Source organism: Citromicrobium bathyomarinum (genome assembly GCF_038594605.1).
In the GTDB taxonomy this organism is placed as follows: domain Bacteria; phylum Pseudomonadota; class Alphaproteobacteria; order Sphingomonadales; family Sphingomonadaceae; genus Alteriqipengyuania; species Alteriqipengyuania bathyomarina_B.
Genome location: NZ_JBCFZM010000004.1, coordinates 1 through 56,200, shown reverse-complemented (window position 1 = coordinate 56,200; position 56,200 = coordinate 1). Strand labels below are relative to the sequence as shown.

General features: G+C 65.0%; 50 protein-coding genes and 1 pseudogene (1 of these 51 cut by a window edge). 23 read left to right on the top strand and 28 right to left on the bottom strand.

Translation table 11 applies throughout. The features are described from left to right. Positions 1 to 267: the 5' portion of a VOC family protein gene (locus tag AAG612_RS14450; RefSeq protein ID WP_342511325.1), read on the bottom strand. The gene continues 135 nt to the left of window position 1, outside the view; 267 of the gene's 402 nt are visible here — the first part of the coding sequence; the start codon lies at positions 265 to 267; its stop codon lies beyond the left edge, outside the window. Then, positions 264 to 1,187 (bottom strand): acyl-CoA thioesterase, encoded by a 924-nt coding sequence (locus AAG612_RS14445; RefSeq protein WP_342511323.1) that lies wholly within the window; start codon positions 1,185 to 1,187, stop codon positions 264 to 266. The genes AAG612_RS14450 and AAG612_RS14445 overlap by 4 nt, the downstream gene beginning before the upstream one ends. 110 nt (positions 1,188 to 1,297) lie before the next feature. Between AAG612_RS14445 and AAG612_RS14440 the strand changes: the two genes are divergently transcribed. Continuing rightward, positions 1,298 to 2,476, top strand: coding sequence for an amidohydrolase family protein (locus AAG612_RS14440; protein WP_342511321.1), 1,179 nt, complete (start codon positions 1,298 to 1,300; stop codon positions 2,474 to 2,476). 92 nt (positions 2,477 to 2,568) lie between these two features. On the opposite strand, the gene AAG612_RS14435 is transcribed toward AAG612_RS14440, so the two are convergent. The 3 genes and pseudogenes from AAG612_RS14435 to AAG612_RS14425 form a co-directional block, all read right to left on the bottom strand. Continuing rightward, a complete protein-coding gene (locus AAG612_RS14435) occupies positions 2,569 to 3,360 on the bottom strand; it encodes an MmgE/PrpD family protein (RefSeq protein ID WP_342511319.1) in 792 nt (263 codons plus the stop codon). A 5-nt stretch (positions 3,361 to 3,365) separates the two neighbouring features. Beyond that, a pseudogene (locus AAG612_RS14430) lies at positions 3,366 to 3,605 on the bottom strand (MmgE/PrpD family protein); the annotation flags it as partial. Beyond that, on the bottom strand, positions 3,557 to 4,054 hold the full coding sequence (locus AAG612_RS14425; RefSeq protein ID WP_342511317.1) for an MmgE/PrpD family protein: 498 nt from the start codon (positions 4,052 to 4,054) through the stop codon (positions 3,557 to 3,559). The gene AAG612_RS14425 and the pseudogene AAG612_RS14430, both read right to left, overlap by 49 nt. 141 nt (positions 4,055 to 4,195) lie before the next feature. On the opposite strand from AAG612_RS14425, the gene AAG612_RS14420 reads away from it, so the two are divergent. Further along, the gene (locus tag AAG612_RS14420; protein ID WP_342511315.1) at positions 4,196 to 4,789 is read left to right on the top strand and encodes a TetR/AcrR family transcriptional regulator; all 594 of its coding nucleotides are present in this window, start codon (positions 4,196 to 4,198) and stop codon (positions 4,787 to 4,789) included. Here AAG612_RS14420 and AAG612_RS14415 read toward each other — a convergent pair. After that, positions 4,786 to 5,646: a TetR/AcrR family transcriptional regulator gene (locus tag AAG612_RS14415; RefSeq protein ID WP_342511313.1), complete on the bottom strand. Its 861-nt coding sequence runs from the start codon at positions 5,644 to 5,646 to the stop codon at positions 4,786 to 4,788. The genes AAG612_RS14420 and AAG612_RS14415 overlap by 4 nt on opposite strands. 161 nt (positions 5,647 to 5,807) lie before the next feature. On the opposite strand from AAG612_RS14415, the gene AAG612_RS14410 reads away from it, so the two are divergent. The 3 genes from AAG612_RS14410 (at position 5,808) to AAG612_RS14400 (ending at position 11,991) form a co-directional block, all read left to right on the top strand. After that, on the top strand, positions 5,808 to 7,226 hold the full coding sequence (locus AAG612_RS14410; protein WP_342511311.1) for a carboxylesterase/lipase family protein: 1,419 nt from the start codon (positions 5,808 to 5,810) through the stop codon (positions 7,224 to 7,226). A 111-nt stretch (positions 7,227 to 7,337) separates the two neighbouring features. Then, on the top strand, positions 7,338 to 10,277 hold the full coding sequence (locus AAG612_RS14405) for a TonB-dependent receptor domain-containing protein (RefSeq protein ID WP_342511308.1): 2,940 nt from the start codon (positions 7,338 to 7,340) through the stop codon (positions 10,275 to 10,277). A 94-nt stretch (positions 10,278 to 10,371) separates the two neighbouring features. After that, entirely contained in the window at positions 10,372 to 11,991 is a 1,620-nt protein-coding gene (locus tag AAG612_RS14400) for a carboxylesterase/lipase family protein (RefSeq protein ID WP_342511307.1), read from the top strand. A gap of 70 nt (positions 11,992 to 12,061) precedes the next feature. On the opposite strand, the gene AAG612_RS14395 is transcribed toward AAG612_RS14400, so the two are convergent. Together AAG612_RS14395 and AAG612_RS14390 are read right to left on the bottom strand one after the other, a co-directional pair. Further along, entirely contained in the window at positions 12,062 to 14,098 is a 2,037-nt protein-coding gene (locus tag AAG612_RS14395) for a 3-hydroxyacyl-CoA dehydrogenase NAD-binding domain-containing protein (RefSeq protein ID WP_342511305.1), read from the bottom strand. A gap of 15 nt (positions 14,099 to 14,113) precedes the next feature. Further along, a complete protein-coding gene (locus AAG612_RS14390) occupies positions 14,114 to 15,346 on the bottom strand; it encodes a serine hydrolase domain-containing protein (protein WP_342511303.1) in 1,233 nt (410 codons plus the stop codon). Between the two features lie 202 nt (positions 15,347 to 15,548). On the opposite strand from AAG612_RS14390, the gene AAG612_RS14385 reads away from it, so the two are divergent. The 3 genes from AAG612_RS14385 to AAG612_RS14375 all read left to right on the top strand — a co-directional run bounded on the left by AAG612_RS14385 (position 15,549) and on the right by AAG612_RS14375 (position 19,772). After that, positions 15,549 to 16,727, top strand: coding sequence for an acetyl-CoA C-acyltransferase (locus AAG612_RS14385; protein ID WP_342511301.1), 1,179 nt, complete (start codon positions 15,549 to 15,551; stop codon positions 16,725 to 16,727). Next, complete coding sequence (locus tag AAG612_RS14380) at positions 16,727 to 18,478, top strand: class I adenylate-forming enzyme family protein (protein ID WP_342511300.1); 1,752 nt, start codon at positions 16,727 to 16,729, stop codon at positions 18,476 to 18,478. Before AAG612_RS14385 ends, AAG612_RS14380 begins: the two co-directional genes overlap by 1 nt. A 64-nt stretch (positions 18,479 to 18,542) precedes the next feature. Beyond that, a complete protein-coding gene (locus tag AAG612_RS14375; protein WP_342511298.1) occupies positions 18,543 to 19,772 on the top strand; it encodes a TetR/AcrR family transcriptional regulator in 1,230 nt (409 codons plus the stop codon). Here AAG612_RS14375 and AAG612_RS14370 read toward each other — a convergent pair. From AAG612_RS14370 to AAG612_RS14345, 6 genes are read right to left on the bottom strand one after another with little or no spacing between them, the layout of a single operon-like run. Next, positions 19,769 to 21,082, bottom strand: a complete 1,314-nt coding sequence (locus tag AAG612_RS14370; protein ID WP_342511296.1) for an MFS transporter — start codon at positions 21,080 to 21,082, stop codon at positions 19,769 to 19,771. The two genes, AAG612_RS14375 and AAG612_RS14370, sit on opposite strands and share 4 nt — an antisense overlap. A 4-nt stretch (positions 21,083 to 21,086) precedes the next feature. Further along, a complete protein-coding gene (locus AAG612_RS14365; protein ID WP_342511294.1) occupies positions 21,087 to 22,157 on the bottom strand; it encodes an acyl-CoA dehydrogenase family protein in 1,071 nt (356 codons plus the stop codon). Between the two features lie 19 nt (positions 22,158 to 22,176). Then, positions 22,177 to 23,385 carry an acyl-CoA dehydrogenase family protein gene (locus AAG612_RS14360; protein WP_342511292.1) on the bottom strand — a complete coding sequence of 403 codons (1,209 nt, stop codon included), beginning with the start codon at positions 23,383 to 23,385 and terminating at the stop codon, positions 22,177 to 22,179. A 48-nt stretch (positions 23,386 to 23,433) separates the two neighbouring features. Continuing rightward, positions 23,434 to 24,909 (bottom strand): MFS transporter, encoded by a 1,476-nt coding sequence (locus AAG612_RS14355; protein ID WP_342511290.1) that lies wholly within the window; start codon positions 24,907 to 24,909, stop codon positions 23,434 to 23,436. A gap of 9 nt (positions 24,910 to 24,918) precedes the next feature. After that, positions 24,919 to 26,442: an MFS transporter gene (locus AAG612_RS14350; RefSeq protein WP_342511287.1), complete on the bottom strand. Its 1,524-nt coding sequence runs from the start codon at positions 26,440 to 26,442 to the stop codon at positions 24,919 to 24,921. Positions 26,443 to 26,446: 4 nt separating this feature from the next. Next, entirely contained in the window at positions 26,447 to 27,754 is a 1,308-nt protein-coding gene (locus AAG612_RS14345) for an acyl-CoA dehydrogenase family protein (protein WP_342511284.1), read from the bottom strand. Between the two features lie 280 nt (positions 27,755 to 28,034). On the opposite strand from AAG612_RS14345, the gene AAG612_RS14340 reads away from it, so the two are divergent. The 4 genes from AAG612_RS14340 to AAG612_RS14325 all read left to right on the top strand — a co-directional run bounded on the left by AAG612_RS14340 (position 28,035) and on the right by AAG612_RS14325 (position 31,341). Next, a complete protein-coding gene (locus tag AAG612_RS14340; protein ID WP_342511282.1) occupies positions 28,035 to 28,856 on the top strand; it encodes an HpcH/HpaI aldolase/citrate lyase family protein in 822 nt (273 codons plus the stop codon). Beyond that, positions 28,849 to 29,358 carry a MaoC family dehydratase gene (locus AAG612_RS14335; RefSeq protein ID WP_342511280.1) on the top strand — a complete coding sequence of 170 codons (510 nt, stop codon included), beginning with the start codon at positions 28,849 to 28,851 and terminating at the stop codon, positions 29,356 to 29,358. The genes AAG612_RS14340 and AAG612_RS14335 overlap by 8 nt, the downstream gene beginning before the upstream one ends. Positions 29,359 to 29,382: 24 nt before the next feature. Further along, positions 29,383 to 30,492 carry a CaiB/BaiF CoA transferase family protein gene (locus AAG612_RS14330; protein ID WP_342511278.1) on the top strand — a complete coding sequence of 370 codons (1,110 nt, stop codon included), beginning with the start codon at positions 29,383 to 29,385 and terminating at the stop codon, positions 30,490 to 30,492. 138 nt (positions 30,493 to 30,630) lie between these two features. Continuing rightward, a complete protein-coding gene (locus tag AAG612_RS14325) occupies positions 30,631 to 31,341 on the top strand; it encodes a Crp/Fnr family transcriptional regulator (RefSeq protein WP_342511276.1) in 711 nt (236 codons plus the stop codon). Between the two features lie 20 nt (positions 31,342 to 31,361). Here AAG612_RS14325 and AAG612_RS14320 read toward each other — a convergent pair whose 3' ends face one another. Next, positions 31,362 to 32,030, bottom strand: coding sequence for an OmpW/AlkL family protein (locus AAG612_RS14320; protein ID WP_342511274.1), 669 nt, complete (start codon positions 32,028 to 32,030; stop codon positions 31,362 to 31,364). A 178-nt stretch (positions 32,031 to 32,208) separates the two neighbouring features. On the opposite strand from AAG612_RS14320, the gene AAG612_RS14315 reads away from it, so the two are divergent. Then, a complete protein-coding gene (locus AAG612_RS14315; RefSeq protein ID WP_342511272.1) occupies positions 32,209 to 33,522 on the top strand; it encodes a radical SAM protein in 1,314 nt (437 codons plus the stop codon). 26 nt (positions 33,523 to 33,548) lie between these two features. Here the strand turns inward: AAG612_RS14315 and AAG612_RS14310 are convergent, their stop codons facing one another. The 10 genes from AAG612_RS14310 to AAG612_RS14265 all read right to left on the bottom strand — a co-directional run bounded on the left by AAG612_RS14310 (position 33,549) and on the right by AAG612_RS14265 (position 42,621). After that, complete coding sequence (locus AAG612_RS14310) at positions 33,549 to 33,824, bottom strand: hypothetical protein (RefSeq protein ID WP_342511271.1); 276 nt, start codon at positions 33,822 to 33,824, stop codon at positions 33,549 to 33,551. A 225-nt stretch (positions 33,825 to 34,049) separates the two neighbouring features. Further along, positions 34,050 to 34,211, bottom strand: a complete 162-nt coding sequence (gene ccoS / locus AAG612_RS14305; protein WP_342511269.1) for a cbb3-type cytochrome oxidase assembly protein CcoS — start codon at positions 34,209 to 34,211, stop codon at positions 34,050 to 34,052. Then, positions 34,208 to 36,328 (bottom strand): heavy metal translocating P-type ATPase, encoded by a 2,121-nt coding sequence (locus tag AAG612_RS14300; RefSeq protein ID WP_342511267.1) that lies wholly within the window; start codon positions 36,326 to 36,328, stop codon positions 34,208 to 34,210. Before AAG612_RS14300 ends, ccoS begins: the two co-directional genes overlap by 4 nt. Beyond that, positions 36,325 to 36,771: a FixH family protein gene (locus tag AAG612_RS14295; RefSeq protein ID WP_342511265.1), complete on the bottom strand. Its 447-nt coding sequence runs from the start codon at positions 36,769 to 36,771 to the stop codon at positions 36,325 to 36,327. The genes AAG612_RS14300 and AAG612_RS14295 overlap by 4 nt, the downstream gene beginning before the upstream one ends. Beyond that, positions 36,768 to 38,348, bottom strand: coding sequence for a cytochrome c oxidase accessory protein CcoG (gene ccoG, locus AAG612_RS14290; protein WP_342511263.1), 1,581 nt, complete (start codon positions 38,346 to 38,348; stop codon positions 36,768 to 36,770). The genes AAG612_RS14295 and ccoG overlap by 4 nt, the downstream gene beginning before the upstream one ends. Then, on the bottom strand, positions 38,335 to 39,246 hold the full coding sequence (gene ccoP, locus AAG612_RS14285; protein WP_342511261.1) for a cytochrome-c oxidase, cbb3-type subunit III: 912 nt from the start codon (positions 39,244 to 39,246) through the stop codon (positions 38,335 to 38,337). Before ccoP ends, ccoG begins: the two co-directional genes overlap by 14 nt. Continuing rightward, positions 39,236 to 39,400 carry a cbb3-type cytochrome c oxidase subunit 3 gene (locus AAG612_RS14280; protein WP_342511259.1) on the bottom strand — a complete coding sequence of 55 codons (165 nt, stop codon included), beginning with the start codon at positions 39,398 to 39,400 and terminating at the stop codon, positions 39,236 to 39,238. Before AAG612_RS14280 ends, ccoP begins: the two co-directional genes overlap by 11 nt. Further along, on the bottom strand, positions 39,397 to 40,143 hold the full coding sequence (gene ccoO / locus AAG612_RS14275; RefSeq protein ID WP_342511257.1) for a cytochrome-c oxidase, cbb3-type subunit II: 747 nt from the start codon (positions 40,141 to 40,143) through the stop codon (positions 39,397 to 39,399). The genes AAG612_RS14280 and ccoO overlap by 4 nt, the downstream gene beginning before the upstream one ends. Before the next feature lie 9 nt (positions 40,144 to 40,152). After that, positions 40,153 to 41,841, bottom strand: coding sequence for a cytochrome-c oxidase, cbb3-type subunit I (gene ccoN / locus AAG612_RS14270; RefSeq protein WP_425341867.1), 1,689 nt, complete (start codon positions 41,839 to 41,841; stop codon positions 40,153 to 40,155). 78 nt (positions 41,842 to 41,919) lie between these two features. After that, the gene (locus AAG612_RS14265) at positions 41,920 to 42,621 is read right to left on the bottom strand and encodes a Crp/Fnr family transcriptional regulator (protein ID WP_342511256.1); all 702 of its coding nucleotides are present in this window, start codon (positions 42,619 to 42,621) and stop codon (positions 41,920 to 41,922) included. Between the two features lie 187 nt (positions 42,622 to 42,808). Here AAG612_RS14265 and bchE point away from each other — a divergent pair, with 187 nt between their 5' ends. The 7 genes from bchE (at position 42,809) to AAG612_RS14230 (ending at position 50,471) form a co-directional block, all read left to right on the top strand. Next, on the top strand, positions 42,809 to 44,467 hold the full coding sequence (gene bchE, locus AAG612_RS14260) for a magnesium-protoporphyrin IX monomethyl ester anaerobic oxidative cyclase (RefSeq protein ID WP_342511254.1): 1,659 nt from the start codon (positions 42,809 to 42,811) through the stop codon (positions 44,465 to 44,467). Further along, positions 44,457 to 45,122: a bacteriochlorophyll 4-vinyl reductase gene (gene bchJ, locus AAG612_RS14255; RefSeq protein WP_342511252.1), complete on the top strand. Its 666-nt coding sequence runs from the start codon at positions 44,457 to 44,459 to the stop codon at positions 45,120 to 45,122. The genes bchE and bchJ overlap by 11 nt, the downstream gene beginning before the upstream one ends. Positions 45,123 to 45,301: 179 nt before the next feature. Beyond that, a complete protein-coding gene (locus AAG612_RS14250) occupies positions 45,302 to 45,838 on the top strand; it encodes a 2Fe-2S iron-sulfur cluster-binding protein (RefSeq protein WP_342511250.1) in 537 nt (178 codons plus the stop codon). Continuing rightward, on the top strand, positions 45,835 to 46,821 hold the full coding sequence (locus tag AAG612_RS14245) for an FAD binding domain-containing protein (protein ID WP_342511248.1): 987 nt from the start codon (positions 45,835 to 45,837) through the stop codon (positions 46,819 to 46,821). The genes AAG612_RS14250 and AAG612_RS14245 overlap by 4 nt, the downstream gene beginning before the upstream one ends. Positions 46,822 to 46,829: 8 nt before the next feature. Continuing rightward, the gene (locus AAG612_RS14240; protein ID WP_342511245.1) at positions 46,830 to 49,004 is read left to right on the top strand and encodes a xanthine dehydrogenase family protein molybdopterin-binding subunit; all 2,175 of its coding nucleotides are present in this window, start codon (positions 46,830 to 46,832) and stop codon (positions 49,002 to 49,004) included. A 2-nt stretch (positions 49,005 to 49,006) separates the two neighbouring features. Further along, positions 49,007 to 49,855: an XdhC family protein gene (locus AAG612_RS14235; RefSeq protein WP_342511244.1), complete on the top strand. Its 849-nt coding sequence runs from the start codon at positions 49,007 to 49,009 to the stop codon at positions 49,853 to 49,855. Next, a complete protein-coding gene (locus tag AAG612_RS14230; RefSeq protein WP_342511242.1) occupies positions 49,842 to 50,471 on the top strand; it encodes a nucleotidyltransferase family protein in 630 nt (209 codons plus the stop codon). Before AAG612_RS14235 ends, AAG612_RS14230 begins: the two co-directional genes overlap by 14 nt. On the opposite strand, the gene AAG612_RS14225 is transcribed toward AAG612_RS14230, so the two are convergent. Next, positions 50,441 to 51,280, bottom strand: coding sequence for a pirin family protein (locus AAG612_RS14225; RefSeq protein WP_342511240.1), 840 nt, complete (start codon positions 51,278 to 51,280; stop codon positions 50,441 to 50,443). The two genes, AAG612_RS14230 and AAG612_RS14225, sit on opposite strands and share 31 nt — an antisense overlap. Next, the gene (locus AAG612_RS14220; RefSeq protein WP_342511239.1) at positions 51,277 to 52,242 is read right to left on the bottom strand and encodes a glutathione S-transferase family protein; all 966 of its coding nucleotides are present in this window, start codon (positions 52,240 to 52,242) and stop codon (positions 51,277 to 51,279) included. Before AAG612_RS14220 ends, AAG612_RS14225 begins: the two co-directional genes overlap by 4 nt. A gap of 129 nt (positions 52,243 to 52,371) precedes the next feature. Between AAG612_RS14220 and AAG612_RS14215 the strand changes: the two genes are divergently transcribed. From AAG612_RS14215 to AAG612_RS14205, 3 genes are read left to right on the top strand one after another with little or no spacing between them, the layout of a single operon-like run. Further along, positions 52,372 to 53,529, top strand: coding sequence for a PepSY-associated TM helix domain-containing protein (locus AAG612_RS14215; RefSeq protein WP_342511237.1), 1,158 nt, complete (start codon positions 52,372 to 52,374; stop codon positions 53,527 to 53,529). Continuing rightward, a complete protein-coding gene (locus AAG612_RS14210) occupies positions 53,526 to 53,771 on the top strand; it encodes a hypothetical protein (protein ID WP_342511235.1) in 246 nt (81 codons plus the stop codon). Before AAG612_RS14215 ends, AAG612_RS14210 begins: the two co-directional genes overlap by 4 nt. Next, entirely contained in the window at positions 53,768 to 55,879 is a 2,112-nt protein-coding gene (locus AAG612_RS14205) for a TonB-dependent receptor (protein WP_342511234.1), read from the top strand. The genes AAG612_RS14210 and AAG612_RS14205 overlap by 4 nt, the downstream gene beginning before the upstream one ends. Positions 55,880 to 55,939: 60 nt before the next feature. Here the strand turns inward: AAG612_RS14205 and AAG612_RS14200 are convergent. Then, on the bottom strand, positions 55,940 to 56,200 hold a 261-nt coding region (locus tag AAG612_RS14200), incomplete at its 5' end, for a hypothetical protein (RefSeq protein ID WP_342511232.1).

The following is a 56,200-nucleotide window of genomic DNA, read 5'->3' as shown; positions in this document are numbered from 1 at the left end:
GGCGAGGTCGGCATCGAGATCGCGCGAGATCATGCCTACGGGGCCATAGCCGTTGCCGGTGTCGATCGCGCGGCCGTCCTTCCAGTGGAACAGGACGATCGTCGTCGCCCCCTTCGCGCCCGTCATCATGTGTTCGCGAAAGCCCGGCGTGTCGACCGTGTCGGCATGCGTTAGCCCGAACCCCTTCTCGAAGAACGCGGTTGCGGCATCAATATCCGCCACCGTCAGTTTGACGAAGGTGAAGAGCGCTGGCGCGGTCGTGCTCACTTGGTTTCCTTCCGGTGATGATTTTTCGGTCGCATGAGGCTCTCCTGCGAGACGCTGGCGACCATGCGGCCATTGAGGTCGTAGAAGTGGCCGCGATTGAGGCCGCGGGCGTGGCCTGCCCAGGGGCTTTCGGTGGCGAACAGGTGCCAGGCGTCGAAGTCGGGCGTCTCGTGAAACCACAGCGCATGGTCGAGCGAGGCGGCCTGTATTGTATCGCTACCGGGGCGGATGCCGTGCGGCAGCAACGCGTTGCGCAGGAACATCATGTCCGACGCGTAGGAAAGCAGCGCGCGCTGGAGCAGTGGCTCGGCACCCGTGGTCTCGCGCATCCGCATCCACACGGCGGTCTTCGCCTCGCGTCCCTCCGACCCGAACAGCAGGCCCGGGTCGATCGGCACGATCTCGATCGGGCGCTTCTGCAACCGCTCGACGATCGGGATGCTGACCGATGTGTCATCGCTCGCGCGCCATGCCTCCAGCCCTGCCAGCGCGGCGTCGATATCGAGCGGGAAGGGGGCGGGGCTCGTATGCTCGTAGCCCTGTTCCTCGATATGAAACGATACGGTCATCGTGAAGATCAGCGTATCGCCCTGGAACCCGTCGACCCGCCGGACCGCGAAGCTTCGCCCTGCCGATAGCGGGGTGACCACGTAGCGGACCGGATGCGCGCTCGACCCGGCCTTGAGGAAATGGGCATGCAGCGAATGGGGCAGGCGCGCAGAATCCTCCACCGCCGATGCGGCGAGCAAAGCCTGCGCAATCGCATGGCCGCCAAACAGGCGCGGGCCCATCGCCGGGCCGGACCGGCCTTCGAAAGTCGCGTCGTCGACGGTCTCGAGTGCGAGGATTGTGACTAAATCGGCGATATTCGGACTCCCGGGTGGTCCGTACCCGATATTCAGCCAAGTCGGCGATGGCAAGTCAGACCGAGAAAAGTTGGCAAACTGCACTTTGCAGGAGCTTTGTGCAGCACCGTTGACACTATAACAACTAGTGTGACATGTAGGCGGGGAAACGCATGGAGAGACCGATGACTTACACCAAGGGCCGCGTCGTGAACGACGCCGATTCGCACACGATGGAAACGCAGGACTGGCTCGCCCCCTATCTGGAGGGCGAGTACAAGGAGGCCTATTCCGAGGTCTATTCGAAGCGCGAAGGCGGGGAGAAGATCGTCAAGATGATCGACGCCGCCAAGGCGCGCAAACAGGACCCCGAAGCGCGCGCAAAGGCGCTCGAGAACCCCATCGAAGGGGCCAAGGGCTGGCTGGGCTATGGCGGCTTCGACAAGGAAGAGCGGGTCGAGGCGCTCGACTGGCTCGGCTTCCAGCGGCAACTGGTTTTCCCGACCTTCGGCCTGGGCGCGATCACCAAGGCAGAGACGGACGACCAGCGCTACGCCGCCGCGACTGCGCTGAACAAGGCGCAGCAGGATTTCTGCGAAGCCGACCCGCGGCTCGATTGCGTCGCGTTCACCCCGCTCGACGATCCCGACCGTGGTCTGGCCGAGGCGAAGCGTGCCGTGGAGGCGGGCGCGAAGGCCGTGATGTTCAGCGCTGGGCCTGCGGGCGACAAGAGCCCCGGGCACCCGGACTTCGATCCGTTCTGGCAGTATCTCGAGGATAACAAGATCCCCTTCATGCTGCACATCGGGCCGGGCACGAAAACCCAGCCGAGCAAGTTCCGCAACAATGGGCGCGAGCGTGCGGCCGATCTGCACGGCGGCGGCGAGAACCTGCGGTTCCCCGACTTCATGTGCCTGTGGTACGCGCCGCAGGAATTCCTCACCGCGATGGTCTATGACGGCGTCTTCCAGCGCTTCCCCGATTTGCGCGGCGGCGTGATCGAGAGCGGGGCGGGCTGGGTGCCCGAGTTCCTGCGCATGCTCGACCACGGCTGGTACTCGTTCAACAAGACCGACCAGTACCTGAAGGACATGGACCTGATGCCTTCGGAATACATCAAGCGCGCGGTCCGCTTCACGCCGTTTCCGAACGAGGATGTGGGCCACATGATCCGCGACTCGGCGCCAGAGCTCTACCTGTTCTCCAGCGACTATCCGCACCCGGAGGGGACGAAGGACCCCTTCGGGAAGTTCGAAGCCTCGCTCGAAGGGTTCGACGAGGCGGTGAAGGACATGTTCTACCGCACCAATTACGATCACATGATGTTCCGCAAGAGCGAGGCTCTGGCCGAAGCGGCGGAATAACCTTCCACTCGAGTAGCCTTCCTCTCGAGGAGACTGATGGGGAAGCATCCACGCGATGCTTCCCCCTTTTTGTGGCTCTCAGTTCGGGCGCGTCAGGCGCTCTCGAAACGCATGAGGTCGATGATCGGATCGACACTTTCGGCTCTATCGAGGCCGTCGCACAGGGCCACCAGCCGGTCGGCTTTGGCCGAGCCCAGCACGGGCTCGACCAGCTCGTGCGCCTTTAGCTCCACCTCTTCTTTCGAGAGCGAATGCGTGGGGAAGCCGGGGACGTAGGCCACATAGCGTTCTTCGCGCGTCCCGTCCTTGTGGGTAAGCGTTACCCGAGCGCTCTCGGTGCGATACTCGCCTTCGCCCATTTCCTGCGCCTCGTCGCGGATCACGGTCACCTTGCGCGCGAAAGCCTTCGCCGCTTCGTCGTTCGCCTGCCGGTCGAGCGACTGCGCGGATACGAAATCGAGCTGCCCGTCGAGCATGATGATCGCGGCGAGGTAGGGGATGTTGAGCGCGGGCATGTTCGCGCGCTCGAACGTCGCGGCCTCGCCGGGCATGGCCACGGTAATGCTCTCTACCTCGCCGGGCATCACGCTCTGGCGCAGGTCGAGCAGCGCGCGCACCGCGGGCTGGGTCGGTCCGCCGACCGGGTATCGCTTCATTGCTGCAAGCGACAATTCGTAGTCCTCGTGCAGCCCTTCGACCAGCGAGGCGTGGTTCGCGCCTTCGCCCTGGAATGCGCGCCAGCGGAACCACGCGTTCTCGTTGTCGAAGCTGGCAGGAACGCCGGTGAAGCCCAGCTTTGCCATCTGTGCCGCCTGCATCCCGTTACGCGCGCCCATCCCGCCGAAGACGAACGCCTTTTCAACATGCCCACATCGAGCAGCCATTGCCACGATCCCGACGCCTGCTGCGCGCAGTAAGCGAGCATGTGATCGACCCCGTCGGCTGACAGACCCATCAACGAGGCCGCCGTCGCCGCCGCGCCGAATGTGGGCGCGACGCCATGGTTGGCGAGGCCTGCGAGGTAGAGGTTGCGCGTGCCGATCGCCTTGGGGAGCCTGCCGGCAATCTCGTATCCGGCAGTCACCGCGCCGACCAGATCCGCACCCGTACGCTTGTTGAGCCGCGCCACCTCCAACGCCGTCGGCACGATGGCAGGCCCCGGCTGGAATAGGCGGAAGGGATGAAATCGTTGATCTCCGCCGCATGCGCGGTCATCGCCGAAGCGAACACCGCATCGACCGGGGAGGCGGTCTGGCGCGACGCCAGGATCGGGCTCTCCCCTACCGGCGACATGGCGGCGGCATAGCTACGGCCCAGCTTTGCGGCTTCAAGCGGGTGGCATGCGACGATCGAGGCCAGCGTATCGAGGATGTGGAGCCGCGCGCGCTCGCGGATTGCGGCAGGGACGGCATGGCTCGCGGCCCCTGCGATATAACCGGTCAGTGCGGGCGCGATCTCGCGCCACCCTTCGGGCTCGGGCGTCGATCCGGCTGCTTCCTGCCGGGCCGCAAATGCCGGCGCCGTGACCGCCAGTGCGCTGGCCGCCGTTCCCGCCTTGATAAGTCCGCGTCGTGTCATGCCTTTTCTCGACCTGTCTCTCCCTCTCTGCGTACGAAAGGGTGACGAGCCGGGTTCTGACAGTCAAACCAATAGTGATAAATGCGGTGATCGGCCTCGCGCTACCTTGCCAATTTCGCGGGGTCGCTGCACAGCGGGCCCATGGAAGCCATGTCGGCAGAGGGTGATCGCGAGCAGCAACTGCTGGCCGCAGCGGAAGATCTGATCCGCGAAGGCCGCACGCTCAATCTGTCGCTTGGCGAAGTGGCCGACCGGGTCGGCGTCAGTCGCAGTCTGCTCTATGTCTATTTCGATGGCGTTCCGGCGATCATCGACGCGCTGTTCCTGCGCCACCTGAACCGGCTGGCTGGCCGTATCCTGCCCGAACTCGAGACGCGGGACACGACCTATCGCGAATGTGCGAGCGCCGCCTATGCCGCCTATCTCGACTACCTGATAGAGAGCGGGCCGATCCTGCAATTGATCCTGCGCGAACGGCATCAGGACAGTCCGCTCGGGCCCGAGAGCCAGCGCCAGTTCCGCGGCCTGCTTCGGCGGATTGCCGAGGAAACCCGCCGCGCGCTGAGCCTGACGCCGCGCGAGGCCTTCGTGCTGCTCGAACTGACGGCCGGGATACCCGAAGCGCTGGCCCGGCTGGTTCGCAAACGGGAAATCGATCACGATACCGCGCACGCCACCTGCCGCCGACTCGTTTCGGCCTCGGTCGACGGTTTTGCGGATGCCCCGCCGGACTAGCTTTCCGACCCGGCCCGCGCGGTGGCAAGGCGGTCGTCGCTGAAAACGCCGGCCATCACCACGTTCAGGCAGATTTCCTCGACCATCGCGAAAGGCGCGCGCTTGCTGGCCACGATTCCGCCCGCCTTCAGGCTGACCGCGGTCAGCGCGGCGGTCGATGCGCGCGCGCTCTGCAGGTCCATCTTGCCGCCGCCGACCAGTTGCTCGAGGATCGGCGCACGCGCCGCGTCGCTTTGGATGGCCCATTCGGGCTTCAGCGCGTCGCGTACCTCGGGTGTGCGAAGCAGCATCTGCAGCAACGGTCCGCGCCGGGCGGCCTCGTGCAGATATCCGATGGTGGAGAGCATCACGCGTGTCTGATGGGTGGTGCCCCGGGCGATACGCTTGCGCCGCTGCGATTCCTGCGTCGCGATCTCGCGCCGGGCGAGGGCCAGCAGCAGCTCGGTCCGCCCGCCGAAGCAGTTATGCACCTGTGTCTCGCTAATCCCGGCCTGCCGGGCCACCTCGCGGATCGTCACCGTCGACAGCCCCTCTTCGAGCGCAATCACGCTCGCCGTGTCCATCAGGTGCTGGCGCCTTTCCTCGGCGGACATGCGCGTCCGGGTGCCGGGCGACTGGCGGGTTTGTCGCCGGCCCAGGGCAAAAGTCTCGCTCAGGCCGATCGGCGCGGGCGGCAGCTCCGGGCGCGGATCGCGCGCGGAGGCGCTGCGGGTCCAGTGCGATCGCGGCGGGCGCGGGATTTCGAGCCGGTCGCAGATCTTCGCCAGACCATTGCCGGTAAGGCCATAGCGCTTGGCGACCGCCCCCATCGGCTCGGTCCAGATGTGTTCGAACAATTCGGTGCGCGTCAGCTCCATGGCGCAAGGCTATTCCCATCCCGGCGTACGTGTCCACCGGATTGCGCGAGTGAGGCTGCGGAAAAATCCGTCTCAATATCGTACCCGATATTCTAATATGCTTGTTGTTAGATCGTAAATGGTGCGCTATGACGGTCGGTAATAAGAGAGGAGAGGGGAGAATGGCGCGGTTTTTGGCGGCTCTGGCTGTCCTGACTGCTGGCCTCGCGCCGCTGGCGGCCAACGCCCAGATGCCGGACCCGATCGATGGAGTTACCGTCGACGTCGATGCAGGCACCCTCATGGGATCGCGCGAGAACGGCGTACTGGTTTTTCGAGGCGTGCCCTATGCCGCTCCCCCTACGGGAGAGAACCGCTGGCGGCCTCCGCAGCCGGTCGAACCGTGGCAGGGCGTTCGCGCGGCGACCGCGCACGAGCCGCCTTGCGCGCAGCCGGTCGATATCGACACGATGGTTGCGAATTATGGTGGCGTGAACGGCGCACAGTCCGAAGACTGCCTCTACCTCACGATTACCGCACCCGAGAATGCGCAAGGTGCGCCGGTGCTGGTGTGGTTCCACGGGGGCGCGTTCTTCCTCGGTGCGGGGAGCCTTGGTTCCTATGACGGAACCGCCAATGCCCGGCAGGGCGTCATCACGGTCAGCGTCAATTACCGGCTGGGGGCGCTCGCGAACTTCGTCCATCCCGCGCTCGATGCCGAGAATTCTGGGGAGCCGCAGGGCAATTATGCGCTGCAGGATGCCGTGGCCGTGCTCGAATGGGTGAAGGCCAATATCGCCGCTTTCGGTGGCGATTCCGAACAGGTCACCGTCGCGGGCCAGTCGGCAGGGGGCGGCATCGTCGTCAACCTGCTCTCGCTGCCATCGGCGAAGGGCCTGTTCGACAAGGCCATCGTGCAATCGGGCAGCCTGCTGCTGCCCGACCGGCCCAATGCAGATGCGCAAAGCATGGCGATCAAGGCGCTCGATACCATCGGGATCGGACCTGACGCCACGGCGGACGAGCTACGCGGCATTTCCGCGCAGACCTTCGCCGCTTCCGAGCCACTGCGGGCGGGCTTCTTCTTCACGCCCGATGCTGCCTTCAAGCCGACATCGACGATTGCCGCACTGCGGGCAGGGACGGAGATGGACGTGCCCGTGCTGGTCGGTTCGAACGCGGGCGAGAAAGGCTTCGCCGCTGCCCGCACGCTTGCTGCGCTGGCGGGCGACACCGGCGCACCGGCTTTCCTGTACCGCTTCGATCACACCCCCGCCTTCCGGGCCGGGGAGTGGAAGGCGGGGCCGATCCACTCGGCGGAACTGATGTTCACCTTCGATTCGATCGACCGGTCGAGCTGGGGCGGCGACAACGCCGACGCGACCGACCGCGCGCTCGCCGATACGGTCAACGGATGCTGGGTCGCCTTCGTGAAGATGGCATCCGATGCGCGCTCCTTCGAATGCGGCGATGGCTTCGCATGGCAGGCCTACCGGCCCGGAGGCGAGGCTGCGCTGATTGAAACGACAGGCCCGACGATGGCCCCGGCAGATGCATTGCCGGATGGCCCCGAGGAGGATGCCGTCACGCAAGACGATTAGACTGACCAAATACAAAGGCCGGAAAACGGTCATGTTGGGGAGAGAAAAATGATTGGTAAATCGCACTTCATGGTGGGGACGGCGTTCGCTTTCGCGTGCGCGCCTGCGGTAATGGCGCAGACGGCCCCCGATAGCGATGAGCAGAACCAGCCCGAACTTGCCGAGCAGGTCGAATCGCAGCCGGACACGACTATCGTCGTCACCGGATCCTATATCCGTGGCCAGCGCGAAGACGGCGCGCAGCCGGTCGATGTGTTCGGCCAGGAAGAGCTGGAAGCACGGGGCATCGACAGTCCGCTCGAGTTCATCAAGAGCTTGCCCTCGGTCGGCCCGGTCCTTGGAGATTCGAACCAGTACGGTGCCGGCCAGAGCCAGGGCGTGGGGTCGATCAACCTGCGCAGCCTCGGGCGCGAGCGCACGCTGGTGCTGTTCAATGGCCGCCGGTTCGCGACCGAGCCGGGTGATGGCGCGGCGGATACCAACCTGATCCCGCTCTTCGCGCTCGACCGGATCGAAGTGCTCAAGGACGGGGCGGCCTCGACCTATGGTTCCGACGCGATTGCCGGGGTCGCCAACTTTGTGACCCGGCGCGATTTCACGGGACTCGAAGTCGCGGGCGACTGGGAATTCGTCGACGGGTCGGACGACAATTACCGCGTGAGCGCGCTCGCCGGGTTCGATATCGGCACCGCCAACCTCATGATCGGCGCGGGGTGGCAGCACCGGTCCGAATTGCCGACAACCGCGCGCGATTTCACGCAAGTGCCCTATGCCGACAACCCGACCGGATGGTCGTTTCTGTCGAACCCCGGCCTCTACGCTCCGCTCGCCGTGATCCCGGGGGTCGGCGTTACCACTGTAGGCCTCGGGGTGGACGGCAATCAGGTCGACGCGTGTGAATCGCTGGGCGGCATCGAGGGAGCCTTCCCGCGCCCCGGCGCCACGCCCTTGCCCGTCTGCCGGTACAGCTACATTCCCTTCGTGAACCTGATCGAGGAAGAAGACCGCTATCAGGTCTACGGCCAGTTCACCGCCGATCTTTCCGAGAAGGTCGCCTTCACCGCCGAGGCGCTCTATTCGCATACCGAGCTGAAAGAGCTCGGTTATTCGCCCAGCTATCCGATCACCCAGGGCCCCAACGGGCCGGGCAGCGCAAGCGCCTTCACCGTGCCCGCCAGCAATCCCGGCTACGCGGCGTACCTCGAACAGACCTTCGCGCCGGGCACACCGCCGCGCCTGTTCACCCCGGTCCTCTCCTCGATCGTGCTGTTCCGGCCCTTCGCGCTGGGCGGCAATCCGCTCGACCCGCGCGGTGCCGGGCAGGGCCAGGCGATCAACGATGCGTGGCGCGTGTCGGCCAGCTTCGACATCGAATTGTCGGACGCCCTCTCATTGCAAACATCGGGGACATACATCAACAGTTCGCGCACCGCCTTCTCCAACGATGTCGTCAGCGACCGGCTCCAGCGCGCGCTCAACGGCTTCGGAGGAGATAACTGCACGGGCAGCACGGCGGGCGCGAACGGGTGCCTGTACTTCAACCCGTTCATCAACTCCGCACCCGGCAATCCGGCGCTGGGCCTGACCAACCCGGCCTACGTGCCGGGGAACGAGAACTCCCTGGAAGTAATCGACTACTTCACGCGGCCCAGCGGGACCGAGGCCACTGAAGAGCAATATATCGCCGATGCGGTCTTCAGCGGCGAGGCAAGCCTGTTCGGCCGGACGCTGGGCTACGCATTCGGCGGGCAGTACCGCAAGACCGACTTCGCGACCGACCCGCTCAACCGGTTCAGCGATCCGCAGGCCTATCCGTGTGCGATCGACGGCGACCGTTCGTGCCTCGACGATCCCAACGACACGAACTTCCCGGTGGGCGCCTTCACCTTCCTCGGCCAGTATCCGCGCGCGCGCCTGTCGCAGGACGTCTACGCCCTCTTCGGCGAGGCGCAGATGGAGCTGTTCGACGGCTTCGAACTGACCGGCGCGATCCGATACGAGGATTATGGCGGCCTCGTCGGTTCGACCGTCAATCCCAAGCTGTCGGCACGCTGGCAGGTCACCGATTTCCTTGCCCTGCGCGGCTCGGTCGGCGACACGTTCCGCGGGCCTCTGCCAGCGGATCTCGGCACCGCGGGAGTCAGCGCGGTCGCCGGGATCGACGTGCTGGGCGGCGCCTACAAGGCGACCGACACCGTGGGCAACCCTGCGCTGAGCCCCGAGACCGCCTTCACCTACAATATCGGTGCGATCGTCGAGGCGGGCGGCTTCAACTTCAGCGTCGACTACTGGACCTACGAGTTCGAAGGGCGTTTCACGACGCTTCCGGTGCAGGCGATCGCCGCGAACGTTGCGCCCGGCGGGCTCGACGGCACGCAGCTGGCGGACTGTTCCAGTCCTTTCGTGGACTACGTGGTCTTCGCCGGGGGCACCTGTACGCAGGGCACGACGATCGGCAACGACATCAGCCGCATCCAGACGCAGACCGTCAACGGCCCCGACGTCACCACCAGCGGGCTGGACTTCAGCCTCAACTATCGCACCGATCTGGGCCCTGTGAGGGTGAATGCAGGCGCGAACGCGACCTATACGCTGGAATACAAATTCAGCGACTTCGAGTTCAACGGCCTGCAATTCAGCCAGGGCTACGACGCGGCAGGCTTCTCCAACTACGACCGCGAGCCGGGCACGGTCTCGCAATGGCGGGCGAGCGGATACGTCAACTTCCAGGTCGATCCGGTGAGCGTCACCTGGTCAAGCAACTATATCGGCGGCGTCGACGACAATCGCTGCGAAGGGCTGGAATTCTGCGCGCAAACGCCCGAATTCGGCGGCACCAATTTCGGCCGCGAGGTGGACAGCTTCTTCGTCCACGACCTCTTCGCGACGATCGACCTGAACTTCGCCGGCGTCGAGGCGGAGCTGCAGGCGGGGGTCGAGAACGTGTTCGATACCGATCCCCCCGCGGCGCGGCTCGAATACAGCTACGATCCCTTCATCGGCACCGCGAAGGGTCGCACCTTCAAGATCGGCACCAAGGTGCGCTTCTGAGCGCCGCCTACTGAACCGACCAAGCAAGGGGTGGAGGTCTATCGCAGGCTTCCGCCCCTTCGTGTCCGAGAGCACTTCGAACGGAGAGGTATTGATGAAACGCCACCTTGCCGCGACCCTCGCTTCGCTAGCCGCGCTGACCATCGGCAGCGCTGCGGCGGCGCAGCAGCCGACCCTCGCCAATGCGACGCCTGTGGTCGAGACCGAGGGAGGTTCGGTCCAGGGCCTCGAACAGGGCGGGATCGATGCCTTTCTCGGCGTACGCTACGCCGCCCCGCCGCTGGGCGAGCTGCGTTTCCAGCCGCCTGCGAAGCCCGAGGCATGGGAAGGCATTGCCGATGCCACCGGCTACGGCGCGCCGTGCATGCAGCTCTATTCGGCGAGCGGGCCTAACGAGTCCGAGATGACCCGCCGCATCCAGGCGATCTTCCCGACTTCGACCGAGGCGAAGATGGACAACGAGGATTGCCTGTTCCTCAACGTATGGACCCCGGCTGCGGACGATGGCGGCAAGCGCCCCGTCATGGTCTGGTGCCACGGCGGCGGCTACGCCTACGGGTCGGGCAACTGGCCTGCCTATAACGGGCGCAACCTGGCGGAGAAAGGCGACGTCGTCGTCGTCACGGTCAACCACCGCCTCAACGCCTTCGGCTATCTCAACCTGGCGGAGAAGTTCGGCGACGATTTCGCCGCCTCTGGCAATGTCGGCAACCTCGACCTGGTCCGCTCGCTCGAATGGGTGCGTGACAATATTGCGGGCTTCGGCGGCGATCCGGCCAATGTCACGATCATGGGCGAATCCGGCGGCGGATCGAAGGTCAGCCATTTGATGGCGATGCCTGCGGCGGACGGGTTGTTCGACAAGGCGGTGATCCAGTCGGGCCCCGGCGTGTTCAGCGGCAAGCCTGCCGAGGCGGCGGATTATGCCGCCAAGATCCTGGAGGCAGCGGGCGTCGAAACGCTCGATGACCTGCGCAATGTCCGCAGCGACGAGATCGTGGAGGCGGTGCGCAGGGCTACTCCGGCAGGCAGCACAATGGGACGCGGGCCGCAATTCGGGCCGATCGCGGACGGCACGATCATCCCGCGCGATCCCTTCCTGCCCGCCGCGCCAGAGCAGTCGCGCGATATCCCGGTGCTGATCGGCTACAACAAGGACGAGATGACGCTCTTCCTCGCCGCGCAACCGTGGTTCGGTCGGCTGACCGAGGGCACGCTCAATGCGATGACCGGGGCGATGGGCGAGCAGGCGGTGGCGGCGGTCGCCGCCTATCGCAAGCGCTATCCCGACTATTCGCACACCCACCTCGCGGCCATCGCGATGGGCACCCGCTTCGTGCGCGGCACCTACCTGCTGGCGGACCAGCAGGCGAAGACCGCGAGCGCGCCGGTCTATGTCTATCGCCTGACATGGGAGACGCCGATCGGCGGCGGCATGCTGCGCAGCCCGCACACGCTCGACATCCCGCTGATGTTCGACAACGCGAAGGAAAGCGCGGCGCTGCTCGGCACGGGCGAGGACGCGCAGACAATGGCCGACATGATGAGCGATGCGTGGATCGCCTTCGCCAAGACGGGCACTCCGTCCAGCGAACTCCTGCCCGAGTGGAAAGCCTACACGCCCGTCAACCGCAACGTGATGGAACTGAACGTCGAGCCGCAGCTGGTCGACGACCCCGAAAAGGACATTCGCGAACTGCCCAGCGAACTTTGAGGCGCAGACAGGAAAAAGGCCGGCGTCCCGCGTGGGGCGCCGGCCCTTTCATGTCCGGGTGAGGGCGAGCCTAGTTGAACCTCTCGCCCCCTTGCGCCTTCTTGCGCAGGTAATCGCTCACCGGCAGGCCGTGCTTTTCGAGGCCCGCGACCACCGTATCCAGACCGATCGTATCGGCCCAGAACATCGGGCCGCCGGTGTAGAGCGGCCAGCCATAGCCGTTGATCCACACCACATCGATGTCGCTGGCGCGCTGCGCCATGCCTTCATCGAGGATCTTCGCGCCCTCGTTGACCATTGGGTAGAGCAGGCGCTCGCGGATCTCGTCCTTCGAGATGTCGCGCTGTTCGTTGCCTTCCTTGGCCGCAAAGTCGGCGATGATCTGCTTCACTTCGTCGGACGGGGTGCGCTGGCGCGCTTCGTCGTAGTCGTAGAAGCCCTTGCCCGCCTTCTGGCCGAAGCGGCCCACCGCGCACAGCGCCTCGCGGATGGTCGTCACCTTGCTCGGGTCGCGGTGCCAGCCGATGTCGATCCCGGCGAGGTCGCCCATCTGGAACGGCCCCATGGGGAAGCCGAATTCGAGCAGCACGTCGTCGACCTCCCAGTAGTTCGCGCCTTCGAGGATCAGCTGGTTCGCCTGTTCCTGCCGCTTCGAGAGCATGCGGTTGCCGATGAAACCCGGGCACACGCCCGAAACCGCCGCGACCTTGCCGATCTTCTTGGACAGCTTCATCGCGGTCGCCAGCACATCGTCGCGCGTCTTTTCGCCGCGCACCACTTCGAGCAGCTTCATCACGTTGGCGGGGCTGAAGAAGTGGAGGCCGAGGACATAGCCGGGGCGCTTTGTCGCGGTCGCGATCTCGTCGATATTGAGGTAGCTGGTGTTGGACGCAAGGATCGCGCCCTCCTTCACCACCTCGTCGAGCTTGCCGAACACGTCCTTCTTCACGTCCATGCTCTCGTACACCGCCTCGATCACCAAGTCGCAATCGGCGAGGTCGCTATATTCGAGCGTGGGGGTGAGGAGGCCCATCGCCTGCTCGACCTGCTCGGCGGTCATGCGGCCTTTCTTGGCCGTGGCTTCGTAGTTCTTGCGCATCGTAGCGGTGCCCCGGTCGAGCGCTTCCTGCTTCATCTCGAGGATGGTGACCGGGATGCCTGCGGAGAGGAAGTTCATCGCGATCCCGCCGCCCATCGTGCCCGCGCCGATGATGCCGACTTTCTTGATGTCGATCAGCGGGGTATCGGCGGGAATATCGTCGATCTTGTTCGCCGCACGCTCGGCAAAGAAATAGTGCCGCATCGCCTTGGACTGCGTGCCGGTCATGAGCTTGCCGAACAGCTCGCGTTCCTTCTTCACGCCTTCGGCATAGGACAGCTCGCCCGCCGCCTTCACTGCCTCGATCGCCGCATTGGGCGCGTCGAAGCCGCGCATCTTGCGGCCGTTCTTGGCGCGGAATTCGTCGAAGATGTCGGGGTTCTTGATCCCGTCCTGGTTGGCGTCGCCCTCGCTCGAGCGGGGGGCGGGCTGGCCGATCTTCGACTTGGCGAAGGCGATGGCATCGGCGGCAAGGCTGTCCTCGCCCACCAGCTCATCCAGCAGGCCGATCTCTTTCGCCTTCTTGGCCGAAATCGGATTGCCGATCGCGACGAGGGGGAGGGCGGCTTCGGCGCCGACCAGACGCGGCAGGCGCTGCGTGCCCGCGGCACCGGGGATCAGGCCCAGCTTCACTTCGGGCAGGCCCATCTTCGCGCTCGGCACGGCGACGCGGTAGTGGCAAGCGAGCGCGACTTCACAGCCGCCGCCCAGCGCGGTGCCGTGGATCGCGGCGACGACCGGCTTGTCGCTCGCCTCCAGCTTGTCGAGCGCGTCGGGCAGGCTCGGCCCCTGCGGGGGCTTGCCGAACTCGGTGATGTCGGCGCCGGCAAAGAAGGTGCGCCCGTCGCAGCGGATGACGACCGCCTCGACGCTATCGTCGGACAGCGCCTCCGCAATCCCCTCGGTCAGCCCGGCGCGGACCGCCTGGCCCAGCGCGTTGACGGGCGGATTGTCGGAAATGATCACCAGCACATTGTCGTGGCGTTCGGTTCGAATGGGTGAGGTCATCGGGTCGAAACTCCTTCAGGCGTTCGAGTGGGTGAGGGCCGAATAGATCAGCGTCTTGAGCTGTCGGCGAATCGGGTAGGTGGAAGAGGGGTAGAGCTGGGTCATAAAGACGCATGTGATCCTTTCCACCGGATCGACGAAGAAGGCGGTCGAATAGGCGCCGCCCCAGTAGAATTCGCCCTCGCTTGCCGGGATGAGCGTGCGCGCCGGGTCGGTGACGACCGCGAAGCCGAGGCCGAAGCCGGTGCCCGCATTGTTCGCCTCGCTGAACAGGCTCTGGCTCATCTGCGTCAGGTCGACCCCGCCCGGCAGGTGGTTCGCGGTCATCAGGTCGAGCGTCTTGGGCGAGACGATCTGCGCGCCGTTGAATGCCCCGCGATTGACCAGCATGGTGCAGAAGCGGTCGTAATCCGCGAGGGTGGAGATCAGCCCGCCGCCGCCCGAATGGAATTTTGCCGTCTCCATCAGACGCGATTCCGCACCCTTGTCGATCAGCCGCGCGGGCTTGCCGGGACGGTAGGCGTAGGCATCGGCAAGGCGATCCTGCTTGGCCGGGTCGATATCGAACCCGGTATCGTCCATTTCCAGCGGGGCGAAGATGTGTTCGCGGAAGTAATCGCCCAGCCTCATGCCGGAAATGCGTTCGACGCACACACCCAGCACGTCGGTCGAGACCGAATAGTTCCACTGCGTGCCCGGCTCGAATTCGAGCGGGATGCGCGCAAGCGTCGCGATATATTCGTCGGAAGTGGTTGCTCCGCGCGAGAGATCGAGCTTGGCGGCGCGATAGGCGGCATCCACACTGGTGCGGTTCTGGAAGCCGTAGGTGAGGCCGGACATATGGGTCATCAGATCGACGAAGCGCATCGGTTGGCCCGCCCTGGTCGGCGCGAAGGGCAGGTCGCCGCCGCCGCCCGCATAGGCACCCAGCCCTTCGAATTCGGGCAGCACGCGCGCGACCGGGTCTTCCAGCGCCACCTTGCACTGCTCGACCAGCTGCATGAATGCGATCGAGGTGACCGGCTTGGTCATGCTGGCAATGCGGAACAGCGCATCCTCGCGCATCGGCGTGCCGTCGTCGCGCAGCGTCCCGCCCTGGTAATAGTGCACCGGCTGCCCGTCGCGCGAGACCAGCAACTGCATGGTCTTGAGGCGCCCGGTGTCGAGGTAGGTGTCTTCGAGGAAACGGTCGATCCGCCTGAGGCGTTCGCCGTCGAACCCGAGGTCCTCCGGGGTGGTCAGTTCCATTCCTGCGTCCATCGCTCTCTCGGCTCTCTCGTGGCGTACCTTATCTTTATCCGTGCGTGGGTAACGGATTTTACGGCGATGTGAAGGCTCATACCCCTCTTTCAGAAAAAATCCCGCAGCCCTTGCCTGCCGCTGCGCGAGGGGGCAAGATCGCGGGCAAGCCGACGCGAATCGGCACGAGGGAAAAGGAATGTCTGGAAAAATGCGCGACGCAGTCATCGTGTCCACCGCCCGTACCCCGCTTGCGAAATCGATTCGCGGGGCGTTCAACGCAACCCATCCGGTGCAGCTTGGCGCATGGTCGGTAGAGGTCGCGGTCGAGCGCGCCGGGATCGACGGCGCGGAGATCGAGGATGTTGTCTTCGGTGCCGCCAGCCAGGGCGGGGCGCAAGGGTTCAACATCGGGCGCCAGATCGCCTTGCGTGCGGGGCTCCCCGTCGATGTCGCAGGGATGACGATCGACCGCCAGTGCTCCAGCGGGCTGATGGCGATCGCCACCGCCGCCAAGCAGATCATCGTCGACCGGATGGATATCTGCGTGGCGGGCGGCGTGGAATCGATCACCGCGATCCGCAACAATGCGGGCAAGCCGCAGCGCGACGAAGAGCTGCTCAAGATGCATCCCGATATCTTCATGCCGATGATCGGCACGGCGGAAGTCGTGGCCAAACGCTACGGCATCAGCCGCGAGGATCAGGACGCCTACTCGCTCCAGTCGCAGCAGCGCACCGCCGCCGCGCAGGAGAGCGGCAAGCTGGCGGACGAGATCATCGAAGTCACCACCGTGATGGACGTGAAGGACCGCGAGAGCGGAGAGGTCTCGCAGGAAGACGTCACCATCGCGATGGATGACTGCAACCGGCCGAACACCACGCTCGAAGGGCTGGCGAAGCTCGATCCCGTCATGGGCGAAGGGCACGCGATCACCGCAGGCAATGCCAGCCAGTTGGCCGATGGCTCGGCGGCGAGCGTGCTGATGGAAGCCGAGGTCGCCAAGGCGCGCGGGCTGACCCCGATGGGCCGCTATGTCGGCATGGCAGTCGCGGGCACCAAGCCGGACGAGATGGGCATCGGGCCGGTCTTCGCGATCCCCAAGCTGCTCGAACGGTTCGACCTCAAGATCGACGATGTCGGGCTGTGGGAGCTGAACGAGGCGTTTGCGGTGCAGGTGCTCTACTGCCGCGACAAGCTGGGCATTCCCGATGACCGGCTCAACGTCAACGGCGGGTCGATCTCGATCGGCCACCCCTTCGGGATGACCGGCGCGCGCTGCGTCGGGCATGCGCTGATCGAGGGCAAGCGGCGCGGGGTCAAATATGTCGTCGTCACGATGTGCGTCGGCGGCGGCATGGGTGCTGCCGGTCTGTTCGAGGTGCTGTGATGGCAAGCTCCGCACAAGCCAAAGATCTCGCCTCCGCGATCGGCTGGACCCCGCCCGAAAACTGGCCCGCGCGCAGCCGCGCCGAATGCAGCGCGATCCTGACCGCGCCGGGCATGCGGTTCGAGATGGAGGAGGTGGACATCCGCGGCGTCAAAACCCGCGTGTGGAAGAACGCTCCGCCGAACCTGCGCGCAATCGCCATGCTGGGCGCGTCGCACGGGGACCGCGAGTTCACGATCTACCAGGACGAGCGCGTCACCTATGATGCGTGGTTCCGCGCGGTTGCCACGCTAGCGCACGAGTTTCAGGCGATGGGCATCGAGAAGGGCGACAGGGTCGCACTCGCCATGCGCAACCTGCCCGAATGGCCCGTCGTCTTCTTCGCCGCAGTCACCATCGGCGCGATCTGCGTCCCGCTCAACGCGTGGTGGACCGGCGGAGAGCTGGCCTATGGCCTCGCCAATTCGGGCACGAAGCTGCTCGTGTGCGACGAGGAGCGGTGGGAGCGGATTGCTGACCTGCGCGATCAGTGCCCGCAACTCGAAAACGTGCTCGTCACCCGCCAAGAGGGCGAGCTGGATGGCGCCTCGCGGCTCGAGGACGTCATCGGTACGCCGAACACGTACGAGGATCTCAAAGCCCGCGCGCTCCCCGAGGTCGAAATCCTGCCCGAAGACGACGCGACGATCTTCTACACCAGCGGCACGACCGGAAAGCCCAAGGGCGCGCTCGGCACGCATCGCAACCTGTGCACCAACATCATGTCGAGCGGCTTCGGCGCCGCCTGCGCGGTGCTGCGCCGGGGCGAGGAAATCCCCGCACCGCAGCCCAAGACGACGCTCACCGTCATTCCGCTGTTCCACGTCACCGCGTGTTCCGCCGGGCTGATGGGCGCCATCGCGGCGGGAAATACGCTGGTCTTCATGTACCGATGGGACCCGGTCGAAGCCTTCCAGATCATCGAGCGCGAGAAGGTGAACTCCACCGGCGGCGTGCCGACCATCGCCTGGCAATTGCTCGAACATCCCGAGCGCAAGAATTACGATCTCTCCAGCATCGAAGCGATTGCCTATGGCGGCGCGCCCGCCGCGCCCGAACTGGTCCGCCGGATCCGCGAGGAATTCGGCGCGCTGCCCGGCAATGGCTGGGGCATGACCGAGACGATGGCGACCGTCACCGGCCATTCGAGCGAGGATTACCTCAACCGGCCCGACAGCTGTGGGCCTCCCGTGGCGGTCGCCGACCTCAAGATCATGAGCGAGGACGGCACGCGCGAACTCCCCACCGGCGAGATCGGCGAGCTGTGGGCGCGCGGGCCGATGGTGGTGAAAGGCTACTGGGACAATCCCGAGGCCACCGCCGAAACCTTCATCGACGGCTGGGTGCGCACCGGCGACCTCGCCCGGCTGGACCAGGAAGGCTGGTGCTACATCGCCGACCGCGCGAAGGACATGATCATCCGCGGGGGCGAGAACATCTATTCGTCCGAAGTCGAGAACGTGCTTTACGATCACCCGGCGGTGACCGATGCGGCGCTGATCGGCATCCCGCACCAGCAGCTGGGCGAGGAACCCGCCGCCGTGGTCCACCTCGCGCCGGGCATGGCCGCGAGCGAGGCCGAACTGCAGGAATGGGTTGCGGGCAGGCTGGCCAAGTTCAAGGTGCCGGTGAAGATTGCCTTTTCAAGCGAGACCCTGCCGCGCAATGCCAATGGCAAGATCCTGAAAAAGGAGCTTTCGAGCTTCTTCTGAAGCCTGCTACCGCATGCAGGAACGCGGGCGCGCATGGGGCGCGTATTGATGCTTGGGGGAGCGGATGGCGAAGAAGCCTGACGTCACGAAGAAGTTCGGCGAAAAGCGCAGCGCCATCGTGCGCGCCGCATCGGTGCTGATCAACGAAACCGGCGTTCAGGCGACCACGCTTACCAAGGTGGCGCGCGCGATCGGGCTGAACGCGACCAGCGTCACCTACTATTTCCCCCGCAAGGACCAGCTGATCGTCACCGTCTACGCGGAAACGATCGCGCTGATGAAGGAAATGGCGCAGCAAGCGCTGGCCGAGGATACGCTCGAAAAACGGATCGCCCGCTTCGTGCATCTGCACGTGGAGTTGCGCGACCGTATCCGGCGGGGCGAGCCGGGCCTGATGACCGCCTTGTCCGAAATCCGCTCGCTCGATCAGGAGCAGCAGGACGAGTTGCTGTTCGCCTATCGCGAGATGGTCAACGACGTGCGCGCCTTCTTCGGCGATCCGGCGGATGACTTGCAGCGCGCGCTTTATTCGGCGCGCGCACATATCCTGATCGAGGCGATGCTGTGGTGGCCGGTGTGGTCGCGCCGCTATTCGGTGCTCGACTTCCCGCGGGCCGAGACGAAGATCGTCGATATCCTGTGCTTCGGCATCCCCGCAGAGCGCGGCGAATGGAGCCCATTGCCGCTCGAAGACGGCGGCTGGCGCACGCACGAGGATCTCCAGCCGCAGCAGAACGACGAATTCCTGCGAGCGGCGACGGTGATGATCAACGAGCGCGGCTATCGCGGGGCGTCGGTCAACCGCATTGCCGAGGCGCTGAATGTCACCAAGGGCAGCTTCTATCACCACCACGACGCCAAGGACGACCTGGTGCTCGAGTGCTTCCAGCGCAGCTATGATCGCCTTTCCAAGGTGCAGATGGCGGCCCACGATATCGAGGGCACGTACTGGACCCGCCTGGCGAGCATCCTCAACGAGCTGCTGGAACTGCAGTTCTTCGATTCGATGCCGCTGCTGCGCACCACCGCGTTGCAGGCGCTCGACAGCGAAACCAAGGTCGATGTCGTGATGCGCTCCAACCGCCTCGCGCGGCGCTTTGCCGGGTTCCTGATCGACGGGTTCGGCGATGGATCGGTGCGTGCGATTGACCCGTTGGTCGCCAGCCAGATCATCATGTCGACGCTCAACGGGGCCTATGAAGCGCGGCGCTGGGCGGCGCGGTTCGACGCGCCGGAAGACGCGGTCGAAACCTATCTCTCGGTGCTGAGCGAAGGCATGCTCGCCGAGCGCTAGAATAGCGGCGCGCGGTGACGCGGCTCGCGGACCTTTACGATCAGCAGCGCCAGCGCCGCGATTTGTGCGGCAAGCACGATAAAGAACAGCGGCTGGAACCCGCTCACCGCGACCAATATCCCGGCGAGCACCGGGCCGCTCGCCGCGATCGCTCCCTCCAGCGTGGTCACGAAGGCGAGCCGCATCGGCGTGTCCTGCGTTTCGCCGAATTCGAGAACCATCGTGGTCGAGGCGAGCATCCAGCCCGATCCGCCGACGCCCAGCAGCACGAAGGCGGCGTAGATCGGCACGGCGCTGCTGCCGAGGATCAGCAGCGTCACGCCGGCGACCGAGCTGCACAGCGCCAGCACGTAGATGATCTTGAAGCCGAAGCGGTCGCCCAGCGGGCCCCACAGCACGTTGGAGAGCGTGTCCGACCCGAGGAACACGAAGCTCAAGCCCCCGATGAGCGCACCGTCGAGGCCCAGCTGCGTGCCCGCATAGATGGTCCAGAACGGCGCGCCGACGCGGGCCATCGTGGAGAAGCACTGCACCGCCAGAAACCACGCGAAGTCGCGATCCTGCAACAGCTCGGGAAACTGGCGGATGCGCTGCATCATCGGCATTTGCGGGCGGCTGACCGGCGCGGCGGGCTCGCGGATCATCGTCTTGAGCACGACGAGCCCGGCACTGGTCAGCAGGAACGCGAACAGGAAGGTGGTGGCATAGCCATTGCCCAGCCACTCGTCCGCGATCAGGTAGTTGCCGGCTGCCCAGGCGAGCAGCGCGGCGATCAGTCCGCCCGCGAAATTCCGGTAGCCCTGCAGGCGCCCGCGCTTTCGGATCGGAATAAGCTTGCTCATCAGCATCTGGAACGCGACCCGCTGCGCGCCGGTGAAGAAGCCGAGCAGCAGGAAGCAGGCGAAGGTCGCGATCATCAGCACGTTGCCGGTAAGGAAATAACCCGTCAGCGAAAGGCCGAGGATCATCAGCCGCATCATCGAACCGACGCGGATCGCGTAGGGCAGGATGTGGCTGCGGTGCTCGATCCGCGATCCGCTGGCGATGGGGCTGATCGTCGCGCCCAGTTGGAGCAGCGCTGCGCCCAGTCCCACGGCGGCGGTGCTGCCGGTCAGCAGCAGCAGGTAGGCGGGGATGATGGTGGGCGCGTAGATCAGCCGGAAGCCGGTCATCCCCAGCACGCCATGGATGAAGTTGGCGGTGTAGTTGCGCTTCAGGTTTGCATCGACGAAGCGCGCATGTTCGGCCAGCGCGCGTCGCTGCGCGCCGGCCTTGTCGTCCAGTCCTTCGGGATCCTCCAGCGGATCCAAGGCCTCAATAGCCGCCCAAAGTCGCGAAGCGGTTCTTGAGGGTGCTGCGTGTGCCCCACGCAGCCTCGAGCACCCGCGCGCGCTTCAGGTAGAGGCCGATATCGTATTCGTCGGTCATCCCGATCCCGCCGTGAAGCTGGATGCCCTCGTTGCTCATCGTATGGAGCACGCGGTTGGCCTCCGCCTTGGCGACGATGGCCGCGCGCGACACGCCTGCGCCGCTGTCGATCGCCTGTAGGCCTGCCTCGACCGCAGAGCGCATCTGCGCCAGGTCCGCGAAAAGGTCCGCCATACGGTGCTGCAATGCCTGGAAGGAACTGAGCACCTGATTGAACTGCACGCGCTGCTTCAGATAGGCGAGCGTGGTGTCGAACACGGTCTGCGCCATGCCGAGCATTTCGGCAGCGGTCAGCACCCGCGCCCGGTCCAGCACCTTGTCGAGCAGGTCGTCGCCGCCATTGGCAAGCTTTTCTGCCGCAGCGCCATCGAAGGCGATGTCGGCATGGCTGCGCTGGTCGGTCAGGCGGCGGGTGGTCAGCGTCACGCCGTCGCCTTTCTCGACGAGGTAGAGCCCGTCGGTCGCGGCGACCACGAACAGGTCCGCCCCGTGCGCTTCGGCGACGAAGGCCTTGGTGCCGGTCAGCTTGCCGCCCGAAACGCTCGCCTCGATGGCCTGCGGATCGTGGTGCGGTCCTTCGTCGATGGCGAGCGTGGCGATGGCTTCGCCGCTGGCGAGTTTGGGCAGCCACTTGGCCTTCTGCTCTTCGCTCCCGCCAAGGATGATCGCACTCGCGGCGAGGGTGGTGGCGATCAGCGGGCTGGCGGTCAGCGTCTTGCCCAATTCCTCGACCACGAGGCCGACCGACATGAAGCCGAAATCCGAACCGCCGTGCTCTTCGGGAATGATGATCCCGGCCCAGCCCATTTCGGCCATCGTGGCGTAAGCGGCGCGGTCGAACGCCGCGGGCTCTCCGCTCGCACGCACCTTGCGAAACTCGGTCACTGGGCTTTCGTTGGTCGCCCATTCGCGCGCCATGTCGCGCAGCATTTCCTGCTCTTCGTTGAGAACTGCCATGTCGATGTGATCCCGTATTCTATTGGTGGTCGAGCATGCCGAGCACGCGCTTGGCGATGACGTTGTTCTGGATTTCGGTCGAGCCGCCGTAGATCGTCGTGGCCTTGCCGTAGAGCCAGGCGCGCACGCCCTGCAGTTCGACCGGGCTGAAGTTGTCGCCTTCCCAGCCCAGACCCTGCAGCCCCATGATCTCGATCGTCAGCTCGGCGCGTTCCTGGCCCAGCTTGGTGCCGAGCTTCTTGAGCGCGGAGCTGATTTCGGAGACGCCGCCGGCTGCCTTGCTTTCCTCGACCGCACGGCGCGCGGTGTGGAGGAAGCTGGTCCAGCGGATTTCGAAATCGGCGATCCGGTCGCGCAGTACAGGGTCGGCCAGAGTGCCGTCGGCATTGGTCCGGCCGTACTTCTTCGCGATGTCCGCAAGGCTGGGGCCGGAGCGTCCGCCCGGCGCCGCGCCCGACAGGTTGGTCCGCTCGTGCTGCAACAGCCGCTTGCCGATGGTCCAGCCCTGGCCTTCCTTGCCGACGAGGTTTTCCTTGGGCACCTTCACATCGGTGAAAAAGGTTTCGCAGAACGGGCTGGTGCCGCTGATCATGGTGATCGGGCGGACCTCGACGCCGGGCGAATCCATGTCGATCAGCAGGAAGGAAATGCCCTTGTGCTTGTCGCTGCGATCGGTGCGCACGATGGCGAAGCACTTGTCCGCCCACTGGCCGCCGCTGGTCCAGGTCTTCTGCCCGTTGACGAGGTAATGGTCGCCCTTGTCTTCCGCCATGGTCTGCAGATTGGCGAGGTCGGACCCGGCGTTGGGTTCAGAATAGCCCTGGCACCAGCGGATCTCGCCGCGGCAGATCGGCGGGATATGCTCGTGCTTCTGCGCCTCGCTGCCATATTCGAGCAGGGTGGGGCCGAACATCATCACGCCCATCCCGCCGATCGGGTTGTAGGCGCCCGCGCGCGCCAGTTCCTCGTTGAGGATCGCCGCCTGCTTGCGGGAAAGCCCGCCGCCGCCGTATTCCTGGGGCCAGGTGGGCGTGCCCCAGCCGCGCTCGCCCATCGCTTCGCGCCAGGCCTTTTGTGCCGGGGTTTCCTTGGTCGGTCCTTCGGTCGCGCTGAGCGAAATGCTCTTGCCCTTGAGCTCTTCGGGAAACTTCTCGGCGATGAATTGTCGCACTTCCTCGCGGAAGACGTCGGCGCTGTCGCGCGCCTCGGGTTCAAGCTGGGTGGCCATGATCTGCTCCTTGGTCGGTCTGTTTTCTGAAAAGGTGTGGAGGGCGCGCTAGGGCGCCGGTTCGGGCACCTCGTCGGCGTTGACGGCGCTCGCGCGGTCGCGCCGGGCGAGCTCGTCCACGTTCGCCTCGTGGCTCGCGCGGTCGATCCGGTAGGCGAACAGGAAGCCCGCCCCGCCGATATAGAGCACGATCAGCGTCGGCACATAGACCAGCGCAAGCATCCGCGGGATATCCGGGTCGATCGTGCGCGGGTCCGAACCCGGAACGATCCCGACGAAGGCAACCAGCAGCCCGGCGGCGAACACGCCGAGGCCCGAGGTCGACTTCTGCATCAGCGTGTTGGCCGCGTAGAACAGCCCTTCGGACCGGCGGCCGGTGCGCAGCTGGCTTTCTTCCACGATATCGCCGATCATCGCGTGAGTCAGCACCGCCGAGGAGACGCCGCACAGCTGGAACAGCATCGAGAATGCGAAGACGGCGGCGACAAGGCCCGGATCGCCGTTCTCGGGCATGAGTCCGGCGAAGCGCAGCAGGTAGGGCGCGCTTGCGAAGATCACCGCGAAGATCGCGAGGTAGAAGGCGGCGTTGCGCTTACCCAGCCGCTTCGAAACGATCGGCGCAAGGAACAGCGCAAGGAACGCGCCCGCGAGCGAATCCACCGTCAGGATCGCCAGCTGGGCCGAATTGAAGCCCCAGAAATAGGTGCCGAAATAGATGTTCAGCGCCGAGGTCATCCCGACCGAGGTATATTTGAGCACGCCGAAGGCGAGAATCGCGAGGAAGCCCTTGTTGGAGAAAGTCTTGCCCATCTGGCCCAGCGTCTTGACCGGTCCGATCTTCTCTCGCGCGGGCGGCATCTTGAAATATTTGACCCGGTGCAGCGTGCCGAAGCTCGACAGCAGGATCGCGCCCAGCATCAGCGCGGCCCCGACGATGGCAAAGGTTTCGTACCCGGCGGGGTTCAGCTGGCCGACCGGGTATTCCTCCGTTGGCGCAAGGAACACCAGCAGCGTCAGGAAGGCCATGCCGACGCCGCCCAGATAGGCGAAGAAATAGCGGTAGCTGGCGATCGAGGTCCGCTCGTCGTAATCGCTCGTCAGCTCCGGCGCGAGGGCGGAGCTGGGGATTTCATAGAAGGTGATGAAGGTACGCACGCAGCACCCGACCACCAGAATGTACCAGAAGATTTGGCCGTCGCTCATGCCCGAAGGCGGGAAGAACAGCAGCAGCAGGCTGGCAGACGCGGGCAGGGCGGATGCGAACATCAGCGGATGGCGCCGACCCAGCCGGGTGCGGATAGAATCCGACCACTGGCCGACTACGGGATCGGAGATCGCGTCCACCACCAGCGCCACGAGGATCGCGAAGGACACGAGCTCCGCACGAACGCCTACGACCTGATTGTAATAGAGCAGCAGGAAGGATCGGAAGGCGACGTCCTTGATGCCGTAGCCGATCGAGCCGGTGCCATAGAGCAGCTTGGTGACGAAGCCGAGTTTGGGTGCGTCTGGGTCGGTGACCATGGGGAGAACCTATCTTGCCGGGGAGCCGAAAGCGCCGTCGCGGATCGTCTGTTCGCGCGCCTGGGCCTCGCGCGCCTTCAGCCGCTCCACGTTCTCACGGTGCGATTCTTCGGTGATGGGATAGAAAAGGAGGAACAGCGCGCCGATGATCCACAGGCCGAGCGAGAACGGAATGTAGTGGATGATCAGGCTGTCCTCCATTGCTGGGGTGATCTGCGAAACCTCCGCTTTGGTCGGAAAATTCGACAGCTCGAGCACGATGCCCGCCATCATGATCCCGAGCCCTGCGGAACATTGCTGCATGAAGCTGGATGCCGCGAAGAAGACGCCCGCCGTGTGCTGGCCGGTACGCACCGCGTGGTCTTCCACCACGTCCGCCAGCATGGAGGAGGTGTTGATCAGCGAGATCGCGATCATCGCGCCGTAGACCGCGCCGATGACGAACAGGGTCGGCAGCAGCATCGGATCGCCGGGTTTGAAGAAGGCGTCGATCAGCGTGAGGAACAGCGGCGAAATGCCCAGCGTGATGCCCACGATCGCCATGAACATCGAGGTGTTGCGCTTGCCCAGCCAGCGCGAAAAGCGCGGCGCGAGCGGGGCGGCGAGAGTGGCGGCAATGAGGCTGTCGAAGGTCAGCAGCGCCAACTCGTTCGCGCTCAGCTTGAAGACATAGGTGCTGAAATAGACCGTGGTCGCCGCGTACAGCCCGATGGCGGTATATTTGAACACGCCGAAGCCGAAGATCGCCAGAAATCCGCGATTGCGGAACGCCTGCCACATCTCCTTCAAATGCGATCCGGGGGTCGCGCCTTCACCGGGTTCGTCGCGCTGGCGCAGGTAGGGCACGCGGTTGAGCGTCCCGAAGCCGCAGACGAGGATCGCCGCGAGGATCAGCGCGCCGCCCAGCCACGCGAACTTGACGTAGCCTTCAGGGTTGAGCTGGCCGCGCTCGAACTCGGGAGTCGCGACGAAGAACACCGTGAGCGAGAAGGCGGTAAAGCCGAAGGTCCCGAGATAGCCGAAGAAATAGCGCAGGCCGAACAGCTTGGTCCGCTCCGCGTAATCGTCGGTCATTTCCGGGTTCATCGCGCTGGTGGTGATCTCGAAGGCGCTGATCGACATGCGGGTGAGCGAGGCGAGCGCGAAAATCCAGAAGCCCATCTGCATGTCGCTCAGGCCCGCGGGCGGGAACCACGAGAGGACGAAGAAGGCCGCGGTCGGCAGCGCGGAGCCGAAGATGAAGGGATGGCGTCGGCCGATGCGCGACCGGGTCATGTCGGACCAGCGCCCGATGAAGGGATCGGCAAAGGCGTCGACCAGCAGGGTCAGCGCGATGGCCCCCGAGACGATTGCCGCGGGGACGCCGAGGACCTGGTTGTAGAACAGAAGCAGATAGGTCGAAAACGCGGCATTCTTGATGCCGTTGGCGATCGCGCCGGAGCCGTAGGCGAGCCGATTGAGCCGCGTCATCGGCGGGGTGGGAGCTAGCGCGGAAGAGGGCGAGGGCGCGGGGGCGGCTGCGGTGGTGGCCATCGCGCTACTCCGCCGCCTCGACGATTTCCTCGACCGGATCGTACATCTCGTGCGCGCAGGCGCGCCGTTCGATCAGCGAATAGTCGGGGAAGATCGGGTCTTCCACATCGCGGTAGGCGCGCAGGTGCTGCTTCGCGACCGTCACCTTGTGAACTTCGGTCGGCCCGTCGGCGATTCCCATCACAATCGACCCGATCAGGTTGCCGACGAAAGGCATTTCGTTCGAGACGCCGAGCGATCCGTGGATGTGGATGCAGCGCTGGGCGATGTCGTGATAGACCTTGGGCATCAGCGCCTTGATCGCCGCGATGTCCTTGCGCACCTTGCGGTAATCCTGGTGCTTGTCGATCATCCACGCGGTCTTCAGCACGAACAGCTTGAACTGCTCCAGCTCGATATAGCTGTCCGCGATCTGCATCTGCACGCTCTGGTAGTCGGCGATCGTGCCGGTGCGCGTCTTGCGGCTGACCGCGCGGCGGCTCATCGCGTCGAGCAGCCGCTTGCAGCTGCCCACGGTGCGCATCGCGTGGTGGACGCGCCCGCCGCCGAGCCTTGTTTGAGAAATCGCAAAGGCCCCGCCGCGTTCGCCCAGCAGGTGGTCCGCGGGAACGTGAACGTCGGTGTAGCGGATGTAGCTCTCCGAGCCGCTTTCCTGCCCGTAGACGCCGACATTGCGCACGATTTCGACGCCGGGCGTGTCGACCGGCACGATGAACATGCTCATCCGCTGGTGACGCGGGGCATCGGGATCGGTGACGGCCATTACGATCAGGAAGTCAGCCCACTTGCCATTGGTGGAGAACCATTTTTCGCCGTTGATTACCCAGCCCCCATTCTCGCCGTCGCCATCCGGTTCGGCGGTGGTGACGAAATTGGTCGGGTCGGATCCGCCTTGCGGTTCGGTCATCGAGAAGGCCGAAACGATCTCGTTCTGCAACAGCGGCTCCAGATACCGCGTTTTCTGTTCGGGTGTGCCGTAGTGTGCGATGATCTCTGCATTGCCGGTGTCGGGTGCCTGACAGCCGAACACGATCGGGGCGAAGCTGGCGCCGCCCAGGATCTCGTTCATGAGGCCCAGCTTGACCTGGCCATAGCCCTGTCCACCAAGCTCCGGGCCGAGGTGGCAGGCCCACAGGCCCTGGCGCTTCACCTCGTCCTGCAGCGGACGAACAATCTCGTTTCTGCGCGGATTTTTGACATCGTATGGATGAATGCCAAGCAGGCCGAGCGGCTCGACCCGCTCGCGCACGAAGCTTTCCATCCAGTCCAGCTTCTCGTGAAAGCCGGGCTCGGTTTCGAAATCCCAAGCCATCTCTTGTCTCTCCCGTGTGACGCACTTTGGTGCGTTCTCGGGAAACGAGCATACCTAGTTTTCAAAAAGGAACAAGTGATCGCTTTGCGCGACTATCGGATCCGCGCTTTGACCGCTTACGTCGCGCACGGGTGCGCACACGTCGCGAAATCCCGCGGAGCGCCTCTCGCGCCGCCGGCGGTCGCAGAACATTGACTCTGCCCCCTCGCGCAGTCGATCTGTCCGGCCAGATACGAGGCCCCGACCTCGGGCCTTTTGAAGCGAAATGGAGCCTAAGCACGTGTTTACAGCCACCAGCCTGCTTTTCGTGCCTGGATCGCGACCCGACCGGTTCGCGAAGGCGCGTGCCAGCGGGGCAGGGCTCGTCGTGATCGACCTCGAAGATGCGGTCGGCCCGGCGGACAAGGACGATGCTCGCGCAGCGGCGCTGGAGGCGGCAGGGGCGGATCCGGCCTACGGAATTCGCATCAATGGCGTCGCCACGCGGGCGGGAATCGCCGATCTGCACCATCTCGCCGATGCAGACCGCCTGCCCGACGCGATGATGGTCCCGATGGTGGAGGATGCGGCACAGCTGGATGTGGTGGCGGGCGCATTGGGGGACCGCTGCCCGGATCTGATGCCGCTGGTCGAGACACCGCGCGGACTGCGCCATGCGCTTGCCATCGCGAGCCATCCGAAGGTCACCGCGGTCATGCTGGGCGGGGCGGACTTCTCGGGCGAACTGGGCGTGGAACTTGCGTGGGAGCCGCTGCTCGCCGCGCGCCAGCAACTCATCCTCGCCTGCGCCGAGGCGCGCACGCCCGCGATCGACGCGCCTTTCGCCGCACTCGACGACGATGATGGCTTCGCCGAGGATTGCCGCCGCGCCCAGGCCGTCGGCTTTGCCGCCAAGTCGGCTATCCACCCGCGCCAGGTGCCGATCATCTCCGGTATTTTCGAACCTTCGGACGAACTCTACGCCGAAGCGGTGGCGGCTCTTGCGGCTTACGAAGAGGCGGGCGAGAAGGCGATCCGGTACAAGGGGCGGATGCTCGAGGCTCCGCTGGTCAAGAATTATCGCGCGATCGTTGCGCGCAAGGGGGACACGGCGCATGCGTGATGCCAGCATCGAAATCGCACCCGGTCGCTTCCGGGAAGTGCAGGGCCGCTATTTCGAGGATTTCGAGGTCGGCCATATCTACGAGCATCGGCCCGGTCGCACGATCACCGATGCGGACAATGTGTGGTTCACGCTGCTGACGATGAACACCCATCCGCTGCATTTCGATTACGAGCAGTCCAAGAAAACCGAGTTCGGGAAGCCGCTGGTGGTAAGCCCGTTCACGATCGCATTGATGACGGGCATGAGCGTGTCCGACATGAGCGCGAAGGCGATTGCCAACCTCGGCTGGGACGAGGTGCGGATGACGAAGCCGCTATTCGTGGGCGACACGCTCTATTGCGAGAGCGAGGTGCTCGAAAAGCGCGAGAGCGAAAGCCGCGAGGGGCAAGGGATCGTGACCTTCAAGACCACTGCCATGAACCAGCACGGTGAAGTGGTCAGCCACTTCAAGCGAACCATTCTGGTATGGAAGCGCGGGCATGGCCATGCTGATGACTAGCGCCGGGCGCGTCGCAGGCGCGCAGTGTCTTCAAGACCGGCCCGTCTGACCGCAATGGGCAAGCTTTCCGGCATTACCGTCGTCGATCTGACGCAGTTCCTGCCCGGTCCGATGATGACCGTGATGATGGCCGACCAGGGCGCGCGGGTGATCAAGGTCGAGCCAAAGGGCGGCGATCCGGCGCGCGCGATGGAACCGAGCGAGGCGGGCCATTCTGTCTGGTTCGCCAATCTCAACCGGGGCAAGCACAGCGTCGTCCTCGATCTCAAGAGCGAAGGCGGCAAGGCGCAACTCGCCGATCTGTGCCGCCAGGCCGATGTCTTCGTCGAAGGTTTCCGCCCTGGAGTGATGCGGCGGCTGGGATTCGACTACGAGACGGTGAAGGCGCTCAAGCCCGATATCGTCTATTGCTCGATTTCCGCGTTCGGACAGGAGGGTGCGCTCGCCCATCATCCTGCACATGATATGGCGGTGCAGGCGCTCGCCGGGTTCCTGAGCGTCAATGACGGTGCCGATGGTATGCCGGTGGTGCCCGGCACGGCGAGCGCGGACATGGCGGCCGGGCTGACCGCGCTCGCCGCCGTGCTGATGGCGCTGATCGGCCGCGACCGGATGGGCGGGGGTGCCTATATCGACACCGCGATGTTCGACAGCCTGCTGCCATGGTGCGTCCATACCGCAGGTACGGCGATCGCGGGCGGCGAAAGCCCCAGGTCCGCCAACCAGCGCTCGCTCGGCGGGGCGGGGTTCTACCAGGTCTATCGCACGAAGGACGGCAGGCACGTCGCGCTGGGCGGGCGCGAGATCAAGTTTGCGCGCAACCTGCTGAGCGCGCTGGGGCGTGAAGACCTGGTCGCCCATGCCGAGCGCGAAGCGGGCGAGCAGGGCGAACTGATCGCCTTCCTGCGCGAGACTTTCGCCACCAAGACCCGCGACGAATGGGTGGCGTGGTTCGCCGACAAGGACGTGGCCTTCGCCCCGGTACTCGATTTTCGGGAAGCGCTGGAACAACCGCATGTCGCCGAGCGGGGCCTGCTGATGGAGAGCGCACAGGGCGCGCATCACATAGCGCCGCCGATCCGCTTCGCTGGCGAGGACTGGACGCCGGCGCCGGCTCCGGGCCTTGAGCCGTAACCGGGCTTTCACCGGGCAACGATTTCTCCCTCCCGGTGTGACCTGCCTTTAAGCCGGTGCTAAGTGATAGGAATACGGTTGCACATAATCCCGCGTCTTCCCCCGATCGGGTCACTCAGCTAATGCTAGAATTGGACGATGAACGAAGCTTTCCCCAACCCCGCCAAGAATTTCTGCGACACCTGCGCGGTGCGCAATCGCGCGATATGTAGCGAGCTCGACAATGAAGAGATTGTTGCGCTCAACGCGATTGGCCAGCGCAAGCATCTGTCTGCAGGGGAGCAATTGCTGTGGGAGGGCGACGAAGCGGTCGTGGTCGCAAATGTCGTGGAAGGGATGATGAAGCTGTCGACCAGCACGATCGACGGTAAGGAGCAGATTCTGGGGCTTGCCTTCCCGTCCGATTTCATCGGGCGGCCCTTCGGTCAGTCGACGCCTTATACGGTCGAGGCAATGACCGACGTTCTGGTGTGCGTGTTCAGGCGGGTCGATTTCGATCGCTTTGCGCGGGAACATCCGCGTCTCGAGCACAAGCTGCTCGAACGCACGCTCTCGGAGCTTGACCGGACCCGCAAGTGGATGCTGATCCTCGGCCGCATGACTGCCGAGCAGCGCGTGGCGACCTTCCTGCTCGATCTCTCGTCGCGGTTTGCAACCGCCGACGCCGGGCCGACAGTGCCCTTCGGTCTGCAGCTCAGCCGTGGCCAGATTGCAGACGTGCTCGGGCTGACGATCGAAACCGTCAGCCGCGAGTTCACCAAGCTCAAGAAAGCCGGGGTCATTTCGCTGCCCAATCGCAGGGAGGTGGCCATCGAGAAACGCGAGGTTCTGGAAGACCTCGCCGGATAGCGCACCTCCCTACGCGAAGGCTAGAAGCGGTAGCTGACGCCTGCGCTGAGCACCCAGGGGTCGAGATCATGCTCGGTCTCGATCGCCAGCGTGTCGCCCGCATACCAGCTGGCGGTCGTGCCGACGAAGTACTTCTTCGCATCGAGCGTCAGGCCAAAGCCATTGTCGCTCAGCGGCACATCCACGCCCGCCTGCAGCACCACGCCGAATTCGTCCGACAGGTCGGTTTCGGTCACGCCCAGCGGCAGCGTGGCCTCGCCTGGATCGACATCGACCCACAGAAAGTAGGTCACGCCCGCGCCGACATAAGGCTTCACCGGGCCGAGGTCGAAGTGACCCTTGGCAGTCACCGTTGCAGGGATCAGCTTCGCATTCGAAACGAGTTCGGCACCCGGCAGGCCCGATACTGCGTCGACATCGTGCTGCGTCATGCAGCAGATCGTCTCGAGCGAGAAATTGTCCGACACGAAGTACTCGACCGCCAGGGTCGGCACGAAATTGTCGTTGGCTTCGGTCTGGGTGTCAGCCGGCAGGCCGACCGTATCGACGTTGACGGACGTGATCGCTCCGTCAGGCATCACGACGGTGCCCAGCAGCTTCACCTGGATGTTGCCCTGTTCTTCCTGAGCCGCGGCAGGCGTGGCCAGCATGGCGGTTCCAACAAGCATTGCGGCAAACAGACGCTTCATCTCTTCGATCCTTCTCGCATTCCATTTCAGCCACCCCGTCTGGGCGGCGAGGGCAGAGATGGCTTAGCGGTCGCGCGGCTGCATTGACTCAGATCAAGAATGAAAAATGGCATGCCTGTTCGGGTAAATTTGATCCAGCGCAAAGACGGAGGGGCCAGGATGACTAGGCTGTCCCGCCATGTGGCCTTATTATCCAGAGCTGCTGGAGACGCCCGTTCCGCGTTATACCAGCTATCCGACCGCAGCGGACTTCGATCTTCTGCCCGCCTGTCATTATCGCACCGAGCTGGAGCGGACGCAGAGCGATGTTTCGCTCTATCTCCACATCCCGTTCTGCGAGCAGATTTGCTATTATTGCGGCTGCAATACCGGCAAGGCGAACAAGCGCCAGCGGCTCGAAAGCTATCTGCGTGCGCTTCACCGCGAAATCGAAACGGTCGCCGCGCTGTTGCCGCGCGGCACCCGGGTGGGCCGGGTCGCGTTCGGCGGGGGCAGCCCGAATGCCATCGCCCCGGTCGAGTTCCTGCGGCTGGTCGATGCGCTGACGATCCATTTCGAGATGGACGACCCGATCTTCTCGATCGAGCTCGATCCGCGCACGATGACCAAGGACTGGGCGCAGGTCCTCGGCGCCGTCGGGGTGGAGCGCGCCAGCCTCGGCGTGCAGACCTTTGCGACGCATTGCCAGCAAACGATCGGACGCGTTCAGCCCGAGGATCAGATCGTGCAGACGGTCGACTGGCTGCGCGAAGCGGGTGTGACCTCGCTCAATTTCGATCTCATGTACGGCCTGCCTGGTCAGTCGCTCGCCGATCTCGAAGACAGCATGCACCGCACCCGCGTGCTGGGCGCGGATCGCGTCGCGCTGTTCGGGTATGCGCATGTGCCGCACGTGGTGCCGCGCCAGCGGATGATCGACGCGAGCGACTTGCCGGGTCGCGATGCCCGCTTCGAAATGGCCGCGACCGGTTTCGGATACTTCCTCACCCACGGCTATCTGCCGGTGGGGTTCGACCATTTCGCGCGGGCCGGTGGCGATCCGTTGGCTGCGGCGGTGACGAGCGGTGGTCTGAAACGCAATTTCCAGGGCTTTACCGACGATCCCAGCGATGTGCTGATCGGTCTGGGTGCGTCCGCCATCAGTAGCTTCCCGGGCCTGATCGCGCAGAACGAAAAGAACTCGGGCCGCTACCGGATGCAGGCCGGCGAAGGCCATCTGACCGCCAACCGCGGGATCCACCGCACGGCGGACGACCGCTATCGCGGCGCCATTATCGAGCGATTGCTGTGCGAGGGGCGCAGCCGCGTCGGTGCACGAATGCTCTCGGAGGTTGCACCCAGGCTCGCCCCCTTCGTCGATCGGGGCCTCGCGAGCATCGACCGGGAGTGGCTGCGCATCGAGCCCGACGGGTTGCCCTACGCACGCACGATCGCATCGCTGTTCGATGCCTATCGCACGGTCTCGCCGCGCCAGTTCAGTTCTGCTGTGTAGGCAGGGTCGATGCGTGACAGGTCTGGCTAGGCTGCCGCGTCGACAGCGGAATTCGCGTCACCGCTCATCACGAAGATCCACAGCAGCACGCACGCGATCCATCCGCCGTTGAACAGGATCAGCGCAAGCCACACGGCACCGCGGGAGGCAGATTTCCTGGCCGAGGATCGAACGATCCCGCCGGGGCCTTTGCTCGAAAAAATCCGAGCCACATCGGGCAGGTGAAGCAACAGCCAGATACCCGCGATCAGACTGATTACGGCGAGAGCTCCCATAAGAGCGGGCAAGAGCCAGAGCGGCATGAAATTTCTCCTCAATCGATCTCTAGAACGCCGGATTCGGCAGAGCGCTTCCGGCAATTTCCGGCGTGACACGCTTTGGAGCAGTGATCGCGTCTTGGCGGTTCTCCGTCGCGCTCCAGCGGGATGGTGATTGACCCTCCCCCGCACAATCGCGCGGTGATGCTTTCATCGCCCGCAGGAAGGGGGCCGGTGATCATCGGGAGGAGCGCCACCAGCGCGGCCAGTTCACCGTTCATCGGGGCCTGCCTCGTCGTCGTCGATCAGGATGCGGACGGCGGCACCTTCCATATCGTCGTACTGGCCGTTGCGCATCGACCAGAAGAACGCAGCCAGTCCTGCCGCGCCGAGGCCCAGGGCGATGGGGATAAGGACGAACAGCGCGTTCATTCGGGTGCCTTTGCAAGGCGCAGAGAATTGCCGATCACGACGAGCGAGCTCAGGGACATGGCGATGGCCGCGATCAGCGGCGTGACCATACCCGATAGCGCAAGGGGTACTGCGCAGAGGTTGTAGGCAATCGCAAAGCCGAAGTTCTGGCGGACGACGCGCATGGTGCGCCGCGCGACCATCACCGCATGCGCGACCGGCATCAGCCGCTCCCCGATAAAGACCGCGTCGGCGACCTGCTGGCTGGCATCGCTTGCGGTGCCGGGGGCGATCGAGGCATGGGCTGCGGCAAGCGCAGGCCCGTCGTTGAGGCCGTCACCCACCATCAGCGGCTTGAACCCGTCCGCCTTCAATCGGTCGAGCTGGGCGAGCTTTTCCTGCGGCGAGACATTGCCGAGGCTTTCGAGCCCGAGTTCTTCCGCAACCTTCGCCAGCGGCGCGTTCCGGTCGCCCGAGAGGATGCGGCTTTCAATCCCGAGGCTGCGCAAGCGATCGATGGCCTGCGCGGCATCGGCCCGCAGCCGGTCGTCGAAACGGATCGGCCAGGCTTCATCGGCGATGACGAGTTCGACAGCCATATGCCCGTCGTCCGTTCGCGGGCGGCGCAAAGCGACCGCATCGCCTTCGTAAGTGGCAAAGACACCGTCGCCTGCAACCTCGCGCACGCCGTCGAGTTCGGTCGGGGCCATGCCCTGCGAGGCAAGCGCTTGCGCGATACTGCGGCTCAGCGGATGGCGGCTCGCCTGCGCCAGCGCGAGGGCTATGGGCAGCGCGCGCGTCGGCACCGAGGCCAGTTCCGCCTGCGGTTCGCCGAGGGTCAGCGTGCCCGTCTTGTCGAACACCGCGATATCGACTTCGGCCAGTCGTTCCAGCGCGCTGCCGTCCTTCACCAGGAGGCCGCGTTTGATGAGGGCGCCCGAGGCGACGACCTGTGCTGCGGGCACTGCGAGGCCCATTGCGCACGGGCAGGTGATGATGAGCACGGCGATGGCGATCACCAGCGACTGATGCCAGCCCGCGCCCGCGATCATCCAGCCGACGAAGGCCAGTGCGGCGAGCGTGTGGACCGCGGGCGCGTAGAGGCGCGAGGCCCGGTCCGCGATCCGTACGTAGCGGCTGCGCGACTGGCCCGCCTCTTCCATCAGGCGCGCGATCTCGGCGAGCGCGGTATCCTGCGCGGCGGCGGTAATCCGCACCCGCAACGGCGCGAGCATGTTGATCGCGCCGGCATGCACCTGTTCGCCGACACCTGCGGGTGCGGGCGTGCTCTCCCCGGTCAGCATCGAATTATCGAGCGCACTCTCGCCATGTTCGATGGTCCCGTCGGCGGCGAGGGACTCTCCGGCGGCAACCAGCATCACCATGCCGGGGGCGAGCAGGTCTGCAGCAACCCGTTCGGTCGAACCATCGGCGTGCAGTACGCTCGCATTGCGCCCGATCCTGTTGAGGAGCGCGCCAACGCCTGCGCGGGTCCGGCTGCGCATTTCCGCATCGAGGGCGCGGCCCGCCAGCAGGAAGAAGAGCAGCATGGTCGCGCCGTCGAAATAGGCGTGATCGCCACCGATCGCGGTTTCGTAGAGGCTGAGCCCGGTGGCCAGGAGCACGCCGATCGAAATCGGCACGTCCATATTGGTCTGCCTGTGCCGCAGCGCCTTGAGCGCAGAGCCGAAGAATGGCCGCCCCGCATAGACGATCACCGGCAGCGCGATCAGCGCGGAGAGCCAGTGAAAGAGTTCGCGCGTGGCCCCATCGGCACCGGCCCAGACGCCAACCGACAGCAGCATGATGTTCATCATGCCGAAGCCTGCGACGGCGAGAGCCTTGAGCAGTTCGCGATCCCGCGTCACTTCCTGAACCGGCATTGCCGCCACTGCTTGAGCCTCGAAGCCCAGACGCTGTAGCGAATCGATCAGATCGAGGTCGTCGAGCTTCGGGTCGTGGCTGATGACGACGCGCTTTGCGGAAAGATTGACTCGCGCGGTTTCGATTCCCTCGACCGCGCTCAGCCCCTGTTCCACCTTGGCGATGCAGCCCGAGCAGCGCATCCCCGGCACGGCCAGGGTCGTGTGGCCGAGCGGCTGGCTATCGCCAGGAGACAAAGACGCGTGCGCATTCACGGGATGCTGGCCTCGACGATGCGTTTCTGGCCGCCATGTTCAAGCTTCACGCGGAGCGTCCAGCGATCTGCGTCGAGCGGCTCTTGCGAAACGAAGTCGCCGTTCCAGCCTTTTGCGAAGGTGAGGTCGCGGACCTCGCGTTTCCCGAGGGGGCGCCGCGCGATTGCACTGACCGAGATATCCTCGGGTGTGCCCATGGTGGTCACCTCCACCAGCCCATCGTCGCGCCGCGACACCGATGCTTCCCAGCCGGTCGCCTCCTGCTGCCGCGCCTCTTCCAGCCACTCATTGTATTTCTGGCTGGCGACATAGGAGTTTTCGACCACCACGCCGCCGAAACCGCCGGTGGCGAGCGAGGCCATGTAGAAGTTCACGGCGATGACGATGCCGAAGCCGCCGATCAGGGTTGCCGCCATATGCTTGCCGGTAAACGTGCGCATCATGATCCTCCTGCCGGTGCGTCGAAGCGGGTTTCGACGATGTCGGTTTCCTGCTGCTCGTCGAGCGAGGTCAGCCGGAAACTGAATTCGCGCGAGGTCGTATCGCTCGGCGCCATCACATAGGCGCGCACGGTGCGAATCTGATCGGCCGGCACGTTGAAAGTGAGGCTGGGTGCCGCTTCGCGGGCGTTGATCGTGTCGGTCCACATCCGTGCCCCGGGCAGGCCTTCGATGACGACCTCCATCTCGCGCGGGCGGCTTTCCATGTTGCGCAGCTTGAGCGTGTAGGAATTGCGGACCGAGCCGTCGCTCAGCAGCATGAAGGGCGGGTTGCGATCGGGCGCGACCGTCAGATCGGTATGCGTGCGCGTGCCGAGTGCGAAGAGCAGTCCTGCGCCAATGCCGCCCCAGACGCCGAAATAGACGAAGGTGCGCGGGTGCAGCAGGGCCTTCCAGGCAGGCTTGGGCTCCTGCCCCTGCGCTTCCTCGCGGCACCCTTCCAGCGTGGCGTAGTCGATCAGCCCGCGCGGACGCCCGATGTCTTTCATCACCCGGTCGCAGGCATCGATGCACAGCGCGCAGGTAATGCAGCCGATCTGCGGGCCCTCGCGAATGTCGATCCCGGTGGGGCATACGGCGACGCACTGGTTGCAATCGATGCAGTCGCCGTAATGCTCGGGGTCTTTCTTCGCCTTCTTCAGGCTGCCGCGCGGTTCGCCGCGCCAGTCCTTGTAGGTGACGATCAGCGATTTTTCGTCGAGCATCGCGGTCTGGATGCGCGGCCAGGGGCACATGTAGATGCATACCTGCTCGCGCATGAAACCGCCGAGCGTGAAGGTGGTCAGCGTCAGGATGCCGACGGTGATGTAGGCGACAGCCGGCGCCTGCAGCGTGAAGAAGTCCGTGAACAGCGTCGGTGCGTCGGCGAAATAGAGGATCCACGCGCCGCCCGTCGCCAGACTAATGACGAGGTAGATCGACCACTTGAAGCCGCGCCGGGCGATCTTCTTCGGCCCCCAGGGTGCCTTGTCGAGCCGCGCGCGTGCATTGCGGTCGCCGTCGACGAAGCGGTCGACGTGCTGGAACAGATCGGTCCACACCGTCTGTGGGCAGGCATAGCCGCACCACGCCCGACCGACCGCGCTGGTGACGAGGAAGAGGCCGATCCCCGCCATGATGAGCAGACCGGCGACGAAGTAGAATTCGTGCGGCCAGATCTCGATTCCGAACATGTAGAAACGGCGATTGGCAAGATCGACCAGCACCGCCTGATCGGGCGCGAAGGGCCCGCGATCCCAGCGGATCCACGGCGTGAGGTAATAGATCGCCAGGGTGACGAACATCACGAACCATTTGAACCGGCGGAAGGGCCCGTCGATCCGCTTGTTATGGACCGCCTTGCGCTTCTCGTAGAGCTTCTCCGGCAGTTCGGTACGCGGCGGCTCCTTGGGTTCGTGCCGCCGCGTCGTTGCGCCCGGCTGGGCTACCGCGCTGGAGACGGGATCATTGGTCTTGGCGACCCCGTCTTCCAGCATGATTGACCAGTCGCGCCCTTCGTTGTCGGGGTCAGGGTTGTTCATCGACCTCTACCTCGGGATTGTCTGCGACCTCTACGAAGTCTTCGCCTCCCCCGAGCGAGTGAACATAAGCGGCAAGCATCTTGATCGTCACCGGGTCGAGGCGCTCGCCCCACGCGGGCATCGCGCCCATGCGAGGGTTGAGGATCTGACGCTTGAGATCCGCACGGTCGCCGCCGCGCAGCCAGATCGCATCGCTCAGGTTCGGTGCGCCCACGTCGCGTCCGCCCTTGGCCTGCGGCCCGTGACAGGCCGCGCAATTATCCGCGAACACCTGTGCGCCTGCGCTGCTGGGCTGCGCCTTGCCGCTCAGCGACAGGACATGGTCGACGACCGCGTCGAGCTGGGCATCGCTCAGCGCACCCGCGAACGGGGGCATCTGGCTGAACCGGGTCTCATCGTCTTCGGGCCAGCGGACCCCGTGCGTGATCGTATATTCGATCGCCCGCAGATCGCCGCCCCACAGCCAGGCGTCGTCGTTGAGGTTCGGATAGCCGAGCTTCTGATCGCCCGCGCCGCCCGAGCCGTGGCACTGGCTGCAATTGACCTGGAAAGCGGCCCGGCCGCCTGCGACGGCCCGCGCCATCAGCTCGCTATCGTCGGGAACCCGTTCGATCGGGGTTCTTGCCAGCTGCTCGCGGAAACCGGCCTGAGCCTGGTCGACGACGCGCATTTCCTCCGCCAGTTCGCCCCGGCTCGACCAGCCGAGCACGCCGTCGGTCGCTTTCTCGACCATCGGCCATGCGGGGTAGAGGATGACGTAGACGATGGCGAAGATGATGGTGAGATAGAACGTCCACAGCCACCAGCGGGGCAGGGGGGTGTTCAGCTCTTCGATACCGTCCCATTCGTGGCCGACGGTTTCGGTGTTGGTTGCCTCGTCGATGCGCTTATTCGCCATCGGCCTCGTCCTTGAAAATAGAGTGGGCTGCTTCGTTCACGCGGCGCTTGCCGTTGGGCCTGAAGGGCCACAGGCAGAACGCGAGATAGATCAGCAACATGGCCAGCAGGCCGAAGCTGTCCGCGAAATGCCGGAGTTCTTCGTAAAAGGTCATCGGCCCTTCTCCTCGGCCAGCTCCTCGAGCGGGGCACCGCTTTCGAAATCGACGAGTGTGCCCAGCATCTGAAGGTAAGCGATCAGTGCATCCATCTCGGTCACGCGATCGGGGTTGCCGTCGAAATCGCGGATCTGTGCCTTGGGATAGCGCTGCGCGAGATCCTCCGGCGCGATATCGGGGTCGGCTTGCGCGAACAGGTCTTGCTCGGCCAGTTCGAGATCGCGTTCGGTGTAGGGCACGCCTACCATCTGGAGCGTGCGGAGCATTGCCCGCGCATCGGCGATCTTCAGGTCGCGCTCTGCCAGGAACCCGTATTTGGGCATGATGCTTTCGGGCACCACGCTGCGCGGGTTCTCGAGGTGCTGGACATGCCATTCGTCCGAATAGCGCCCGCCGACACGTGCCAGGTCGGGCCCGGTCCGCTTCGATCCCCACTGGAAGGGGTGGTCGTACATGCTCTCTGCGGCGAGGCTGTAGTGGCCGTAGCGCTCCACCTCGTCGCGGAACGGGCGGATCATCTGGCTATGGCACGAATAGCAGCCCTCGCGGATGTAGATGTCGCGGCCCGCCTGTTCGAGAGGGCTGTAGGGGCGCATCCCCTCGACCTCCTCGATCGTGTTGTCGATCCAGAACAGCGGGGCGATCTCCACTGCGCCGCCGATTGCGACGGTCACGAAGGTGGCGACCGCGAGCAGCGTGATGTTCCGTTCAAGCTTCTTGTGTTTTTCGGTCAGGCTCATCGCAGGTTCCTATTCGGCCGGCACGCTGTCGGGACGGGCCTCGGGCCGCGAACCGACGATCGGCTTGTCTTTTGCGGGATCGTAGCTGGCGTTGGTCAGGGGCGCTTCGTCGCGCAGCTTTCCGGCCAGCGTCATCCAGACGTTGTAGGTCATGATGAGTGCACCGGAGAGGTACAGCAGGCCCCCCGTCATCCGCATGATGTACATCGGGTGGAGCGCGGCGACGGTGTCGGCGAAGCTGTTCACCAGGTAGCCGTCGGCTCCGTATTCCCGCCACATCAGACCCTGGGTGATACCCGCGACCCACATGCTGCCGGCGTAGAAAACGATCCCCAGCGTCGCGAGCCAGAAGTGCCAGTTGATCATCCGCAGGCTGTACATCCGGTCACGGTGCCAGAGCCGCGGGAACAGGTAGTACAGGCAGGCGAAGGTGATCATCCCGTTCCAGCCCAGCGCGCCGGAATGGACGTGGCCGATGGTCCAGTCGGTATAGTGGCTCAGCGAGTTGACCGCCTTGATCGACAGCATCGGCCCTTCGAAGGTGCTCATGCCGTAGAAGGCGAGGGCCATCACCATCATGCGGATGATCGGATCGGTGCGGACCTTGTCCCATGCCCCGTTCAGGGTCATCAGGCCGTTGATCATCCCGCCCCAGCTCGGCATCCACAGCATGATCGAGAAGACCATGCCCAGCGTCTGCGCCCAGTCGGGCAGCGCGGTGTAGTGCAGGTGGTGCGGACCCGCCCAGATGTAGAGGAAGATCAGCGACCAGAAGTGGATGATCGACAGCCGATAGGAGTAGATCGGTCGCTCTGCCTGCTTGGGCACGAAGTAGTACATCATGGCCAGGAAGCCCGCGGTCAGGAAGAAACCGACCGCGTTGTGGCCGTACCACCACTGGGTCAGCGCATCCTGCACCCCGGAAAAGGCGCTGTAGCTGCGCGAGCCGAGGAAGCTGACCGGCACCGCCAGGTTGTTGACCACGTGCAGCATCGCGACGGTCACGATGAAGGCGAGGTAGAACCAGTTGGCGACGTAAATGTGCGGCTCGTTACGCTTGAGCAGCGTGGCGACGAACACCGCCAGATAGGCCACCCAGACGATCGTCAGCCACAGGTCGACGTACCATTCCGGCTCGGCATATTCCTTGGACTGCGTGACGCCGAGGACATAGCCGGTCGCCGCGAGCACGATGAACAGCTGGTAGCCCCAGAAGACGAACCGGGCGAGGCTGGGCAGTGCCAGCTGCGCGCGGCAGGTGCGCTGCACAACGTAGAAGCTCGTCGCCAGCAGCGCATTGCCGCCGAACGCGAAGATCACCGCCGAGGTGTGCAGCGGGCGCAGACGCCCGAAATTGAGGTAGGGTTCGACGTTCAGCCAGGGGAAGGCCATCTGCGAGGCGATGAAGACGCCCGCGAGCAGGCCGACCACGCCCCAGAACATCGTCGCGATGGCACCCCAGCGGACGATCTCGTCATCATATTTCGTTGGCGTGTCCGGCATTTTGAAGAACGTGCGGCCACCGCCCACGGGGTCGAACCGCCCCGCGGTGACCCAGATCATCACGAATGCGATGACCCCGATGATGGCCGCCTGTGCTGCAAAGCCCGTGTCCTTGGCGTTTACGAACACGGCCAGAGACAGGAGGAGCAGGACAAACCATAGTCCGACTCTCCCCAGCGCTGCTTCGATTTTCATGGATTGCCCCTTCCGTTTGGCAGCCGGTTAAGGCTGCCCGGATTTGAACGCATTGATCGAGATCAAATTTTGAAAAATTTAGGCTGCGACAGGCATTTGCCCTGCTGCATGGGCCAGCCCTTCCCAGTCGAGGATCGTCACGAGAGAGCGACCGCTCGTCTCGATCAGGCCGAGGTTGCGCATCTCGCTGAACTGGCGGCTCACCGTTTCTATCGTCAGGCCGAGGGAGTCGGCGATCTCGTTGCGCGACATCGGCAGGTGGATCGTCTCGGGCGGATCGTCGGGGCGGCTCCCGCGCTCGAACATGTCGAGCAGGAAGCCCGCCAGCCGCTCGCGCGCGGAACGGGTGCCGAGCATGATGGCGTTTTTCCGGCTGCGGCCCAGCGCAAGCATGGTCTGCTCGATCGCCAGCCGCAGCAGGGCGCAATCCTGGCCCGACGCCGCGAGCAGGCTGTTCGCCGGGATCACCAGCAACTCGCTTGGCTCGAGCGCGATCAGCGAAAAGTTACGCTGCCCTCCGCCCGGCACATGGATGATTTCGCCCGGAAAGCCGAAGGCGACGATCTGTTCGCGCGAGGCTGAAAGATAGGCAACCAGCTTCGCGGCGCCCTTCGCCACATAGACGAAGTGATCCTCGTCATTGTCGAAACCGGCATGGTCCTGCGCACCCAGATCGAGCGCGAAAGCCTCGTGCCGGAGCCGCAGGATATCCGCGTCCGTCATGTGGTTCGGCAGGACACGGCGGTCGAATTCGCCGAATAATTCGCTGAAAGCCGTCATGGCTAAGGTCCTCTTTGACAGGACCCCGCACTAGAGCGCGGCGCAGCGGTCACGCATTGATGCAGATCAAACGCCGCAGGTTTCGTGAAAAGCCCCGCAATCGCCGCCCCCGGCAAACTTCTTTCGCGATGTTTGATCCAGATCAAAGCGGCTGGCGGGAGTGCCTTTAAGGTCCGAATCCGGGTCGATGCAACTGCAACAAGAGCAATCGGAGGCGTCGGTGAGGATCCTGTTCGTACACCCCAATTATCGCTCTGGCGGTGCGGAAATCGCCGGAACGTGGCCGCCTGCATGGGTCGCCTATCTCTCCGGTCCTTTGAGGCGGGCGGGCTTCACCGACATTCACTTCATCGATGCAATGACCGAAGACGTCGCCGACGATGAATTGCAGCGCCGGATGGAAGAGTTGCAGCCCGATGTCGTGGGGACCACCGCGATCACACCGTCGATCTACGCGGCCGAGCGCGTTCTCGAAATCGCCGCGCTTGCGGTGCCTGATGCGGTGCGCGTGCTGGGCGGCGTGCATGCGACCTTCATGTACAAGCAGGTGCTCGCCGAAGCGCCGCATATCGACGTGATCGTTCGCGGCGAGGGGGAAGACATCGCGGTCGATCTGTTCACCGCGATCGACGAAGGGCGCTGGCCTGCCGATCGCGCCGCGATCCGCGGGCTCGCCTACCGCGACGGCGACTCGATCGTCGCCACGCCCGCCGCCGACACGATCAAGGACATGTCGACCCTCAAGCCCGACTGGACGATCCTCGACTGGGATCGGTACATCTATCTGCCGCTGGACACCAAGGTAGCGATACCCAATCTTGCCCGAGGCTGCCCCTTCACCTGCTCGTTCTGCTCGCAGTGGAAGTTCTGGCGCGATTATCGCGTGCGCGATCCGAAGGACGTCGTCGACGAGATCGAGCAGCTGCACACCGAACACGGCGTCGGCTTCTTCATCCTCGCGGACGAGGAGCCGACGATCAATCGCAAGAAATTCATCGAGTTCTGCCAGGAACTGATCGACCGGGGCCTGCCGGACAAGGTCAAGTGGGGCATCAACACCCGCGTGACCGACATCTATCGCGACCGCGAATTGCTGTCTTTCTACCGGCGCGCGGGGCTTGTCCACGTCAGCCTCGGCACCGAGGCCGCCGCGCAGATGAAGCTCGACCGGTTCAACAAGGAAACCAAGGTCGAGGAGAACAAGCAGGCGATCCGCCTGCTGCGCGAGGCAGACATCTTCGTCGAGGCGCAGTTCATCGTGGGGCTCGACAACGAAACGCCCGAAACGCTCGAAGAGTCCTACAAGATGGCATGGGACTGGCAGCCCGACCTCGCCAACTGGGCGATGTACACGCCGTGGCCGTTCACCCCGCTGTTCGAGGAGATCAGGGATCAGGTCGAGATCCACGATTTCAGCAAGTACAATTTCGTCACCCCGATCATGAAGCCCGCCGCGATGGAGCGGGGCGAACTGCTCAACGGCGTGATGAAGAACTACCGCCGGTTCTACATGCAAAAGGCGCTGCTCCATTATCCATGGCGTGGCACGGGCTTCCGGCGGCGCTACCTCCTCGGCTGCCTTTACGCCTTTCTGCGCGCGGGATTCCGGCGGACTTTCTACGATCTCGGCAAGGCGGGTTACTGGGGGCCGCAGACTGCAAAGCAGGTCGACTGGCACTTCGATGCAAGCCGCAACGTTGCAGCCGATGCGGCGACCGACTGGCAGACCAACGCCGACCGCGCCGCGCAGGCGAAAGTCCGGCGCGAGGCAGTGCGCAAGCAGATGAAGGAGCGGGGCGAAGCCCGCGCGGCGGAGCGGCAGCCGGACCGGATCGTTGTATCCTGAGCGCGCCCTTGGCACGCAGGATACGGCAGCGTTAGCGGATGAGAACGCACCTGCGCTGATCGGTCCGCATGCGGTGATCCATGCAGCCGAAGTTCTGCAGGAGAGCTTCGGGGCGCTCGCCTGCCAGACCGTCCTCGCTCATGCGCGGATCGAGACCCTGCCAAGCGGGGAGTGCATGATTCCGGAAATCGAGGCGTTGCGGCTGCATCGCTGGATGGCGATGTGGGACCCGGTCGCATGCTTCGATGTGGCGGAGGAAGCGGCTCGAAGGACGGCGGACTACATCATCGCGAACCGCATGCCAGCGCTGGCGGTGTGGCTCTTGCGGCACTTGCCCGCACAGCTCGCGGCGCTGATTCTGATACGGGCGATCGGGCGCCATGCCTGGACATTCGCGGGGGCGGGCCGCTTTACCCCTCATGGGCCATGGGCGTTCACGATAGATCGCAGCGCGGTCGACGATCTGGTCCGACCGCCCGAGACACTCTCGATCTGGTACGCTGCGGTCTTTGCGCGCCTTTATCAGCGGCTGGTCGATCCGGGTTGCCAATGTTCGCGCCTGAGCACTGGTTCGGCGAACCCCTCGATCTTCCGCTTCGGTATTGTCCGACGCGGTGCGCCGCAGGACTTACATAGGCGGGCGGAACCTCGCTAATCCGGCTGCGCATTCCCGACAAATGGTGGAATGCGGAACAGGGCGCTCGGTGGTCCGTAGTGCTGGTATTCCCAGCGCGAAAGGCATGCCGATGGCCAATCCTCCGACTCCGCCCCTTGTGAAAATTGTGCTCGATTGCTGCGCTGGCCTCACGGCATTGGCCGGAGGGGCACGATAGGATGGCGCAAGCGAGCAACAGCGAAGGCGCGCAGGCCACGATCGGCATCAACGGGTCGCAGCACCCGGTTCCCGCGGACCCGCGGGTCAGCCTGCTCGACATGTTGCGCCATCAGGTCGGGCTGACCGGGACCAAGAAGGGCTGCGACCACGGCCAGTGCGGGGCCTGCACGGTTCTGGTCAACGGCGTGCGGATCAACAGCTGCCTCACGCTGGCGGTGATGCACGATGGCGACGAGGTGACGACCATCGAAGGGCTCGGCACGGCGGAAAAGCCCTCCGCGATGCAGCAGGCCTTCGTCGACCACGATGCGTATCAATGCGGCTATTGCACCCCGGGCCAGATCTGCTCCGCCACCGCGATGCTCGAGGAAATCGCCGCCGGGTGGCCGAGCGACGCGAGCGAGAACATCGACGGCCCGATCGAGGCAAGCGCGGACGAAATCCGCGAACGCATGAGCGGCAATATCTGCCGCTGCGGCGCCTATGCGAACATCGTCGATGCGATCCGCGAACAGGCGAAGGGAGATGCGGCATGAGGCCCTTCGAATATAGCCGCGCGGATAACCGCGATCACGCAAGCCAGCTTGCCGCGCAAGACAAGGCCCAGGCGATTGCGGGCGGGACCAACCTGCTCGACCTGATGAAGCTGCAGGTCGAAACGCCGGACGAGTTGGTCGACATCGGCCGCATCGGGCATCGTGAGATTGAAGATACCGAGCAGGGCGGTCTGCGGATCGGCGCGCTCGCCACCAATACCGAGACCGCCGTGCATCCGCGCGTGCGCGCCGATTACCCGGTGCTCGCCCGCGCGATCCTGGCCGGGGCCACCCAGCAGCTGCGCAACCGCGCGACGACCGGCGGCAATCTGTGCCAGCGCACGCGCTGCTATTACTTCACCAATATCGACCAGCCCTGCAACAAGCGCGAGCCGGGTTCGGGCTGCGGCGCGATTGAGGGTGTTGCGCGGCTGCACGCCGTGCTCGGCACCAGCAACCAGTGCGTCGCGACCTACCCCGGCGACATGGCCGTCGCGCTCAGCGCGCTCGACGCGCAGGTCGAGATCGCGACGGGCGATGGCGGCAGCCGGAGCGTTCCCGTGCGCGATTTCCATCGCCTGCCCGGCGATACGCCGTGGAAAGATAATGTGCTGGAAACGGGCGAGCTAATTACCGGCGTGACCCTGCCGAAACCGGTCGCGGGAACGCAGATCTATCGCAAGGTGCGCGAACGTTCGTCCTACGCCTTCGCCCTGTGCTCGGTCGCGGCGATTGTCGCGATGGAGGGCGACGAGATCGCCCGCGCGGACCTCGCGTTCGGCGGGCTCGCCCACAAGCCGTGGCATGATCCGCAGGTAGGCGAGGTGCTGGTTGGCCATCGGCCAAGTGCCGAGCTTTTCGACGAGGCCGCCAACGTGCTGCTGCGCGATGCGCGCGGCTATGGCGAAAACGATTTCAAGATACCGCTGGCTCGCCGTACTCTCGCGGCCGTGCTCGCCGAAGCGACGGGGGTGGAATTGTGAGCGCGCATATGAAGCAGGACGAGCCGGTCAACGACAACCGTCTCGACGATATGAAGCAGGGCGTGCTCGGCGCGCCGACGCACCGGATCGAAGGCCTGCTCAAGGTCACCGGGACCGCGCCTTATGCTGCCGAATACAAGGTGGATGACTGCCTCGAAGGCGTGATCGTCACCGCGACGATTGCCAAGGGTGAGGTGACGGCGATCGACCGCGATTCCGTGATGTCGATGCCCGGCGTCGTGGCCGTGATCGACCACCCCTCGCTCACCGCCCGCCCCGCGCAGGGCACTGCCGGCGAAGCGCCCGCGCAGCCCGCCCGCGAAGTCGGCTATTTCGGTCAGCCTATTGCGACGGTCGTTGCCGAAACCTTCGAACAGGCGCGCGACGCGGCCAAGCATCTTGGCGTCACCTATCGCGCAGACGAAAATGTCCCCTTCGATCCCGAAGCGGTCGAGGCGGAAGCGCAGGACGGAGCGACCTCCCAGGGCGATCTGGCCCATGCGATGAAGGAGGCTGCGGCCTCGATCGACGTGACCTACCGCACCGAAGGTCATTCCTCCGCCGCGATGGAGCCGCATGCGGCTATCGCGCAGTGGGACGGGGACACGCTGACGGTGTACGCCTCGCTGCAGATGCTGAACTACAACATCGCCGAACTGGCGGATTCGCTGGGGCTGGAGGAAGACAAGGTGCGGCTGATTGCGCGCTATGTCGGCGGCGGGTTCGGATCGAAGCTCGGCATTAGTGAAGAGACTGTGGCTGCCAGCGTCGCCGCGATGGAGCTCGGCCGCCCGGTCCGCGTGGTAATGAGCCGCCAGCAGGTGCTCCAGTGCATTATGCGCCGCTCCGAAACGCGCCAGCGCTTCCGGCTTGCCGCGGGCGAGGATGGCAGGCTGACCGGCTTCGGTCACGCGGCGCGCGTCTCCAACCTGCCGGGCGAAAGCTTCGCCGAGCCCGTGCTGCAATCGAGCGAGTTTCTCTACGCGGGCGAAAACCGCGAGCTGAGCCTCGAGGTGGCGCGCATCCATCGGATGACCGCCGGCTCGGTCCGCGCTCCGGGCGAGGCAGTGGGCATGCCCGCGCTCGAATGCGCGATGGATGTGCTGGCCGAAAAGCTGGCCATCGACCCCGTCGAACTGCGGCTGCGCAACATTCCCGACAAGCATCCCGCCGAGGGACTGCCATTTTCTTCCCACAAGCTTGCCGAGTGCCTGAAGCAGGGCGCCGGGGCTTTCGGTTGGGAAAGCGGCGCGCGTTCGCCGCGCCATACGCGCGACGGCGAATGGTGGGTCGGCAGCGGCATGGCGAGTGCTGCGCGCGTCCACAATGTCGGCGAAGCGAAGGCGCGCGTGACGCTGAAGGCCGATGGCACCGCGCTCGTCCAGACCGACATGACCGACATCGGCACCGGCACCTACACCATCCTCGCGCAGATGGTGGGCGAGATGCTGGGCCTGCCGACTGAGAAGGTGCTCGTAGAACTGGGTGACACCCGCCATCCGCGCGGGCCGGGTTCCGGCGGCAGCTGGGGCGCATCCTCGATCGGCTCGGCGGCCTACGTCGCGTGCAACGCGATCCGCGAGACTCTGGCCGAGCGTGCCGGAGTGGCCGAAGGCGAACTCGAACTGAAAGACGGCAAGGTTGCAAGCGGTGCGACGCTGGTCGACTTGCTCGATGGCAGCGATCTGGTCGAGGAAGGCCACTACGAACCGGGCGACGTATCCGAGGATTATACCGCCGCCGGATATGGTGCCTTCTTCGCGACGGTCAGGGTCAATCGCTTTACCGGCGAAACCCGCGTGCAGCGCATGCTCGGCGCGTTCGGCTTCGGGCGGGTGCTCAACCCCACAACCGCGCGCTCGCAATGCCTGGGAGGCATGACCTGGAGTATCGGCGCAGCGTTGACCGAGTCGATGCTGTTCGATCCCGTCGACGGCCATCTCGCCAATTGCGACCTTGCGGAATACCACGTGCCGGTGAACCGCGACGTTCCTGAACTCGACGTGCTGATGGTCGAGGAACGCGATGGCGCGGCCAGTCCGATCCAGGCCAAGGGCATCGGCGAGCTGGGCATGTGCGGCGGTGCGGGCGCGATCGCCAATGCGATCTACGATGCGTGCGGCGCGCGGATTTTCGAGTTTCCGATGACGCCCGACCGCGTGATCGCCGCAATGCCCGATTGAGCGTGACCGTTGCCGAAACGCTCTGCGATCCTTGCGTGGATCACGAGGCGCTGAGCGCTGCGCGTTCGGATGGCGTCGGCCTGTGCACGATCGTCGGCATCGAGGGCGGATTTTCCCGCCGCCTCGGCGCGCAGATGGCGGTGCTGCCCACGGGCCGAACGGTCGGATCGCTTTCGGACGGCTGCCTCGAACGTCAACTGGCGAGCGATCTGGCGCAATGCGACGCGCCGCGAGTAGTGCGCTATGGCCGGGGCTCCTCGAGAATCGATTTCCGCCTGCCATGCGGCGGCGGGATCGATGTGCTCCTAGATCCGACGCCCGACCGGGCTGGAGTTCGAAGGGCCATCAAAGAGCTTGCTGCACGGCACCTAACGTATCTCGACCTCCCGGCCCCTTCGCCACTGCGCCGACGCCGTTATCTCCCGTCGCTACGCCTTCGCGTTTTCGGCGAGGGGCCCGAGATCGACGCAGTGGAGCGGATCGCCGAGGCGGCGGGTGTCGACTCGCAAATCGTGCCGAAGAGCGCGCTCTCGCTGGGCAATTCCAGCAAGCTGCCGCCGGTCGATGCGTGGACTGCGGTTCTGCTGCTGTTCCACGACCACGAGTGGGAGGTGCCGCTGATCGAAGAGGCGTTGTCGGGCGATGCGTTTTACATCGGCGCGCAGGGCGGCGAGAATGCGCGGCTGGCGCGCGTGGCGGAACTGATGCGCCGGGGCATCGATGAATCCGAGATTGCGCGGCTCAGAAGTCCGATAGGTGCGGTGCCCGGCTGCAAGACGCCCCACGCACTCGCGCTATCCGCCATGGCGGAAATCGTCGGCCTGTACGACTCGCTGCATGACCGCGATTGACCCATCGGTCGCGTGCATCCTGCTCGCTGCAGGCAGCGCGCGAAGGTTTGGCGGAGGCAAGCTTTACGCACCGCTTGGCGGGCGGCCACTATGTGAATGGGCGGCGGGCAGACTGGAAGCGGCTGGCTTTGTCAGCCGATACCTGGTGGTGAAGGGCGGGGACGATCCTCATCCCGGGCGACCCGGCTGGCAACTGGTCGAAAATCCATCGGCTGAAGAGGGGATTGCCAGTTCGATCCGCGCGGGCGTCCTTGCCGCAGCGGGCCATGCGCGGGTCGTCATCGCGCTGGCCGACATGCCCTTCATCGATCCGAACCACCTCGCAGCGCTTGCGGGCGGCGAAGGCACCCTCTTCACGCGCTTTCCCGAGGGGCGTCCCGGATGCCCGGCTGCGTTTCCGGCGGATGCCTTCCCCGATCTTCTCGAATTGCGCGGCGACCGGGGCGCGGCGGCGCTTTGTGCGTCACTGGGCGGCACGACCAGGACGTCGCCCGGTGGTGCCTCTGCGACCTTCGATGTCGATAGCGACGCCGACCTCACAAAGGCGGAGCAAATGCTGCGCCGCGAGCCTGCTCTTTACCTCGATCAGAGGCCGCCGAACTTGCCCGCCCGATAGTCGCGGATCGCTTCGACGATCTCCGCTTCGCTGTTCATCACGAAGGGGCCGTGCGCGACCGTCGGCTCTCCGATGGGATCGGCGTGGCCGAACAGGATCAGGCAGCCATCTTCGCTCGAAACCTCGATGCTGTCGCCGTCTTCGAGCTTCGCGAGATTATGCTCTGGCACAGTGGTCTCGCCGATACGGCAAGCGCCGCGGACCGTGTAGAAAAGCACCGAACGCCCCACCGGAGCGTCGAGCACCGCGTGGCTGCCCGCGTCCATCTCGACCGTGGCTAGCGTCACGCCAGTCAGCGATGCGATGGGCGCATCCTGCGTACCCGACACGGCTCGCATCACGACGCCAGCCGAAATTTCGCTCTCGGCAATCTGCGATGCGGTGACCGGTATATAGTTCGGCTCGGTCATCTTGAGCCGGGCAGGGAGGTTGACCCACAGCTGCAGGATCTCAAGCGGGCCGCCGGTTTGCTTGAACGCTTCGGGAGACAGCTCGGCATGGACGAGCCCGCTGCCCGCGGTCATCCACTGCACGCCGCCTGCCTCGACCACGCTCTCGCCCGATCCGCTGTCGTGATGCGCAAGGCTTCCGTCGAGGATAAAGGTGACCGTCTCGAACCCGCGATGCGGATGCGGGCCGAAGGGCAGCCCGTTATTGTTCGCCGAATAGGTCTGTGGCCCGTGATGGTTGAGGAACAGGAACGGGTCGACCTGATCCAGGCCATGGCCCGGCACCGGGCGACGGGTCACCAGATCCTGAATGTCGTCGCGCATCGCCTGATGCAGCGAAGTGATTTTTCGCTTGGTCATTCGCCGGTTCCCGGGATCAGTGGTTCGGGACCGGTCGGCACGATCCCGTGCGGATTTATCCGCTCGTGGCTTTCGTAATAATGGTGCTTGATATGGCGGAAGTTGACGGTGTCCGCCACCCCGTCGAGCGCGTAGAGCCGCCGCGTCAGGGCCGCGAGGTTGGGGTAGTCGGCGATCCGGCGGAGATTGCATTTGAAGTGGGTGTAATAGACCGGATCGAAGCGGATCAGCGTGGTCCACAGGCGGATATCGGCTTCGGTCAGCCGGTCGCCCACCAGCCAGTCATGCCCTTCCAGCCGCGCTTCCAGATCGTCGAGCGTTTCGAACAGCGGCCCGACCGCCCTGTCATAGGCATCCTGCGTCGTCGCGAAGCCTGCCTTGTAGACGCCGTTGTTGACGGCATCGTAGACCCGCTCGTTCAGATCGTCGATCTCGTCCCGCAGCCCCTCGGGGTAAAGGGCGAGGTCGTTGGCACCGCATCCGTCGAACGCGGTGCCCAGCATTCGGAGGATGTCCGCGCTCTCGTTGTTCACGATGGTCTCGGTCTTGGTGTCCCACAGCACGGGCACGGTCACATGGCCCGAATAGTCGGACTTCGCATGCGTATAGAGCTGGTGGAGATGATCTGCGCCGATCGCGGGATCGCCGGTCACGCATTCGCCTTCGCGGAACGACCAGCCGCCATCCTTCATCAGCCAGTGGACCACGTTCAGCTCGATCGCGTCGGTGAGCCCTTTCAAGTGCCGTGCGACATTGGCGCGGTGCGCCCAGGGGCAGGCGAGGCTGATGTAGAGGCGGTAGCGGCCGGGCTCCGCCGCGAACCCGCCATCGCCGGTGGGGCCGGGCGATCCGTCGGGCGTGATCCAGTTGCGAAAGGCGCTCTCGTCGCGCTCGAACTCGCCGGTATCCTCGTCGTTATGCGCCCATTCGTCGTGCCAGGTGCCGTTCTTGAGAAAACCCATGATGTGCAAAGCTCCTTCGGAGGGTGTGTCTTACAGGGTGAACCAGGGCGAAGGGGGATGGTTTCAGCGCCCCCGATTTGCTCATGAGAATGCGTTGCAATTACACGTTGCCGTTACTAGACGGCCCGGATGTCGCGCGGCGCAATCCGATTCTGGTATGTGGTTCACAAGTGGAGCAGCCTGATCCCCACGGCGTTCCTACTGCTGCTGTGCGTCACCGGGCTGCCGCTCATCTTTCATGACGAGATCGATGCGGCCTTCTCTCACGATTACGACAGCACGCTGTCCGGTGCTCCCTCCTCGGAAGGCGGCCTTCCGCTCGACACGATGCTCGACAAGGCGCTGGCCGAACGCCCCGGCGAAGTGCCGCTGTTCATGGCTTTCAGCCAGGAAAGTCCGCTGCTGACGGTCACCACCGGGCCGAGCGCCGATGCGCCGGGCGACAAGATGACCCTGCTGTTTTTCGACCGGGCCACCGGCGCTTCGCTCGGCCCCGCACCCTCGGGCGGGGTGATGGACGTGATCCTCGAATTGCATACCGACCTGATGCTGGGCCTGCCCGGCATGCTGTTCCTCGGCGTGATGGGGCTGAGCTTCGTCGTTGCGCTGATCTCGGGCGCCGTCCTCTACGCGCCCTTCATGCGCAAGCTCGGCTTCGGGACGCTGCGGCTGGAGAAATCGAGGCGCGTGGCGCGGCTCGACCAGCACAACCTGCTCGGCATCGTGACGCTCGCCTGGGCGCTGGTGATCGGCCTGACCGGCGCGATCAACGCCTTCGCCGATCCGCTGACCGATAGCTGGCGCAACACGCAGGTGGCGCAGATGACGGGCGCCTACGAAGGCGCTGCCCCGCTCGATCCAGCGGACTACGGATCGCTCGATGCGGCGATGGCGTCGGCGCGCGAAGGCCTGCCGGGCCGAAATCCGCAGTTTATCGGCTTTCCGGGCGGCGCGTGGTCCTCCGCCCACCATTACGCGATATTCTTCCAGGGCGACCGGCCGGTGACGCAATATCTGCTCACGCCCGCGCTGGTCGATGCGCGCGACGCCACGCTGACCGACGTCGCGACCATGCCCGCGCTCAACCAGGCGCTGATGATGTCCAAGCCGCTGCATTTCGGCGATTATGCGGGCCTGCCGCTCAAGATCGTATGGGCGCTGCTGACGCTCGCGACGATCTGGGTGCTGTGGACCGGCATCCTGCTGTGGTTCAAGCGGCGCCCCGGCGCGATCGACCGCCGCATCGTCGAGATCGACCGTGGCGGGGAGCGGAGGGTGCCCGCATGAGCGCACAACGCCCGTCCGGTCGTCGCACCCGCAGCATCGGAGCAATCTTCGCCTGGCCGCTGCTCATCGGAATGCTGAGCCTCGTCGGCCTCGTCATCGGCCTGACCGGCGATGGCGCGCGCGACGTGATCGCGTGGCTCCTGCTTGGATCGACCATCGTCGCGATTGCCATAGCCATTCTGCGGGCCCGCAAGCCCGGACACCTTTCACGCGAAAACCCAACAGGAAAGCCTACCCCATGATCCTGCGTTACCACTTGCCTGCCTTCGTCATCGCGACCGCACTCGCTGCGCCTGCCATCGCGCAAGATGCGCAGACCGAAGCCGAGACGGGCGAAAATATCGTCGTCACCGCCCAGCGGGTGAATGCCAGCGCGGTGGAGAATGCGGGCAGCGCAGGCGTGTTGGGCGACAAGCCCGCCGAAGACCTGCCCTTCGCGGTGCGCACCTACGACGAAAGCCTGATTCTCAACCAGCAGCCGCTCTCGCTGGGCGAGGTGCTGGAGAACGATCCGACGATCCGTTCCTCTTACGCCTTCGGCAATGCGGCAGAGCTGTTCGTCAGCCGCGGTTTCGCCTTGTTCGGCGACGATATTGCCACCAACGGCCTCTACGGCATCACCCCGCGCCAGCTGGTCGCACCCGAACTGCTCGGTGGGGTCGAGGTGCTGGGCGGCGCGAGCGCGTTTCTCAACGGTGCGGCGCCGGGCGGCTCGGGCATCGGCGGCAGCGTGAACCTGCGCCTCAAGCGGGCAGAGAGCGACCTTACACGCGTCACCGCCGGTTTCCGCGAAGCCTCGCGCTTCGGCGGCAGTGTCGATGTCGCCCGCCGCTTCGGTGATGCAGACCAGTTCGGCGTGCGCGTGAACGGTGCCTACCGCGATGGCGAGACCGCCATCGATGGCGAGGACCGCCGCACACAGGTGATCGGCGCGAGCTTCGACTATGACGGCGGCAACCTGCGCGCCGCACTGGACCTTGCCTATCAGGGCATCCGGGTCGACAATCTGCGGCCCAAGGTCACGATCTCCAGCACCGCGATCCCTGCGGTGCCCGAAGCCGACGCCAACTACGCGCAGGACTATACCTATACCGAGCTCGACGAGCTGTTCGGCACGCTGAGCCTCGAATACGATCTCGCGCCCAATGCCATGATCTACGCCAAGGCAGGCGCGCGCGAGGGCGACGAGGAAGGCGTCTATGGCGGGATCACCGTGACCGACGCCGCGACTGGCGACGGCACCAGCGGCTTCCACTCCTACATCCCGTTCAAGGCGAGCAATCAGGCGGTAGAAGCGGGCCTGCGCGTGCTGCTGGGCAGCACGATCACGCAGGAGATCAATTTCGGCGGCAACATGATCTGGCAGGAAGATCGCACCGCCTATGATTTCTACTCCGCCTTCCCCACCAATCTCTACGATCCGGTGCAGGTCTCGCCGCAGCCGACCGCCTTTGCAGGCGGCGATCTCGACGATCCGTACCCGATCGCCAAGCGCCGCCTGATGAGCGCCTTTGCGTCCGACACCTTCGGCTTCTTTGACGATCGCGTGATGCTGACCGGGGGCTTGCGCCTCCAGGCGATCCGGCAGGAGAGCTATAGCTATTTCGGCGGCTCGCTGGACACCCGCTACGACGAGAACGCGGTCACCCCCGTCGTCGGTTTGGTAGTGAAGCCGGTGAGCGGCCTGTCGCTCTACGCCAACCGGATCGAGGCGTTGCAGCAGGGGCCTACCGCGCCGCTCGACCCGGCGCTGGTGAGCAACCCGGGCACATCGCTCGCCCCGCGTAAGTCCACGCAATACGAAGTCGGCGGCAAGGTCGGCTTCGGCGGCCTGTTCGCGACGCTCGCCGCCTATCGGATCGAGCGGCCGGGCGAGGGCGTGCTGCCGTCGGGTGAGTTCGGCTATCTGGGCGATCAGCGACATCAGGGCATCGAGTTCACGCTGAACGGCGAAGTGACGCCCGGCCTGCGCCTGATCTCGGGCGTGGCCTATACCGACGCCGATCTGCAGGGCGGCGCGAGCGTGCCCGGCGTGCCCGAATTCGCCGCCAATGCCGATGTCGAATGGGACCTGCCCTTCGTGCCCGGCATCACGCTGACCGGCCACGTGGTCCACACCGGCGAGCAGTTCGTCGATGCGGCCAACACGCTCGAGATCGACAGCTGGACCGTGTTCGACCTTGGCGCGCGCTATGTCTTCGCGGCTGGCGACGTCCCCGTCACCCTGCGGGTCGCGGTCGAGAATGTGGCGAACGAGCGCTATTGGGCGTCGGCCTTCGATACCTTCTCGAATGCGCTGCTGCAGGGCCGCCCGCGCACGGTTCGCGCCTCGATCTCAGCCGACTTCTAAGCCTGGGCGGGGCGGCGGCGCGTGGTCCGTGCGCCGCCCCGACGGACCTCGCGCGGAAAGTCAGAGGGTGGGCACCGGGCGCACGGCGTAGGAAAAACGCCAGTCGCGCAGGTCTTCGCTCAGCAAATTGGCGGTTTCCTGCGTGATCTCCAGCAGCTCTTCATAAAGCGGCGGAGCGGCCGAACATGCCCCGTTGCCGCATAGGTCGGAGCGGGCGATCAGCACATCAATCTTGCGTTCCAGCTCCAGCAATTGCGAGCGGGTTTCGAGCGATCGGCGGGCGAAGCGTTCGTAGTCCCCGTGATAGCGGATACCCGCCGC

Bases quoted from the DNA above. Each gene is read 5' to 3' on its own strand.
- AAG612_RS14210 (WP_342511235.1), top strand. From the start codon at position 53,526: ATGAGCGCACAACGCCCGTCCGGTCGTCGCACCCGCAGCATCGGAGCA.
- AAG612_RS14375 (WP_342511298.1), top strand. From the start codon at position 18,543: ATGGCGAAGAAGCCTGACGTCACGAAGAAGTTCGGCGAAAAGCGCAGC.
- AAG612_RS14440 (WP_342511321.1), top strand. From the start codon at position 1,298: ATGACTTACACCAAGGGCCGCGTCGTGAACGACGCCGATTCGCACACG.
- AAG612_RS14315 (WP_342511272.1), top strand. From the start codon at position 32,209: ATGTGGCCTTATTATCCAGAGCTGCTGGAGACGCCCGTTCCGCGTTAT.
- AAG612_RS14215 (WP_342511237.1), top strand. From the start codon at position 52,372: ATGTCGCGCGGCGCAATCCGATTCTGGTATGTGGTTCACAAGTGGAGC.
- AAG612_RS14250 (WP_342511250.1), top strand. From the start codon at position 45,302: ATGGCGCAAGCGAGCAACAGCGAAGGCGCGCAGGCCACGATCGGCATC.
- ccoG (WP_342511263.1), bottom strand. From the start codon at position 38,348: ATGAACAACCCTGACCCCGACAACGAAGGGCGCGACTGGTCAATCATG.
- ccoN (WP_425341867.1), bottom strand. From the start codon at position 41,841: ATGAAAATCGAAGCAGCGCTGGGGAGAGTCGGACTATGGTTTGTCCTG.
- AAG612_RS14245 (WP_342511248.1), top strand. From the start codon at position 45,835: ATGAGGCCCTTCGAATATAGCCGCGCGGATAACCGCGATCACGCAAGC.
- AAG612_RS14295 (WP_342511265.1), bottom strand. From the start codon at position 36,771: ATGATGCGCACGTTTACCGGCAAGCATATGGCGGCAACCCTGATCGGC.
- AAG612_RS14405 (WP_342511308.1), top strand. From the start codon at position 7,338: ATGGCGCAGACGGCCCCCGATAGCGATGAGCAGAACCAGCCCGAACTT.
- AAG612_RS14230 (WP_342511242.1), top strand. From the start codon at position 49,842: ATGACCGCGATTGACCCATCGGTCGCGTGCATCCTGCTCGCTGCAGGC.
- ccoO (WP_342511257.1), bottom strand. From the start codon at position 40,143: ATGAGCCTGACCGAAAAACACAAGAAGCTTGAACGGAACATCACGCTG.
- AAG612_RS14415 (WP_342511313.1), bottom strand. From the start codon at position 5,646: ATGGAGCTGACGCGCACCGAATTGTTCGAACACATCTGGACCGAGCCG.
- AAG612_RS14265 (WP_342511256.1), bottom strand. From the start codon at position 42,621: ATGACGGCTTTCAGCGAATTATTCGGCGAATTCGACCGCCGTGTCCTG.
- AAG612_RS14420 (WP_342511315.1), top strand. From the start codon at position 4,196: ATGGAAGCCATGTCGGCAGAGGGTGATCGCGAGCAGCAACTGCTGGCC.
- AAG612_RS14205 (WP_342511234.1), top strand. From the start codon at position 53,768: ATGATCCTGCGTTACCACTTGCCTGCCTTCGTCATCGCGACCGCACTC.
- AAG612_RS14335 (WP_342511280.1), top strand. From the start codon at position 28,849: ATGCGTGATGCCAGCATCGAAATCGCACCCGGTCGCTTCCGGGAAGTG.
- AAG612_RS14385 (WP_342511301.1), top strand. From the start codon at position 15,549: ATGCGCGACGCAGTCATCGTGTCCACCGCCCGTACCCCGCTTGCGAAA.
- AAG612_RS14225 (WP_342511240.1), bottom strand. From the start codon at position 51,280: ATGACCAAGCGAAAAATCACTTCGCTGCATCAGGCGATGCGCGACGAC.
- AAG612_RS14425 (WP_342511317.1), bottom strand. From the start codon at position 4,054: ATGACACGACGCGGACTTATCAAGGCGGGAACGGCGGCCAGCGCACTG.
- AAG612_RS14435 (WP_342511319.1), bottom strand. From the start codon at position 3,360: ATGGCTGCTCGATGTGGGCATGTTGAAAAGGCGTTCGTCTTCGGCGGG.
- AAG612_RS14360 (WP_342511292.1), bottom strand. From the start codon at position 23,385: ATGGCCACCCAGCTTGAACCCGAGGCGCGCGACAGCGCCGACGTCTTC.
- ccoS (WP_342511269.1), bottom strand. From the start codon at position 34,211: ATGAACGCGCTGTTCGTCCTTATCCCCATCGCCCTGGGCCTCGGCGCG.
- AAG612_RS14350 (WP_342511287.1), bottom strand. From the start codon at position 26,442: ATGGCCACCACCGCAGCCGCCCCCGCGCCCTCGCCCTCTTCCGCGCTA.
- AAG612_RS14355 (WP_342511290.1), bottom strand. From the start codon at position 24,909: ATGGTCACCGACCCAGACGCACCCAAACTCGGCTTCGTCACCAAGCTG.
- AAG612_RS14410 (WP_342511311.1), top strand. From the start codon at position 5,808: ATGGCGCGGTTTTTGGCGGCTCTGGCTGTCCTGACTGCTGGCCTCGCG.
- AAG612_RS14380 (WP_342511300.1), top strand. From the start codon at position 16,727: ATGGCAAGCTCCGCACAAGCCAAAGATCTCGCCTCCGCGATCGGCTGG.
- bchE (WP_342511254.1), top strand. From the start codon at position 42,809: ATGCAACTGCAACAAGAGCAATCGGAGGCGTCGGTGAGGATCCTGTTC.
- AAG612_RS14400 (WP_342511307.1), top strand. From the start codon at position 10,372: ATGAAACGCCACCTTGCCGCGACCCTCGCTTCGCTAGCCGCGCTGACC.
- AAG612_RS14345 (WP_342511284.1), bottom strand. From the start codon at position 27,754: ATGGCTTGGGATTTCGAAACCGAGCCCGGCTTTCACGAGAAGCTGGAC.
- AAG612_RS14240 (WP_342511245.1), top strand. From the start codon at position 46,830: ATGAAGCAGGACGAGCCGGTCAACGACAACCGTCTCGACGATATGAAG.
- AAG612_RS14390 (WP_342511303.1), bottom strand. From the start codon at position 15,346: ATGGAACTGACCACCCCGGAGGACCTCGGGTTCGACGGCGAACGCCTC.
- ccoP (WP_342511261.1), bottom strand. From the start codon at position 39,246: ATGGCGAATAAGCGCATCGACGAGGCAACCAACACCGAAACCGTCGGC.
- AAG612_RS14320 (WP_342511274.1), bottom strand. From the start codon at position 32,030: ATGAAGCGTCTGTTTGCCGCAATGCTTGTTGGAACCGCCATGCTGGCC.
- AAG612_RS14220 (WP_342511239.1), bottom strand. From the start codon at position 52,242: ATGGGTTTTCTCAAGAACGGCACCTGGCACGACGAATGGGCGCATAAC.
- AAG612_RS14325 (WP_342511276.1), top strand. From the start codon at position 30,631: ATGAACGAAGCTTTCCCCAACCCCGCCAAGAATTTCTGCGACACCTGC.
- AAG612_RS14395 (WP_342511305.1), bottom strand. From the start codon at position 14,098: ATGACCTCACCCATTCGAACCGAACGCCACGACAATGTGCTGGTGATC.
- AAG612_RS14280 (WP_342511259.1), bottom strand. From the start codon at position 39,400: ATGACCTTTTACGAAGAACTCCGGCATTTCGCGGACAGCTTCGGCCTG.
- AAG612_RS14310 (WP_342511271.1), bottom strand. From the start codon at position 33,824: ATGCCGCTCTGGCTCTTGCCCGCTCTTATGGGAGCTCTCGCCGTAATC.
- AAG612_RS14365 (WP_342511294.1), bottom strand. From the start codon at position 22,157: ATGGCAGTTCTCAACGAAGAGCAGGAAATGCTGCGCGACATGGCGCGC.